This window comes from Citrobacter freundii complex sp. 2024EL-00216 (assembly GCF_043945515.1).
Taxonomy (GTDB): Bacteria; Pseudomonadota; Gammaproteobacteria; order Enterobacterales; family Enterobacteriaceae; genus Citrobacter; species Citrobacter portucalensis.
The window spans coordinates 115344-172489 of the sequence record NZ_JBIMRA010000001.1 but is presented as its reverse complement, the minus strand read 5'-3'; the positions used below and the strand labels follow the sequence as shown (position 1 = coordinate 172489).

The 57146-nt window shown below is 52.4% G+C and carries 53 protein-coding genes, 1 tRNA gene and 1 pseudogene (2 of these 55 cut by a window edge); 29 read left to right on the top strand and 26 right to left on the bottom strand.

The features are described 5' to 3' along the window. Positions 1-814 carry the 3' portion of an ABC-F family ATPase gene (locus ACHHZ7_RS00795; RefSeq protein WP_008784214.1) on the top strand. Its footprint begins 779 nt before the window's first position, so only the last 814 of its 1593 coding nucleotides appear in the window; its start codon lies off the left edge, out of view; its stop codon occupies positions 812-814. A gap of 78 nt (positions 815-892) precedes the next feature. Here ACHHZ7_RS00795 and ACHHZ7_RS00790 read toward each other — a convergent pair whose 3' ends face one another. From ACHHZ7_RS00790 to ACHHZ7_RS00775, 4 genes are all read right to left on the bottom strand, one after another. Beyond that, the gene (locus tag ACHHZ7_RS00790) at positions 893-2155 is read right to left on the bottom strand and encodes a DUF1479 domain-containing protein (protein WP_060682498.1); all 1263 of its coding nucleotides are present in this window, start codon (positions 2153-2155) and stop codon (positions 893-895) included. 152 nt (positions 2156-2307) lie between these two features. After that, positions 2308-3123, bottom strand: a complete 816-nt coding sequence (locus ACHHZ7_RS00785; protein WP_048235770.1) for a Cof-type HAD-IIB family hydrolase — start codon at positions 3121-3123, stop codon at positions 2308-2310. Between the two features lie 270 nt (positions 3124-3393). After that, positions 3394-5826 carry a glycyl radical protein gene (locus ACHHZ7_RS00780; RefSeq protein WP_048235769.1) on the bottom strand — a complete coding sequence of 811 codons (2433 nt, stop codon included), beginning with the start codon at positions 5824-5826 and terminating at the stop codon, positions 3394-3396. A gap of 5 nt (positions 5827-5831) precedes the next feature. Continuing rightward, positions 5832-6731, bottom strand: a complete 900-nt coding sequence (locus ACHHZ7_RS00775; RefSeq protein ID WP_008784219.1) for a glycyl-radical enzyme activating protein — start codon at positions 6729-6731, stop codon at positions 5832-5834. 132 nt (positions 6732-6863) lie between these two features. Between ACHHZ7_RS00775 and fsa the strand changes: the two genes are divergently transcribed. After that, on the top strand, positions 6864-7526 hold the full coding sequence (gene fsa / locus ACHHZ7_RS00770) for a fructose-6-phosphate aldolase (RefSeq protein ID WP_003836983.1): 663 nt from the start codon (positions 6864-6866) through the stop codon (positions 7524-7526). A gap of 85 nt (positions 7527-7611) precedes the next feature. Here the strand turns inward: fsa and moeB are convergent, their stop codons facing one another. Beyond that, complete coding sequence (gene moeB, locus ACHHZ7_RS00765) at positions 7612-8361, bottom strand: molybdopterin-synthase adenylyltransferase MoeB (RefSeq protein WP_057067348.1); 750 nt, start codon at positions 8359-8361, stop codon at positions 7612-7614. Then, a complete protein-coding gene (gene moeA, locus ACHHZ7_RS00760) occupies positions 8361-9596 on the bottom strand; it encodes a molybdopterin molybdotransferase MoeA (protein WP_008784221.1) in 1236 nt (411 codons plus the stop codon). Before moeA ends, moeB begins: the two co-directional genes overlap by 1 nt. 174 nt (positions 9597-9770) lie before the next feature. On the opposite strand from moeA, the gene ACHHZ7_RS00755 reads away from it, so the two are divergent. From ACHHZ7_RS00755 to gsiD, 6 genes are all read left to right on the top strand, one after another. Continuing rightward, complete coding sequence (locus tag ACHHZ7_RS00755) at positions 9771-10559, top strand: aminoglycoside adenylyltransferase family protein (RefSeq protein WP_060682496.1); 789 nt, start codon at positions 9771-9773, stop codon at positions 10557-10559. A 191-nt stretch (positions 10560-10750) separates the two neighbouring features. Further along, complete coding sequence (gene iaaA, locus ACHHZ7_RS00750; protein ID WP_060682495.1) at positions 10751-11716, top strand: beta-aspartyl-peptidase; 966 nt, start codon at positions 10751-10753, stop codon at positions 11714-11716. Then, positions 11703-13574: a glutathione ABC transporter ATP-binding protein GsiA gene (gene gsiA / locus ACHHZ7_RS00745; protein WP_032941808.1), complete on the top strand. Its 1872-nt coding sequence runs from the start codon at positions 11703-11705 to the stop codon at positions 13572-13574. Before iaaA ends, gsiA begins: the two co-directional genes overlap by 14 nt. Before the next feature lie 28 nt (positions 13575-13602). Continuing rightward, positions 13603-15141, top strand: a complete 1539-nt coding sequence (gene gsiB, locus ACHHZ7_RS00740; protein ID WP_060682494.1) for a glutathione ABC transporter substrate-binding protein GsiB — start codon at positions 13603-13605, stop codon at positions 15139-15141. 46 nt (positions 15142-15187) lie between these two features. Continuing rightward, positions 15188-16108: a glutathione ABC transporter permease GsiC gene (gene gsiC / locus ACHHZ7_RS00735; RefSeq protein ID WP_032942797.1), complete on the top strand. Its 921-nt coding sequence runs from the start codon at positions 15188-15190 to the stop codon at positions 16106-16108. A gap of 2 nt (positions 16109-16110) precedes the next feature. Further along, on the top strand, positions 16111-17022 hold the full coding sequence (gene gsiD, locus ACHHZ7_RS00730; RefSeq protein ID WP_060682493.1) for a glutathione ABC transporter permease GsiD: 912 nt from the start codon (positions 16111-16113) through the stop codon (positions 17020-17022). 92 nt (positions 17023-17114) lie between these two features. On the opposite strand, the gene rimO is transcribed toward gsiD, so the two are convergent. Continuing rightward, positions 17115-18422: a 30S ribosomal protein S12 methylthiotransferase RimO gene (gene rimO / locus ACHHZ7_RS00725; RefSeq protein ID WP_003831616.1), complete on the bottom strand. Its 1308-nt coding sequence runs from the start codon at positions 18420-18422 to the stop codon at positions 17115-17117. A 231-nt stretch (positions 18423-18653) separates the two neighbouring features. Between rimO and ACHHZ7_RS00720 the strand changes: the two genes are divergently transcribed. Together ACHHZ7_RS00720 and glgP are read left to right on the top strand one after the other, a co-directional pair. After that, positions 18654-18839 carry a glycine cleavage system protein T gene (locus ACHHZ7_RS00720; RefSeq protein WP_223240755.1) on the top strand — a complete coding sequence of 62 codons (186 nt, stop codon included), beginning with the start codon at positions 18654-18656 and terminating at the stop codon, positions 18837-18839. 51 nt (positions 18840-18890) lie between these two features. Further along, a complete protein-coding gene (gene glgP, locus ACHHZ7_RS00715; protein WP_060682492.1) occupies positions 18891-21341 on the top strand; it encodes a glycogen phosphorylase in 2451 nt (816 codons plus the stop codon). A 32-nt stretch (positions 21342-21373) separates the two neighbouring features. Here the strand turns inward: glgP and ACHHZ7_RS00710 are convergent, their stop codons facing one another. Continuing rightward, a complete protein-coding gene (locus ACHHZ7_RS00710; protein WP_192463916.1) occupies positions 21374-22300 on the bottom strand; it encodes a LysR family transcriptional regulator in 927 nt (308 codons plus the stop codon). A 220-nt stretch (positions 22301-22520) separates the two neighbouring features. Between ACHHZ7_RS00710 and bssR the strand changes: the two genes are divergently transcribed. Next, the gene (gene bssR, locus ACHHZ7_RS00705) at positions 22521-22904 is read left to right on the top strand and encodes a biofilm formation regulator BssR (RefSeq protein ID WP_008784229.1); all 384 of its coding nucleotides are present in this window, start codon (positions 22521-22523) and stop codon (positions 22902-22904) included. A 102-nt stretch (positions 22905-23006) separates the two neighbouring features. Next, the gene (locus ACHHZ7_RS00700) at positions 23007-24104 is read left to right on the top strand and encodes a PQQ-dependent sugar dehydrogenase (protein WP_060682490.1); all 1098 of its coding nucleotides are present in this window, start codon (positions 23007-23009) and stop codon (positions 24102-24104) included. Positions 24105-24109: 5 nt separating this feature from the next. Here the strand turns inward: ACHHZ7_RS00700 and ACHHZ7_RS00695 are convergent, their stop codons facing one another. Further along, positions 24110-24736 (bottom strand): glutathione S-transferase family protein, encoded by a 627-nt coding sequence (locus ACHHZ7_RS00695; RefSeq protein WP_060682489.1) that lies wholly within the window; start codon positions 24734-24736, stop codon positions 24110-24112. A gap of 328 nt (positions 24737-25064) precedes the next feature. On the opposite strand from ACHHZ7_RS00695, the gene dacC reads away from it, so the two are divergent. Further along, positions 25065-26267, top strand: coding sequence for a serine-type D-Ala-D-Ala carboxypeptidase (gene dacC / locus ACHHZ7_RS00690; RefSeq protein WP_032944358.1), 1203 nt, complete (start codon positions 25065-25067; stop codon positions 26265-26267). A 45-nt stretch (positions 26268-26312) separates the two neighbouring features. Here dacC and deoR read toward each other — a convergent pair whose 3' ends face one another. Continuing rightward, a complete protein-coding gene (gene deoR, locus ACHHZ7_RS00685) occupies positions 26313-27071 on the bottom strand; it encodes a DNA-binding transcriptional repressor DeoR (RefSeq protein WP_060682488.1) in 759 nt (252 codons plus the stop codon). A gap of 64 nt (positions 27072-27135) precedes the next feature. After that, positions 27136-27744, bottom strand: coding sequence for an undecaprenyl-diphosphate phosphatase (gene ybjG, locus ACHHZ7_RS00680; RefSeq protein ID WP_060682487.1), 609 nt, complete (start codon positions 27742-27744; stop codon positions 27136-27138). A 297-nt stretch (positions 27745-28041) separates the two neighbouring features. On the opposite strand from ybjG, the gene ACHHZ7_RS00675 reads away from it, so the two are divergent. Next, a complete protein-coding gene (locus tag ACHHZ7_RS00675) occupies positions 28042-29274 on the top strand; it encodes an MFS transporter (RefSeq protein ID WP_008784235.1) in 1233 nt (410 codons plus the stop codon). A 217-nt stretch (positions 29275-29491) separates the two neighbouring features. On the opposite strand, the gene ACHHZ7_RS00670 is transcribed toward ACHHZ7_RS00675, so the two are convergent. The 3 genes from ACHHZ7_RS00670 to ACHHZ7_RS00660 all read right to left on the bottom strand — a co-directional run bounded on the left by ACHHZ7_RS00670 (position 29492) and on the right by ACHHZ7_RS00660 (position 31904). Continuing rightward, positions 29492-29773 carry a hypothetical protein gene (locus tag ACHHZ7_RS00670; protein ID WP_003831642.1) on the bottom strand — a complete coding sequence of 94 codons (282 nt, stop codon included), beginning with the start codon at positions 29771-29773 and terminating at the stop codon, positions 29492-29494. A gap of 107 nt (positions 29774-29880) precedes the next feature. After that, positions 29881-30696, bottom strand: coding sequence for a Cof-type HAD-IIB family hydrolase (locus ACHHZ7_RS00665; RefSeq protein ID WP_060682486.1), 816 nt, complete (start codon positions 30694-30696; stop codon positions 29881-29883). Then, positions 30696-31904 carry an MFS transporter gene (locus ACHHZ7_RS00660; RefSeq protein ID WP_060682485.1) on the bottom strand — a complete coding sequence of 403 codons (1209 nt, stop codon included), beginning with the start codon at positions 31902-31904 and terminating at the stop codon, positions 30696-30698. Before ACHHZ7_RS00660 ends, ACHHZ7_RS00665 begins: the two co-directional genes overlap by 1 nt. A gap of 85 nt (positions 31905-31989) precedes the next feature. Between ACHHZ7_RS00660 and ACHHZ7_RS00655 the strand changes: the two genes are divergently transcribed. Beyond that, positions 31990-32550 (top strand): TetR/AcrR family transcriptional regulator, encoded by a 561-nt coding sequence (locus tag ACHHZ7_RS00655; protein ID WP_003831648.1) that lies wholly within the window; start codon positions 31990-31992, stop codon positions 32548-32550. Here the strand turns inward: ACHHZ7_RS00655 and ACHHZ7_RS00650 are convergent. Beyond that, a complete protein-coding gene (locus ACHHZ7_RS00650) occupies positions 32537-33334 on the bottom strand; it encodes an SDR family NAD(P)-dependent oxidoreductase (RefSeq protein ID WP_060682484.1) in 798 nt (265 codons plus the stop codon). The two genes, ACHHZ7_RS00655 and ACHHZ7_RS00650, sit on opposite strands and share 14 nt — an antisense overlap. A gap of 270 nt (positions 33335-33604) precedes the next feature. Then, positions 33605-35290 carry an aspartate:alanine antiporter gene (locus ACHHZ7_RS00645; RefSeq protein WP_003831652.1) on the bottom strand — a complete coding sequence of 562 codons (1686 nt, stop codon included), beginning with the start codon at positions 35288-35290 and terminating at the stop codon, positions 33605-33607. Between the two features lie 269 nt (positions 35291-35559). Between ACHHZ7_RS00645 and ACHHZ7_RS00640 the strand changes: the two genes are divergently transcribed. Continuing rightward, positions 35560-35940, top strand: coding sequence for an inner membrane protein YbjM (locus ACHHZ7_RS00640; protein ID WP_003035356.1), 381 nt, complete (start codon positions 35560-35562; stop codon positions 35938-35940). A gap of 34 nt (positions 35941-35974) precedes the next feature. Here ACHHZ7_RS00640 and ACHHZ7_RS00635 read toward each other — a convergent pair whose 3' ends face one another. Next, entirely contained in the window at positions 35975-36238 is a 264-nt protein-coding gene (locus tag ACHHZ7_RS00635; protein ID WP_003035358.1) for a GrxA family glutaredoxin, read from the bottom strand. Positions 36239-36410: 172 nt separating this feature from the next. On the opposite strand from ACHHZ7_RS00635, the gene ACHHZ7_RS00630 reads away from it, so the two are divergent. The 10 genes from ACHHZ7_RS00630 (at position 36411) to rlmC (ending at position 45276) form a co-directional block, all read left to right on the top strand. Beyond that, positions 36411-36701, top strand: a complete 291-nt coding sequence (locus ACHHZ7_RS00630) for a DUF1418 family protein (RefSeq protein ID WP_008784242.1) — start codon at positions 36411-36413, stop codon at positions 36699-36701. Beyond that, a complete protein-coding gene (gene nfsA, locus ACHHZ7_RS00625; protein WP_395148434.1) occupies positions 36685-37407 on the top strand; it encodes a nitroreductase NfsA in 723 nt (240 codons plus the stop codon). The genes ACHHZ7_RS00630 and nfsA overlap by 17 nt, the downstream gene beginning before the upstream one ends. A 59-nt stretch (positions 37408-37466) precedes the next feature. After that, positions 37467-38369 (top strand): 30S ribosomal protein S6--L-glutamate ligase, encoded by a 903-nt coding sequence (gene rimK, locus ACHHZ7_RS00620; RefSeq protein ID WP_003831660.1) that lies wholly within the window; start codon positions 37467-37469, stop codon positions 38367-38369. Between the two features lie 90 nt (positions 38370-38459). Beyond that, positions 38460-38936 (top strand): YbjN domain-containing protein, encoded by a 477-nt coding sequence (locus ACHHZ7_RS00615; protein ID WP_003831662.1) that lies wholly within the window; start codon positions 38460-38462, stop codon positions 38934-38936. 433 nt (positions 38937-39369) lie between these two features. After that, the gene (gene potF, locus ACHHZ7_RS00610) at positions 39370-40482 is read left to right on the top strand and encodes a spermidine/putrescine ABC transporter substrate-binding protein PotF (protein WP_003831664.1); all 1113 of its coding nucleotides are present in this window, start codon (positions 39370-39372) and stop codon (positions 40480-40482) included. A gap of 138 nt (positions 40483-40620) precedes the next feature. Next, a complete protein-coding gene (gene potG, locus ACHHZ7_RS00605; protein WP_008784245.1) occupies positions 40621-41754 on the top strand; it encodes a putrescine ABC transporter ATP-binding subunit PotG in 1134 nt (377 codons plus the stop codon). 9 nt (positions 41755-41763) lie between these two features. Further along, a complete protein-coding gene (gene potH / locus ACHHZ7_RS00600; protein ID WP_003831667.1) occupies positions 41764-42717 on the top strand; it encodes a putrescine ABC transporter permease PotH in 954 nt (317 codons plus the stop codon). Further along, on the top strand, positions 42714-43559 hold the full coding sequence (gene potI / locus ACHHZ7_RS00595; RefSeq protein ID WP_008784246.1) for a putrescine ABC transporter permease PotI: 846 nt from the start codon (positions 42714-42716) through the stop codon (positions 43557-43559). The genes potH and potI overlap by 4 nt, the downstream gene beginning before the upstream one ends. A 59-nt stretch (positions 43560-43618) precedes the next feature. Then, on the top strand, positions 43619-44107 hold the full coding sequence (locus ACHHZ7_RS00590) for a YbjO family protein (RefSeq protein WP_003035378.1): 489 nt from the start codon (positions 43619-43621) through the stop codon (positions 44105-44107). 41 nt (positions 44108-44148) lie between these two features. Further along, positions 44149-45276, top strand: a complete 1128-nt coding sequence (rlmC, locus tag ACHHZ7_RS00585) for a 23S rRNA (uracil(747)-C(5))-methyltransferase RlmC (protein WP_060682483.1) — start codon at positions 44149-44151, stop codon at positions 45274-45276. A gap of 150 nt (positions 45277-45426) precedes the next feature. On the opposite strand, the gene ACHHZ7_RS00580 is transcribed toward rlmC, so the two are convergent. From ACHHZ7_RS00580 to ACHHZ7_RS00570, 3 genes are all read right to left on the bottom strand, one after another. Then, positions 45427-45514: transfer RNA gene (locus ACHHZ7_RS00580), tRNA-Ser, on the bottom strand. Positions 45515-45662: 148 nt separating this feature from the next. Further along, positions 45663-46340, bottom strand: a complete 678-nt coding sequence (locus tag ACHHZ7_RS00575; protein ID WP_003831673.1) for an isochorismatase family protein — start codon at positions 46338-46340, stop codon at positions 45663-45665. A gap of 16 nt (positions 46341-46356) precedes the next feature. Next, positions 46357-47217: a pirin family protein gene (locus ACHHZ7_RS00570; protein ID WP_060682482.1), complete on the bottom strand. Its 861-nt coding sequence runs from the start codon at positions 47215-47217 to the stop codon at positions 46357-46359. A gap of 108 nt (positions 47218-47325) precedes the next feature. On the opposite strand from ACHHZ7_RS00570, the gene ACHHZ7_RS00565 reads away from it, so the two are divergent. Further along, positions 47326-48237, top strand: coding sequence for a LysR family transcriptional regulator (locus ACHHZ7_RS00565; protein WP_003831675.1), 912 nt, complete (start codon positions 47326-47328; stop codon positions 48235-48237). 79 nt (positions 48238-48316) lie between these two features. Here ACHHZ7_RS00565 and infA read toward each other — a convergent pair whose 3' ends face one another. The 6 genes and pseudogenes from infA to trxB all read right to left on the bottom strand — a co-directional run bounded on the left by infA (position 48317) and on the right by trxB (position 54141). After that, positions 48317-48535 carry a translation initiation factor IF-1 gene (infA, locus tag ACHHZ7_RS00560; RefSeq protein WP_002211347.1) on the bottom strand — a complete coding sequence of 73 codons (219 nt, stop codon included), beginning with the start codon at positions 48533-48535 and terminating at the stop codon, positions 48317-48319. Further along, positions 48463-48820: pseudogene (locus ACHHZ7_RS00555) on the bottom strand (hypothetical protein). The gene infA and the pseudogene ACHHZ7_RS00555 overlap by 73 nt, the downstream one beginning before the upstream one ends. Continuing rightward, entirely contained in the window at positions 48821-49525 is a 705-nt protein-coding gene (gene aat, locus ACHHZ7_RS00550) for a leucyl/phenylalanyl-tRNA--protein transferase (RefSeq protein ID WP_048235731.1), read from the bottom strand. A 44-nt stretch (positions 49526-49569) separates the two neighbouring features. Further along, the gene (cydC, locus tag ACHHZ7_RS00545) at positions 49570-51291 is read right to left on the bottom strand and encodes a cysteine/glutathione ABC transporter ATP-binding protein/permease CydC (protein WP_060682481.1); all 1722 of its coding nucleotides are present in this window, start codon (positions 51289-51291) and stop codon (positions 49570-49572) included. Next, positions 51292-53058 (bottom strand): cysteine/glutathione ABC transporter permease/ATP-binding protein CydD, encoded by a 1767-nt coding sequence (gene cydD / locus ACHHZ7_RS00540; RefSeq protein ID WP_060682480.1) that lies wholly within the window; start codon positions 53056-53058, stop codon positions 51292-51294. A gap of 114 nt (positions 53059-53172) precedes the next feature. Beyond that, positions 53173-54141: a thioredoxin-disulfide reductase gene (trxB, locus tag ACHHZ7_RS00535; RefSeq protein WP_003831889.1), complete on the bottom strand. Its 969-nt coding sequence runs from the start codon at positions 54139-54141 to the stop codon at positions 53173-53175. A 547-nt stretch (positions 54142-54688) separates the two neighbouring features. Here trxB and lrp point away from each other — a divergent pair. Both lrp and ftsK read left to right on the top strand, forming a co-directional pair. After that, on the top strand, positions 54689-55183 hold the full coding sequence (gene lrp, locus ACHHZ7_RS00530; RefSeq protein WP_002439523.1) for a leucine-responsive transcriptional regulator Lrp: 495 nt from the start codon (positions 54689-54691) through the stop codon (positions 55181-55183). Positions 55184-55317: 134 nt separating this feature from the next. Continuing rightward, positions 55318-57146, top strand: the start of a protein-coding gene (gene ftsK, locus ACHHZ7_RS00525; protein ID WP_060682478.1) for a DNA translocase FtsK. Its footprint extends 2233 nt past the window's final position; the window shows 1829 of its 4062 coding nt (coding positions 1-1829); its start codon is at positions 55318-55320; the stop codon falls past the right edge of the window.

The window sequence follows — 57146 nt, the reverse complement described above, 5'->3', positions numbered from 1 at the left end:
ACAGATTGCCGATCTGCAATCCTTCGTCAGCCGCTTTAGCGCCAACGCGTCTAAATCTCGACAGGCGACTTCTCGTGCGCGTCAGATTGATAAGATTAAGCTCGACGAAGTGAAAGCGTCCAGCCGTCAGAACCCGTTCATCCGCTTCGAACAGGATAAGAAACTGTTCCGTAACGCGCTGGAAGTGGAAGCGCTGGCGAAAGGTTTTGATGAAGGCCCGCTGTTTAAAAACTTCAACCTGCTGCTGGAAGTAGGGGAGAAGGTTGCCATCATTGGTGCCAACGGCGTGGGTAAATCCACCATGCTGAAAACGTTGGTTGGCGACTTGCAGCCGGACAACGGTACCGTTAAGTGGTCTGAAAACGCCCAGGTCGGTTACTACGCGCAGGATCATGAATACGAGTTCGAAAACGATCTGACCGTTTTCGAATGGATGAGCCAGTGGAAACAAGAAGGCGATGATGAGCAGGTAGTACGTAGCTTCCTTGGCCGTCTGCTGTTCAGCCAGGACGATATCAAGAAACCTGCGAAAGTGCTCTCCGGTGGTGAAAAAGGACGCATGCTGTTCGGTAAGCTGATGATGCAGAAACCGAATATCCTGGTTATGGATGAACCGACCAACCACCTGGATATGGAATCTATCGAGTCGCTGAACATGGCGCTGGAAATGTACCAGGGCACGCTGATCTTCGTTTCTCACGACCGTGAGTTCGTCAGCTCGCTGGCAACCCGCGTGATTGAAATTACGCCGGAACGCGTAATCGACTTCACCGGTAACTACGAAGATTACCTGCGTAGTAAAGGCGTCGAATAATTATCCCGTCGTGCTCGTGTTACAGGTGTGCTGGTTGCACCTGTAACACGGGATACTTAAGGGTAAGGGTATATAAAATTAAACAATCCCCAGCGCGCGTTTGCCGTGGATATTCAAATCCTCCAGCGTGAAGCGTCCTTCCCAGTTAGTTTCATAATCCTCCCGTGGAAAATCACCCGGCGACGCACCTTTTTCCAGCGCGGCCTTCACTTTGTGGGCGTAGGCCAGATTCTTTTCGCACATCGGTGCGGCAGGAATGTACATCACGTTACCCCAACCCTGCTGATTTTCCACCGGTGCGACGGAGTGAATCACATCACAATGCCACCAGACGGAGTCTCCGGCGTCCAGTTGTGGAATGCTGGTTAACGCTTCAATCAGCAGCGGATGCCATTGCGTGGAAATCGGCAGCACCCGGCCGGGCGCGACGCCGCAAAGTTCATCTTCTGGCACATCGTCAAGCAATGGGCGTAACAGCACATACGCCATCGCTTCAGGGATCGGGACCACATGCAACAATCCCTGACCTGGCAGCATATCGGACAGTGCAGTCCAGCCCTGGAAGGTACGGAAGACCGAACATTTGGTGGTGTTATCCACCGTGTACTCTTCTACCTCGGTGCGATGCGCCGCCTGCCATGGATCGTAATCTTCCAGCTTACCATTGAAAACATTAGCAAAGACCTGCTGATACGCCGGAAGAAGCCAGCGCTCCAGCGCGCCGGAATCCGTATGCGCGCCCAGCCCTTTGGACGTCGTTCCCGGCGGGCGACGGCGAATGCGGTCAGGGTAAATAACGCTGATATCCGGGTTAAACCATTGTTTACCTTCGCTTGTAAAGGTCCACAAACGATTGAGGAACGACTGTGCATTGGCCATTTCTTCACTCTGGCGGGCCTGCATCTGCGCCTGGGACCAGTAGATGGGGTAGATTTCAGGCCGTGATGCGCTCAGAGTACCGAAGAAATTATCGCCGGGTCCTTTATAGACGTCGTCAAAGTGGTTGCGGTCCAGATAGTCCAGCATTGAGCTGTCCCATCCGAGAGCCTGTTCGCGAGGGAAATGACCTTTAATGACTGCGCATCCGCGACGCTTAATTTCTTCACGCTGCTCTGCACTTACGTGGCCCGCTTTGATATCTGCATAAGATATCACCGGCCACACCGGGGCACCTTGCGCTTTGAGGGCGTTGATTTCCGCCACGCGGGTGGCGATAGCATCGCTCAACTGATTGAAGATCAACTGAACATCCCCAAGTTGTGCCCGCAGTTGCTGTTTCATCTGCCGGATTACCGCTTTGTGATCGGCGGGCAGCGTGTCGCTGGTAAAAGTAAAAGCCATATCCACCTCGCATTAACTTTCATTCGAAACTTAACTAACTTACAGATGATAATATAAGTTAAAATTTAGTTAACGCAAGTTTAAAACTTGATGGAGTGAGCAAAATAGAAAAAGTATGAAAACCGGGATGAGGGATACCCCGGTTGGCAGGATTAGACGTTAAAAGGGGAGGTGTTATCCAGCACAGCCTGAATTACGTTCAGCGCGCCCTGATGGTTATTGTCGTCGGTCTGATAGCGAGCAATCGCTTTGATATTCTCTGCCGCGTTGGCCATGGCGAAAGAGTAGTGCGCCATTTTCAGCATTTCCGCGTCGTTTCCGCTATCGCCAATGGCGACTACGTTTTGCGGTGACAGGTTCCAGCGTTTAAGCAGGCGGCTGATCCCGTTGGCTTTATGTAGGCCCGGAATGATCAGATCGATAAACCCGAAGCCGCTGGTGACGGGCTTCATGATGCCGTCCAGAGCAGCATGCAGGTGATCGATAACCAATGGGATTTGTTGGTCCGGTAAATTTAGCGAGAACTTGAACAGCACATCGTCGATATCCTGATAATCCTTTACGGGTTTCAGGCGATGGTAGTGTTTTGACATCAATGCGACAAAGGACTCTGGCGCATTTTCGCTAACGTAAGCGCTTTGCAGCCCGCAAGCCACAAAGTTGAGCTGCTTATCTTTTAGCAGTTCACCAATGACAATACGGGATTCGTGGCGGGTAAGCTCGCCGTGAAACAGTTGCTTGCCATGTTCAAAGACCAAAGCCCCGTTCTCAGCGACAAAAGAAATTTCCTCTTTGAGCTCCGGGAAAAAGGAGATCAACTGGTAATACTGGTTGCCGCTGGCCACGACAAATTCGATATTTCGTTTTTTCAGTTCCTGATACTGCGCCATAAAACGTGCACGATCGTATTTCTTGGCGTCGTCGAGAAAAGTTCCGTCCATATCGGTGACGATAACTTTGATGGTCATAAAGATAGGCTCCTGGCGATTACTGCAACCAGAAACATTCTAATAACAATGTGACCTGTAGCACAAATTTAATTTCGAATGAAAGTAAAAAGCCGGGTGGTAGCTTCGCCTTACCCGGCTATGGAGAGAGTCGTTGTAGGCCGGATAAGCGTCAGCGTACCCGGCTACGGGGAGAATCGTTGTAGGCCGGATAAGCGTCAGCGCATCCGGCAATGGGTAGGGTAGCGTGCCGGATGGCGGTGTGGAATCTCATCCGGCCGACAATATTGTTTACAGCATATGTTCAGTACGCGCGATGATGTCGTCTTGCGCATCCGGAGAAAGCGCAGTGAAGAAGGCGGAATAACCTGCTACACGGACCACCAGGTCACGATATTGATCCGGGTGTTTTTTGGCTTCCAGCAGCGTTTCACGGGAGACAATGTTGTACTGAATATGCCAGCCTTTGTGCTCTTCGAAGAAGGTACGCAGCAGGATCATCAGCTTTTGCTTATCGGATTCATTTTCCAGCGTGGCCGGGTTGAGCTTCTGATTTAACAGCACGCCGCCGAGAATCGAACCGGTCGGCAGTTTACCCACCGAACCAATTACCGCCGTTGGGCCGAGATGGTCCGTACCGGAAGCCGGGCTTGCGCCTTCTGCCAGCGGAGTGTGTGCTTTACGGCCATCCGGCGTTGCCATCGTTGCTGCGCCGAACGGCACGTTTGCCGAAATAGACGAGGTCCCGGCGTAGTAATTGCCGCCAACCGGGCCACGTCCGTAACGCGGATTATGATATTGTTTCAATTCATCGATATAGGTCTGATAAGCGCGGGCCAGTAGCGTATCAACGCTATCGTCATCGTTGCCGTATTTCGGCGCGCCGTTGATCAGTCGTTGGCGTAACTGCTCATGGGTCAGACCGTCAAAATCATCGGCCAGCGCAGCGGCCAGCTGTTGTTGACCAATAGCGCCCTGTTCAAAGACCAGTTTCTTCACTGCTGCCAGGCTGTTACCGAGGTTGGCAATACCCACCTGCAAACCCGATACCCAGTCATACTTCGCGCCGCCTTGCTTAATGCTTTTCGCCCGTTCAATGCAGTCGTCTACCAGCGCGGAACACAGAATATCGTGCACGTTCTCTTCCAGCATGGTGTCGACGACATACTCAATTTCTATGGATTTACGCGTGTAGTAGCGGATCTGCGTATCCCAGGCATCCATCACTTCGTCGAAATTGTTGAAGTTACCAGCCGAGAGCGCTTTTTCCTGTGGCAGAAAGACTTTGCCACTGGTGGCATCGCGCCCACCTTCCAGTGCCGCCAGCATCACGCGGGCAAAGTTAATAAAGCTCATGCCGGTGCAACGGTAGCCCCATTTCCCGCCAACTGCGGTTTCGATACACCCAATGGCCGCATAGTCATAGGCATCCTGCGGTTCAATGCCCAACTTAATGAATTCCGGTATGACGATTTCATCGTTGTTAAAGGCAGGCATCCCGAAGCCGCAGCGGATCACCTGCACGCAGGCATCAAGGAAGTCATTACTCATCCCCGCGTGATAACGTACGCTCAGGTTTGGCTGCGTAGAACGCAGACGGCCACAGGACTCCAGAATCGCGTAGGAGAGCGGGTTGACGGCATCCATCGGCTGGCCGTTGACCAGGTTTTGACCACCAATGGTCACGTTCTGATACAGCGGACTGCCCGCCGAGGCTTTCGAATGGGAGCCGGAACGGATTTTGTTCACTTCCAGCAGTTTCAACCAGCAGCTGTGCAACAGTTCAATAGCGTGCTCACGATCAAGACTCTGGTTCAGTTCAACGTCACGACGATAGAACGGGTAGAGGTATTGATCCATACGACCAAACGACACCGAGTGACCGTTTGATTCAATTTGCAGGATCAGCTGGATGAAATAGCACAACTGCAATGCCTGCCAGAACGTTTTTGGCGGTTCATGGGCGATAACATCACAGTTTTCCGCCATGGTCAGCAGTTCATCTCGACGGCTGGTGCGGGTTTCCGTGGACGCCATTTTACGCGCCAGCGCGGCAAAGCGCTCAATGTGAAGACTGACGGCTTCCAGCACGATATCAATCGCTTTCAGGAACTGATCGCCATGGAGGTCTTCCAGACATGTCAGATTGATGCGGGAGCGACGTTCATCGACTTTGTGACGCAGTCCGTCGAGACCTTTTTCCAGCAGCAGCGGGAAGTTTACCGCCAGGTGTGCGTCGCCGGAGGTCATGTTACCTTCGGCTTTGATAATGCCGGTTTCCAGCAGCCCTTTCTGCTCATCAGTGAACATCCCGTAGCAGCGATCCTGCACGGTTTGACCACGCCACCATGGGCACACCTCATGCAATACACGTTTGTTCTCTTCGCTTACCGCAAAGCCTGCGCCCGGTCTGTCGGCGAGGTCGTCGATCTCTTTTTCAATCCAGGAGACGGTGTATTCCGGGAAAATAGGCGCGGCACGCACTTCGCTTGCCTGGTTACCAATGATCAGTTCGTCATGTTTGATCCAGATGGTGCGTTCCGCCAGATGATGGGCTAGCGCCAGTGCGCGACGTACCGGGATAGGCTTATCCAGGTGTTGCTGATACATCTCGGTATAGTGCTGGGCGCGCTCGGTACAAACCGGTGGTTTCACGATGTGGATCAGGGCCGTTTTATGCGCTTTGATACGGTCGCTGAGTGTGTCCAGTTTCAGAGTGGTCATGGCAATTATCCTCGTAGGGTCGCAGTTAAACCTTTAAGGCTGGCGTACTGCTGGGCAAATTCGAGCAGTGCTGGCGCATCAAGCGGTTTATCCGGTGCGTTGTAGGGTTGACTGAGTAAGTGGTATTTGTTGATGCCCAGGGTGTGGTAGGGCAAGAAATGGATCTCACCGACGTGAAGCTCATCGGCGGCAAAATCGGTAATGGCCTGAATAGCGGCTTCGTCTGCGTTGAATCCCTGAATCAGCGGTACGCGGATAATCATTTTTTTACCGGCGGCAGCCAGTTTTTTTAGATTTTCCAGTACGCGAGAGGCACGCCCATCGGTCCATTGTTTAAACGGCGCATCTGCAACGTGTTTTAGATCTGCCAGAAACAGATCGACGTCAGGTAATGATGGTTCAATATACTTCCACGGGACATGCAAACAGGTTTCCACCGCGGTATGAATGCCTGCGTCGTGGCTGGCTTTGAGCAAAGCAGCTGCCAGCTCTGGCTGCATAAACGGTTCACCGCCGGACAGGGTGAGGCCTCCGCCACTGCGGTCGTAAAACGGTTTATCTCGCAATACGGTGGCCATGATATCGTCCACGCTTTTTACCTCTCCGCAGACGGTTAACGCCTGAGTCGGACAGCAGTCGGTCAGTACGGTGAGAGCGTCATCGGTCAGTTTTTCGCGATGAATAAGTAATCCGCCCAGCGCCCGTTCAATCACCGCGGGTGCAGCCTGAGCACAGAGATCGCAACCGTCGAGGCACAAACGCGCGTCATAAAGCAGGTCCTGCGTGCGGGCGCGGCTTTCCGGATTCTGGCACCACCGACAGCCCAGGGAGCATCCCTTAAGGAACACCACGGTACGAATACCGGGGCCATCATGCGTGGAGTAGCGCTGGATATTGAAAATCATAAGCGACCTCTCTTCTTTCGTATAAAGATTAAATTACTTTCGAATGAAAGTTATATTGACATGCGTCAACTAACCGTGAGGTTTCGCCGTGCTACCTTTTATTCATGCTAATTATTCGTTTGAGGAAAGGTTATGGAACTCTATTTAGATACGTCTGATGTTGATGCGGTAAAAGCTCTGGCGCGCATTTTCCCGCTGGCAGGGGTGACCACTAACCCGAGCATTGTGGCGGCAGGGAACCAGACGCTGGAAGTACTACTGCCGCAACTGCAGGAAGCGATGGGAGGGCAAGGGCGTCTGTTTGCTCAGGTGATGGCGACCACCGCCGAAGGGATGGTCAGCGATGCGCGTAAGCTACGGGCAATCATTGCTGATATCGTGGTCAAAGTGCCGGTGACAGCAGAAGGTCTGGCGGCTATAAAATTGCTGAAAGAAGAAGGGATCCCGACGTTGGGTACTGCGGTATACGGTGCAGCTCAAGGGTTATTGGCTGCTCTGGCGGGTGCGGAATACGTTGCGCCTTACGTTAACCGCGTGGATGCGCAAGGAGGGGATGGCATTCAGACGGTGACCGACCTGCAGACGTTACTGAAAATGCATGCCCCGCACGCCAAAGTACTGGCGGCCAGTTTTAAAACACCGCGTCAGGCACTGGATTGTCTGCTGGCGGGCTGCGAGTCCATCACGCTACCGCTGGACGTTGCTCAGCAGATGATTAGCTCTCCGGCGGTTGATGCTGCCGTCGCGAAGTTTGAGCACGACTGGCAGAGTGCATTTGGACGCACGTCGATCTGATGCTGTTGCCGGATGGCGCTAACGCTTCCCCGGCCTACGTTGGAGCCGTTGTAGGTCGGGTAAGCGTTAGCGCCACCCGACTTTTTTACTGCCCGCAAACCTCACACCCCGGGTTGCGCATCAGCTTCATTTCGCGAAACTGACAGGTCATGGCATCGTACATGACGATTTTTCCGGATGCCGGTTTACCGTAGTTTGCCAGTAGCTTAATGGCTTCCATCGCCTGTAACGATCCGATCACGCCGATCAGCGGGGCCATCACTCCGGCTTCTACGCAGGTCAGGGCATTTTCACCGAACAGACGACTCAGGCAACGGTAGCAGGGCTCACCGTCCTGGTATGTAAATACGGTAATTTGTCCTTCCATGCGAATAGCTGCACCGGAAACCAGCGGGACTCTGGCGGCAAAACATCCGGCATTCAGCTGATTGCGGATGCTGACGTTATCCGTACAGTCCAGCACCAAATCGTGTTCGGCAATAAGCGCGTGAATCTCGCTATCGTCAAGCAGCGCATTCACCGGCGTAATGGCGATATAAGGGTTAATCCGCGCTAGCGCGTCACGGGCGGATAGCACTTTGGGTTGCCCGACGGTTGCATCGCTGTGCAGCGTCTGGCGTTGGAGGTTCGACACGGAGACCGTGTCAAAGTCGAGCAGGGTTAAATGCCCGACGCCAGCGCCCGCAAGGTACTGAGTTGCTGCGCATCCCAGTCCCCCCAGACCAACGACCAGTACCCGCGCATCTTTGAGCGCTTCCTGACCTTCGAAATCGAAGCCGCGCAGAATGATTTGCCGGTTATAGCGCATCATCTCCTGGTCGCTGAGTTCCGCCATTACAGGCCTCCAAACAGTGCGTTAAACGGCTCGACCTCAACCCATTCTCCGGCCTCAACGTTACCGCGATCGCGCTCCAGCACGATAAAGCAGTTGCCCTGGCTAAAGGAGCTAAAAATATGCGAGCCCTGGTGTCCGGTGGTGGTGACTTCCAGTTCGCCTTCCGCGGTACGCTGCAATACACCACGTTGAAAATCCAGACGCCCTGGCGTTTTCTTCAGGCGTGAGGCTGTGCGCACGCGCTGGCGCGGAGGTAACCCACAGGCGGTGTTGCCGCTGAGTTTCGCCAGCAGCGGTTGCACCAGCTGATAAAAGGTGAGGGCCGCAGAAACCGGATTACCCGGCAGGCCGCAAAACCAGCTGTTGCTCAGTTTACCAAACGCGAACGGTTTACCGGGTTTGATGGCCAGCTTCCAGAAGGCAATTTCTCCCAGCTCTTCCAGAATGGTTTTGGTGTAATCCGCTTCGCCTACCGAAACGCCACCAGAGCTGATGACGACATCGGCCTGGCTGTCGGCTTCGATAAACGCGGCCCGCAGCGCGTTGGGATCGTCGCGAATAATTCCTAAGTTGATCACTTCGCAGCCCAGTTGCTGCAGCATCAGGTGAACGGTCAGACGGTTTGTGTCATAAATCTGCCCGTCGCCCAGCGGTTGACCCGGCAGTTGCAGCTCATCACCGGTGGAGAACAACGCCACGCGAACTTTGCGAACGACCGGTACTTCGGCAATGCCGAGCGAGGCCAGAACAGGAAGCTCGGCGGTTGTCAGACGAGTTCCGGTAGGGAATACCACCGCGCCGTTTGCGATATCTTCACCGCGCAGACGAATATTTTGTCCGCTGCGGACCTCGGCGGTAAAACGCACACCGTCGTCAGTTTGTTCCGTTTGCTCCTGCATCACCACCGCTTCACAACCGGCAGGCACCGGGGCACCGGTCATAATGCGGATGCAGGTTCCCGCAGGCCACTCGCCGTGGAATGGTTGACCAGCAAAGGCTTTGCCAGCCACCGCAAGAGGCTGGTCTGATTGTAAATCGGCTAATCGCACCGCATAGCCATCCATTGCCGAGTTATCGAATCCCGGCACATCAATCGGGGAGATGACGTCGGTGGCCAGAATGCGGCCAAAGCATTGAACCAACGGCAGCGTTTCGACGGCGGTGAGTGGGGTAATACGCGAAAGCATCTGAGAGAGAGCCGTTTCAAGCGGCATCAGTCCGGCGGTAAATTCCATGAGAAGACTCCTGCGGGGCAAAATCGAATCCGCTCATTATGTCAGAAAATGGACGCGGACAGTATGCTACCTCAGGCTTAGGATCCGATCTGAGACAGGTTTTCTGCCAGAGAATAGCGCTACAGGAAAAATGCAGTATAGACTCATTATTTCTGCTTTTTTCCAGGAGGCTAAATGGCTGCGACTATCCCGAATTCAATTCGACAACAGGTGAATGCCGCCAGTGCACTGATTGCGCGGATTATCGAGGGCGACCTGGTTGCTGTTCATTTGTATGGCTCTGCTGTTGAAGGTGGCTTAAAGCCCCAAAGCGATATCGATTTACTGGTTACCATTAGGCAGCCACTGAATACCCGGCAAATAAAAGATCTGATGCAGGGGTTTCTGGAAATATCAGCACCGCCTGGCAGCGTTGATAGCTATCGGGCGCTGGAAGTGACCATCGTGGTCTATTCACAACTTGTGCCGTGGCAATTCCCACCGTCAAGGGAAATGCAATTTGGCGAATGGTTGCGTGACGATATTCGCGCGGGAATTTTTGAACCGAGACAGGTGGATCCTGATCTTTCCATCCTGCTGACCCAGGCCCGGCGCGTCAGCGTAGCGTTGTTCGGTGAACCCGCTGAGACGTTATTCAACGTCATCCCTTTTAGCGATGTCTTGCAAACGTTTCGGCATATCCTTGATATGTGGCAGAAACCGGGCGATTTAGAGGGTGACGAGCGAAATATCATCCTTACTCTGGCGCGTATTTGGTACAGCGTAGTTACGGGCAATATTGTCGCTAAAGATGAAGCCGCCTCCTGGCTTATACCGCAATTACCCCATGAGTATGCTGATACGCTGCAAGCCGCACGTGCGGAATACCTGGGGTTAACCAAAAAGAACTGGGCTGCGTCTATGCCGTCTGTTGAACGCTTTGTGTTTTATGCAAAAAAACAGATTGCCGATCGGCTTGAATAATATATTCAACGATGTTGGAAGATACTCTTTCTGTTTAACTCATCTAAATAACCTGATGGGATGGGGCGTGAGGTACGGGCCTTTACCTTTACATGACGTCTGCATCTTTCTATATTCAAAAATCGAATCAATAAGTCACAGAAATTCTGATATTTATAACCCCGGTACCTGCCACCTGATGGACGAAAAAAATGGGTAAAGCAGTCATTGCAATTCACGGCGGCGCAGGGGCTATCACCCGTTCGCAGCTGAGCCAGGAGCAAGAGTTGCGTTATATACAGGCGCTGTCGGATATCGTTGAAACCGGCCAGCGGATGCTTGAAGACGGTCGTAGCGCACTGGATGTCGTTACCGAAGCCGTGCGCTTACTGGAAGAGTGTCCGTTGTTTAATGCCGGAATTGGCGCGGTGTATACCCGTGATGAAACCCATGAACTGGATGCCTGTGTGATGGACGGTAACACGCTTAATGCGGGAGCCGTCGCCGGAGTCAGCCATTTACGCAATCCGATTCTCGCGGCGCGCCTGGTAATGGAACACAGCCCACACGTCATGATGATCGGTGAAGGGGCTGAAAACTTTGCCATTGCGCAGGGTATTGAGCGCGTATCAGCGGATATTTTCTCGACGCCAGAACGCTACGCTCAACTACTGGCGGCGCGAACAGCGGGAGAAACGGTACTGGACCATAGCGCGAGCCCGCTGGATGAAAACAACAAAATGGGTACCGTGGGGGCGGTCGCGTTAGATATGTTTGGCAATCTGGCGGCCGCAACATCGACCGGGGGGATGACCAACAAATTACCTGGGCGGGTGGGTGACAGTCCGTTGGTCGGCGCAGGCTGTTATGCCAATAACGCAAGTGTGGCAGTCTCCTGCACCGGAACTGGGGAAGTCTTTATTCGTGCGCTGGCGGCCTATGACATTGCGGCGTTGATGGACTATGGCGGCCTGAGTTTATCCGAAGCGTGTGAACGCGTAGTGATGGAAAAATTACCGGCGCTTGGCGGCAGTGGCGGTTTAATTGCTATCGATCATGAGGGCAATGTCGCCTTGCCGTTTAATAGCGAAGGCATGTACCGCGCCTGGGGATACGCAGGCGATACGCCAACCACCGGTATTTATCGGGAAAAAGGAGATAGCGTTGCCACACAGTGATGAGCTTGATGCCAGCGACGTGCTGGCAGTCAGCAATCTGAATATTGCCTTTGAACAGGAGCAGCAGCGTGTCAGCGCAGTGCGTAATCTGTCATTTCGCCTGAAGCGTGGCGAAACGCTGGCGATTGTTGGTGAGTCCGGTTCAGGAAAGTCGGTGACGGCCTTGTCGCTGATGCGTCTGATTGAACAAGCAGGCGGCGAGGTAAGCTGCGATGAAATGCTGCTGCGACGCCGCAACCGGCAGGTTATTGAGCTGGGTGAACAGAGCGCATCACAAATGCGTCACGTGCGCGGTGCGGATATCGCGATGATCTTCCAGGAGCCTATGACATCGCTCAATCCGGTGTTTACCGTGGGCGAGCAGATTGCCGAGTCTATACGCTTGCACCAGGGCGCCAGTCATGAAGAGGCGATGGTAGAAGCGAAGCGGATGCTCGATCAGGTGCGTATCCCCGAGGCGAAGGCGATTTTATCGCGTTATCCACACCAGCTTTCCGGCGGTATGCGCCAGCGGGTGATGATCGCCATGGCACTGTCGTGTCGCCCTGCGGTTTTAATTGCCGATGAGCCGACGACTGCGCTGGATGTCACCATTCAGGCGCAGATCCTGCAACTGATAAAAGTGTTGCAGCAGGATATGTCGATGGGAGTGATCTTCATTACCCACGATATGGGCGTTGTGGCGGATATTGCAGACCGCGTGCTGGTGATGTATCAGGGCGAGGCGGTAGAAACTGGCAGCGTTGAACAAATTTTTCACGCTCCCCAGCATCCCTATACCAAAGCGCTGTTGGCAGCCGTGCCGCAGCTTGGGGCGATGAACGGGCATGAGCTTCCGCGCCGTTTCCCGCTCATTTCATTGCACGATCCCAGTCATGTAGAACCGCAGACCGAGCAGGACACCGTGGTTGAAGGCGAGCCTATTCTGCGGGTACGTAATTTGGTGACGCGTTTTCCTCTGCGCAGCGGCATTCTAAATCGCGTGACTCGCGAGGTGCATGCAGTGGAAAACGTCAGCTTTGACCTGTGGCCTGGAGAAACGCTCTCACTGGTGGGGGAGTCGGGCTGCGGGAAATCCACCACCGGGCGGGCGCTGCTGCGCCTGGTTGAGTCTCAGCGTGGGGAAATCATTTTCAACGGACAGCGTATTGATACCCTTGCTGCCAGCAAGTTGCAGCCGCTGCGTCGGGATATTCAGTTTATCTTCCAGGATCCGTATGCCTCGCTCGATCCGCGCCAGACCGTGGGATATTCCATTCTGGAGCCGCTACGGGTACATGGGTTATTGCAGGGCGATGCGGGATCAAAACGGGTTGCATGGTTGTTGGAACGCGTAGGCTTGCTACCTGAGCATGCTTGGCGCTATCCGCACGAGTTTTCCGGCGGTCAGCGTCAACGTATCTGTATTGCACGGGCATTGGCGCTCAATCCCAAAGTGATTATTGCCGATGAATCTGTCTCGGCGCTGGATGTTTCAATTCGCGGGCAAATCATCAATCTGATGCTCGATCTGCAGCGAGAATTGGGTATCGCATACCTGTTTATTTCCCACGATATGGCGGTAGTGGAACGGATCAGTCATCGTGTGGCGGTAATGTATCTGGGGCAGATCGTTGAGATAGGCACTCGTCGGGCGGTGTTTGAAAATCCGCAACATCCGTACACTCGCAAGCTGATGGCGGCAGTTCCGGTCGCCGATCCATCCCATCACCGTCCCCAGCGCGTGCTGTTGTCGGACGATATCCCCAGCAATATTCGTAAACGTGGCGAAGAGATTTCCCCCGTATCACTCCAGTTAGTTGGTCCGGGGCATTATGTTGCGCGTCCGCTACCAGAAAATGCGCTTTCGCGTTTATAACAGGCAGGCAGGGTTTAAGGAGAATAACATGACAAAAATTGTTGCTCGAAAATGGCTGGTTGCTGTGGGAGTGGCCTCTGCACTGGCCGCATCGCCTGGCTGGGCCGCCAAAGATGTAGTGGTGGCCGTGGGATCCAATTTCACGACGCTCGACCCCTATGACGCGAATGACACGTTGTCACAGGCGGTAGCGAAGTCGTTTTATCAGGGGCTGTTTGGTCTTGATAAAGAGATGAAACTGAAAAATGTGCTCGCGGAGAGTTATACGGTTTCTGATGATGGGCTGACCTATACCCTTAAGCTGCGCCAGGGCGTGAAGTTTCAGGATGGAACCGACTTCAATGCCGATGCGGTAAAAGCTAACCTCGATCGGGCCAGCAACCCGGAAAACCATCTGAAACGTTACAACCTGTATAAGAATATCGATAAAACCGAAGTCGTTGATCCGTCGACGGTGAAGATTACGCTGAAACAGCCGTTCTCTGCCTTTATCAATATTCTGGCGCACCCGGCAACGGCGATGATTTCTCCCGCCGCGCTGGAAAAATACGGTAAAGAGATCGGTTTCCATCCTGTGGGGACCGGGCCGTACCAGCTTGATACCTGGAATCAGACGGATTTTGTGAAGGTTAAGAAGTTCGCGGGCTACTGGCAGCAAGGACTGCCAAAGCTGGATACGATTACCTGGCGTCCGGTGACCGACAACAACACGCGTGCGGCCATGCTGCAAACTGGGGAAGCGCAGTTTGCCTTCCCGATCCCATACGAGCAGGCGTCGCTGTTGGCGAAGAACAAAAACCTGGAACTGGTGGCCAGTCCGTCTATTATGCAGCGTTACATCAGCATGAACGTCACGCAAAAACCGTTCGACAACCCGAAGGTGCGTGAAGCGCTGAATTATGCCATCAACCGCCAGGCGCTGGTGAAAGTGGCTTTTGCTGGTTACGCGACGCCGGCAACCGGCGTTCTCCCCCCGTCGATAGCCTATGCGCAAAGCTATACGCCGTGGCCCTACGACCCGGCGAAAGCGCGCGAACTGCTGAAAGAAGCAGGTTATCCGAACGGTTTTACCACTACGCTATGGTCTTCGCATAACCACAGTACCGCGCAGAAAGTGCTGCAATTTACCCAGCAGCAGCTGGCGCAGGTGGGCATTAAGGCTCAGGTAACAGCGATGGATGCCGGCCAGCGCGCGGCGGAAGTTGAAGGGAAAGCGCAGAAAGAGAGCGGAGTACGGATGTTCTACACCGGCTGGTCGGCGTCTACGGGGGAAGCTGACTGGGCGCTGTCACCGCTGTTTGCATCACAAAACTGGCCGCCAACTTTGTTTAATACGGCGTTCTACAGCAATAAGCAGGTGGACAGTGATTTAGCGGCAGCGTTGCAAACTAACGATCCGGCGCAGAAAGCGAAGCTGTACAAAGACGCGCAGGATATTATCTGGAAAGAGTCGCCGTGGATCCCGCTGGTGGTGGAAAAACTGATTTCGGCGCACAGTACACGGTTGACCGGGTTCTGGATTATGCCGGATACCGGATTTAGCTTTGATGATGCGGATTTAAAATAAGCTATTCATTCGGCCCCTTAGCACAGGGGCCGACGAAGGGAGCCTGATGCTTAACTATGTTTTCAAGCGCCTGCTGGGGTTGATTCCAACTCTGTTGATTGTTGCGGTGCTGGTATTTTTATTTGTTCACCTGCTACCCGGCGATCCGGCCCGGCTGATTGCCGGACCGGAAGCTGACGCCGAGGTTATTGAACTGGTGCGCAAGCAGCTGGGTCTGGACCAGCCGCTGCATGTTCAGTTCTGGCATTACATGACCAATGTGTTGCAAGGCGATTTTGGCACCTCGATGGTTTCTCGTCGCCCGGTATCTGAAGAGATAGCCAGTCGTTTTATGCCATCACTATGGCTGACTATTGCCAGTATGGCGTGGGCGGTATTGTTTGGTATGACGGCGGGGATCATTGCTGCCGTATGGCGCAATCGTTGGCCGGACAGATTAAGCATGACGCTGGCGGTCACCGGGATCTCGTTCCCGGCGTTTGCGCTTGGCATGCTGCTGATGCAGATATTCTCCGTTGAACTCGGTTGGTTGCCTACCGTGGGCGCAGACACCTGGCTTCACTACATCCTCCCGTCTATTACGCTGGGCGCGGCGGTGGCTGCGGTGTTAGCCCGATTTACTCGCGCCTCGTTTGTTGATGTGCTTAGCGAAGATTATATGCGCACAGCGCGGGCTAAAGGGGTGAGTGAAACCTGGGTGGTGTTAAAACATGGTCTGCGTAATGCGATGATCCCGGTGGTCACCATGATGGGACTACAGTTTGGCTTTTTGCTTGGTGGATCAATCGTGGTTGAGAAGGTGTTCAACTGGCCCGGGCTTGGGCGACTGTTGGTGGACTCCGTCGAAATGCGCGACTACCCGGTGATTCAGGCCGAGGTGCTGTTGTTTTCTCTGGAATTTATTCTTATTAACTTAGTGGTGGATGTGCTCTACGCTGCCATTAATCCGGCTATCAGGTACAAGTAAGGATGCGATTTTTTAACTGGCGCCGACAGGCGATTTTAAATGCGATGCCCCTTGTTAAGCCAGAGCAGATACGCACACCGTGGCATGAGTTCTGGCGTCGGTTCCGTCGACAGCACATGGCGATGGTCGCTGGGCTGTTTGTATTGCTCCTGATCGTGGTAGCGATTTTTGCCCGCTGGATGACGCCATTTGATGCCGAGAATTACTTCGATTATGACCGTTTGAATGATGGGCCGTCGATGCTGCACTGGTTTGGCGTTGACTCACTGGGACGGGATATCTTTAGCCGCGTGCTGGTTGGTGCGCAAATCTCGCTGGCGGCAGGAGTCTTTGCCGTATTTATTGGCGCGGCGATTGGTACGGTACTGGGGCTGCTGGCGGGATACTACGAAGGCTGGTGGGATCGACTGATCATGCGAATCTGCGATGTGCTGTTCGCCTTTCCGGGGATATTGCTGGCGATAGCCGTGGTCGCCGTGCTGGGCAGCGGTATTGCTAACGTGATCATTGCCGTGGCCATTTTCTCCATTCCAGCCTTCGCGCGCCTGGTGCGTGGGAATACGCTGGTGCTGAAGCAACAGACGTTTATTGAGTCTGCGCGCAGTATTGGTGCCAGCGATGCGACCATCATCTTCAACCATATTCTGCCTGGAACGGTCTCATCGATCGTGGTCTTTTTTACCATGCGAATTGGCACGTCGATCATCTCTGCCGCAAGCCTGTCATTTCTGGGATTAGGCGCACAGCCGCCGACGCCGGAGTGGGGGGCAATGCTTAATGAAGCGCGCGCTGATATGGTGATCGCGCCGCACGTGGCGATTTTCCCGGCGGTAGCGATATTCCTGACAGTGCTGGCGTTTAACTTACTGGGAGATGGTCTGCGCGACGCGCTGGACCCGAAGATAAAAGGATAAACCGTAGGCCTGATAAGACGCTTCAGCGTCGCCATCAGGCATTGCCGGATGCGGCATAAATGCCTTATCCGGCCTACGTTGGGTTACGCTAATTAAACGCGGGTGCCCCACAGATCGTATTCATCTGCGTTTTCGACCTTCACGCGGATGATATCGCCAGGTTTCACCTTGGTTTCACCATTCAGGTATACCGCGCCGTCGATTTCTGGAGCATCAGCCATGCTACGACCAATTGCGCCTTCTTCGTCAACTTCATCAACGATAACCAGAATCTCGCGGCCCACTTTCTCTTGCAAACGTTCAGCAGAGATCTGCTGCTGCAATTGCATAAAGCGGTTCCAGCGTTCTTCTTTCACCTCTTCCGGGATTTGATCCGGCAGGTCATTAGCGCCAGCGCCTTCTACCGGGCTGTATTTAAAGCAGCCCACGCGATCCAGACGCGCTTCCTTCAGGAAGTCGAGCAACATCTGGAAGTCTTCTTCCGTTTCACCCGGGAAACCAACAATGAAAGTGGATCGCAACGTCAGTTCAGGGCAGATTTCACGCCACTGCTTGATGCGCGCCAGCTGTCTGTCCACGGAGCCCGGGCGTTTCATCAGTTTAAGAATACGCGGGCTGGCATGCTGTAACGGGATGTCCAGATACGGCAGGATTTTCCCTTCCGCCATCAGCGGGATCACATCATCAACGTGCGGGTAGGGGTAGACGTAATGCAGTCGCGTCCAGATCCCCAGTTTTGATAACTGTTCGCACAGATCAACCATGCTGGTTTTGACCGGCTCGCCGTTATGGAAACCGGTACGATGCTTCACATCTACACCGTACGCTGAGGTATCCTGAGAAATTACCAGAATCTCTTTCACGCCCGCATCGACCAGACGCTTGGCTTCGCTAAGGACGTCGCCAATCGGACGGCTCACCAGATCGCCGCGCATGGAGGGAATAATGCAGAACGTGCAGCGGTGGTTACAGCCCTCGGAAATCTTCAGATAGGCGTAATGGCGAGGAGTCAGCTTGACGCCCTGCTCAGGAACCAGACTCTGGAACGGGTTGTGTTTTGGTTTTGGCACATAGTGGTGAACGTGCTCCAGAACCTGTTCATAGCTATGCGGCCCGGTGATTTCCAGTACCTTCGGGTGGACTTCACGGATCTGATCGACTTTCGCGCCCAGACAGCCGGTGACGATCACCTTACCGTTCTCGTTCAGCGCTTCGCCAATTGCTTCCAGGGACTCCTGAACCGCACTGTCGATAAAGCCGCAGGTATTAACGATAACCATATCCGCGTCGTCGTAGCTTGGCACAACATCATAGCCTTCGGTACGAAGTTCGGTCAGGATGCGCTCAGAATCGACGAGGTTTTTCGGACAACCTAGTGATATAAAACCAATTTTTGCCATTTTCTTATACTGTACATTGCTCGTAATCGGGGGATTATACAGATGCCTTCACGGTACATCTATATCTGATCAGCATAAGACGGAGAGAATAAAGAGTGATACCTATAAAGAGTAGATCGGTCAGTGAAAGGTGTTTAGTGAGTCTAATTCCGGCTTTAAGTGCCGCTTCTTGGCTATAGACACTCATTATCGTAAATTTTATCTCGTCGAGCGTTACTAATGAGGTTAAATTTGAAAGATATTGTTTTGAAGTCGAAACTTGAAATGGCTAAAACTCTTTATGCTAATGGTGTGAGTTTATATTATATCTCGCTTGCCACAGGCTTAAGTTGGCGTGTATTAATGACAGAATTAACGTTTATCGCCAGTCATGAAAATATTCGACAAAAAGCTAACGCTCACGTACCCAAACTTTAAATAATTCACCTGTCTATTACCATCCTACAAAATTTGAAAGGTAACGTTAATATGTATATTTCGCCACTTCCGGTCGCCACGGACTCTGATGTTGATAAACTTAGAGATGATATTGCTAATAAACTTTTATTCACTATTGGCAAAGATCCCGCAATCGCCACGAAACGGGAGTGGCTTAATGCGACGTTATATGCGGTACGCGATCGGATGGTCGAGCGCTGGCACCGTTCTAATCGGGCGCAATTCTCTCAGGATGCGCGCCAGGTATATTATCTGTCGATGGAATTTTTAATTGGTCGTACGCTATCCAATGCGTTGCTCTCTTTAGGTATTTATGACGAAGTCAGAAGCGCGCTGGAGGCAATGGGGCTTGAACTGGAAGAACTGATTGACGAAGAAAACGATCCCGGGTTAGGTAATGGTGGTCTCGGTCGTCTGGCGGCCTGCTTCCTTGATTCACTGGCGACGCTTGGGTTGCCGGGATGTGGATACGGTATTCGTTATAATTACGGTATGTTCAAACAAAATATCGTTAACGGTGTACAAAAAGAGTCGCTCGATTATTGGCTGGAATACGGTAATCCCTGGGAGTTCAAACGTCATAATACGCATTATAAAGTACGTTTTGGCGGGCGTGTTCAACAGGAGGGGAATAAAACCCGCTGGCTTGAAACCGAGGATATTCTGGCCGTGGCACATGATCAAATTATTCCAGGTTATGCGACGGACACGACTAATACGTTACGCTTGTGGAACGTGCAGGTGAATAGCGAAGTTAATGCGGGCAAACTGAATCAGCAGGCCGACTTTGCTACTGAAGTGGAAAACAAATACCACTTCGATCGTATCTCGCGGGTTTTGTACCCTGATGATTCCACCGATGCGGGGCGTGAATTGCGTTTACGCCAGGCCTATTTCCTGGCCTCGGCGACGATCCAGGATATTCTGAGTCGTCATTATCAGTTGCACAAAACATACGACAATCTGGCCGATAAAATTGCGATTCACCTTAATGATACGCATCCGGTACTGGCGATCCCTGAGTTGATGCGTTTATTGGTTGATCATCATCAGTTTAGCTGGGATAACGCGTTTGACGTGACCTGTCAGATTTTTTCTTATACCAACCATACGTTGATGAGTGAGGCGCTGGAGACCTGGCCAGTAGAAATGCTAAGTCGAATTTTGCCGCGCCATTTGCAGATTATTTTTGAGATTAACGATCGTTTTCTGAAGACATTACAGGAACGTTATCGTAATGACAGCGATCTACTGAAACGTGTGTCGTTAATTGATGAGTCCAATGGTCGTGTGGTGCGTATGGCCTGGCTGGCGGTAGTTGTCAGTCATAAGGTAAACGGCGTGTCGGCATTGCATTCAAAACTGATGACTGAATCACTGTTTGCAGACTTCGCGCGTATATTTCCCTTGCGTTTCACCAACGTAACCAATGGTGTGACTGCGCGTCGTTGGCTGGCGCTGGCGAATCCACCGCTTGCCAAAGTGCTGGACGAAAATATCGGTGACAGCTGGCGGACTAAATTAATGCAGTTGGGCGAGCTGAAGCAGTTTATAGATTATCCGTCGGTGAATGAGGCAGTGCATCGTGCGAAACGTGAAAATAAGCAGCGGCTGGCGCACCATATTGCCACCCACTACGGCGTGGTGGTGAATCCTGATGCGCTGTTTGATGTGCAGGTGAAACGCATCCACGAGTACAAGCGGCAACTCATGAATGTGCTCCACGTTATTACACGCTATAACCGAATTAAAGCCGCGCCGGATGCCAACTGGGTACCGCGAGTGAATATCTTTGCCGGAAAAGCAGCCTCCTCTTATCACATGGCAAAACAAATTATTCGCTTGATTAACGATGTGGCGCAGTTAGTCAATAACGATCCGCAGATTGGCGGCAAACTGAAAGTAGTATTTATTCCGGATTACAGCGTCAGTCTCGCTCAGCTAATTATTCCGGCAGCCGATCTGTCAGAGCAAATTTCCCTGGCCGGGACGGAAGCCTCCGGGACCAGCAATATGAAATTCGGTATGAATGGTGCGCTCACTATCGGTACGCTCGACGGTGCGAATATCGAAATGCGCGAATACGTTGGGGAAGATAACATCTTTATCTTTGGCAATACGGCTAATCAGGTTGAAACTCTGCGACGTGATGGATATGACCCGAGGCACATCTTTGAAAAGGATGAGGAACTTCATCAGGTGCTGACGCAAATCGGTACAGGGGTGTTCAGTCCGCAGGAGCCAGGGCGTTATAGAGACGTGTTGGATTCATTGATTAACTTCGGCGACTACTATCAGGTATTGGCAGATTATCGCAGCTATGTAGATTGTCAGGATGCGGTGGACGAGTTGTATCGTACTCCCCGGGAGTGGACGACAAAAACCATGCATAATATTGCTAACATGGGGTATTTCTCGTCGGACAGAACGGTTCAGGAATATGCCGACCATATCTGGCGCATAGCAAAAATACGCGTGTAGCCAGTATTTCTAACGCTCAGCCTCTCTGGTTTTCATAACAGGGAGGCTGTTTGCAAATCAGCCAGAATAGGTGAGAGGATTTTGTGGGTATTGCTTTCTTTGCGCGATGAGGCAAACACGCTAAATTGTGGCAAGGGAAACGGAGTGTTTATTTTTTTTAGTCCATACAGCTGAGCGTGTGTTTCAAATACCTTTTCCGGGATCACCCCTAAACAATGGGTATTGGACACAATTGTCAGAATCGCCGTAAACGATGAGGTAAGCAGGCAGCGTTCTCCGGTTCTGAATTTTTTATCCACAATACTGCGATGATAAATGATTTTCTCATTCTTAGTATTGTAACCGACCAGGTTAGCGTTTCTGAATTGCGCTTCACTGATGGTGCTACCATATAAAGAATTATTCTGCGAGGCCGCCAGTACCAGGCGCATATTGCATATTTTCTGGCATGAAAGACTTGCTGACTCTACGGCAAAGGTAGAAAAAACGGCATCTGCCTGACGCATATTCAGCAGTTCAATAATACTCTGTTCATTCAGGTCGGCGGTAAGGTGCAGGAGGCTGATATCGGCGTCAGTCTCGATTATTCTGGCGGTGACATCTGGAATAACGATAGGGGAAATAAAAGATTCCGTATAAAGCGTTAACCTTTTTTTGGTGGCAGGCGTGGAAAGCGGCATCAGCGTTGACAGCTTATCGATAATTGGGATTGTATTATCATACAGTTCATCAGAATAGACCGTCGGTAACAGTGCATTCCCGCTACGGACAAACAGATTATCCCCCATCATTTCGCGCAGTTTTCTTAATGACTGGCTGACGGCGGAAGGTGAGATGTTCAGCATGTCAGCGACTCTGGAAATGCTACCCACGCTATAGATCAAACAGAAAATGGTCAGCAGATTGAGATCTATTTTTGATAGTGTGCGTATCTTTTCTGCATCATTTGCTTTCGACATAGACCCCTCATCATCAACACCATGGCAGTAACCACATCAGGTATAGCAAAAAAAGTCAGGCGAGTCAGACACTGGGCGCTTTCGATAAGCGTACCGGATGAAGTTGTAACATTGTAAATTAGGTTAATCAATTGGGCTTTATTGATGTAGGACATCTATTTGTTCAAAAAACAACCATACTATTAAGTTGCACCATAGTTGGAAAGAGGAGGAACAAAGTATGGTTGTTGACAGACTGAGAACCGATCTTCTCAACAAATTGATAAACGCCCGTATCGAACTTGCCGCTTATCTGCAGTTGAGAAAAGCGAAAGGCTACATGTCAGTAAGCGAGAGCGATCGCCTGCGTGATGTTTTTTTTGCACTGAATCGCGAATTGCATGAGCAATCACAGCTTCACGGTATGCATCTTGATCAGGAAGAGTGGAATGCCCTTCATCGTGCTGAAGGGGCGTTAGCCGCCGCCGCGGTTTGTCTTATGAGTGGACATCACGATTGTCCAACGTTTATCGCCGTTAACGCAGAGAAACTGGAAAACTGCCTGACAACGCTGACGCTAAGTATCCAGAGTTTGCAATCTTACCCAACGCTGGAACACGTCTGAATCAGGGGGAGGGCGCTCCCCCTTTTCGTCAAGATTATGTAAATGTAGCGGGATAATTCCCCTTGCTGGCTACGCTTTATGCAGAGCCATTAAGGAGGTGTTATGCGTCGACTCTTTCTCTGTGCTATTCCACTTGCGCTATTTTCCACTTATGCCGCCGCGGTAAAAGTGGAAGTGCTGCAAACTAAACTCGATCACCCATGGTCACTGGCTTTTTTACCCGATAACCGCGGTATGCTCATTACGCTCAAAGGTGGACAGCTTCGACTCTGGCAGCCTGATAAAGGGCTTTCCGACCCGCTGACCGGCGTACCCAAAGTTTGGGCAAATGGTCAGGGAGGACTGCTTGATGTGGCGTTAGCACCGGATTTTGCACAATCTCGCCGGGTATGGCTAAGCTTCTCTGAAGCCGACCGCGAAGGCAAAGCGGGCACCTCGGTAGGCTACGGGCGATTGACTGACGATCTCAAACATCTGCAAGGATTTCAGACCGTTTTTCGCCAACAGCCAAAGCTTTCCACCGGGAAACATTTTGGTGGACGTCTGGTATTTGATGGTAACGGTTATCTGTTTATTGGCCTGGGGGAGAATAATCAACGCGCTACCGCCCAGGACCTGGATAAATTGCAGGGTAAATTAGTCCGACTGACCGACGAGGGAAAAATTCCGCCGGATAATCCGTTTGTGAACATGGCGGGAGCGCGGGCAGAGATTTGGTCGTATGGCATCCGCAACCCGCAGGGGATGGCGATGAATCCGTGGAGTGATGTGCTGTGGCTCAATGAGCATGGCCCACGCGGAGGCGATGAAATCAATATCCCCGAGAAAGGGAAAAACTATGGCTGGCCTATCGCGACCTGGGGTGTTAACTACAGTGGTTTGAAAATTCCCGAAGCAAAAGGTCAAATTGTTGCAGGCACGGAACAACCCATCTTTTACTGGGAAAAGTCGCCGGCGGTTAGTGGAATGGCTTTTTATAATAGCGATACCTTCCCGCTGTGGCGGCAGAAGTTGTTCATCGGCGCGTTGAAAGATAAAGAAGTGATCGTGCTGAGCGTTAAGGGGAATACGGTCACTGAGGATGGTCGTCTGTTGCAGGAAAGGGGGCAGCGGATCCGTGATGTGCGCGTCGGACCAGACGGTTATTTGTACGTGCTAACCGACGAGTCCGACGGGGAATTACTGAAAGTGAGCCCCTGATTTGGTTAGCTGACCGGGATCATCACGATTTTTTGAAACGCCGGTCGCTCAGTCAGTTGTTGATACCAGCGTTCCAGATGCGGGCGCGGGGTCCAGCTCAGACCAACGTTGAACAGGTTATAGATGAACGGTGCAACAGCGATATCCGCCGTGCCAAATTCAGCCTCGGAGAACCATGGCTGGTCTGCCAGCGCGTTATCCAGAATGGCAAACAGGTTATCGCAAACTTGTTTACTTGCCTCAATGGCCGCCATATCGCGCTGATCGGCAGGTGTTCTGACCAGACCAAATAAGATAACCCGATGCGCAGGGCTTAGCGTCTGATTTGCCCAGTCCATCCATTTTTCACCGACTGCGCGCGCGGCCGGGGCGTCAATCCACAAACGTTTTTGTCCGTACTGAGCGGCCAGATAGCGGACAATGGTATTGGATTCCCACAGGACAACGTCTGTTTCATCATCGCGTAGCAGCGGGACCAGTCCGTTCGGGTTCAGTGCCAGATAGTCGGCATCGCGGTTACCGCCATGCTGTCCGCCCGCCAGAATTTGGTTATACGGCAGTTCCAGTTCCTCGAGCGTCCACAATACTTTTTTTACGTTGGTCGAGTTATTGCGACCCCACAGTGTAATCATAGTAACCCCGCAAATTAATTGAGCAGCTTTATGGCTGCAGATGCCATTTGACTAGCTCACATGGTGGGGTAAACCTAATATTTACGCAACAAAGTCTAAAAAAATCGTGCCAGGAGCAGCGCAGCGCGGCGTTATTGCATAAACTTTAAAAACTTTACCAACTTACGGTTTCTTTAAGCTCGTTAGTGCGTTATTACTCACCGCACTTATTTTACACGTCATCCATCAGACTTTTTCTGCATGGGTTGGTCGAGGTCGCTTGGCCGGTTTTGTGTAAACACGGTGTGGTATGACGTGGTTTTTTGGAATGGATACTCGGGTGGCATTTATGACGCAATACTTCTCTTCACTTCGCAGCTTTGCTGCAGGTTCTGCACTCTTAATCCTTTTGGCGCCGACCGTACAGGCGGCGGAGCAACCGACGGCCCCGCCGAGCGTGGACGCGCGCGCGTGGATTCTGATGGATTACGCCAGTGGTAAGGTGCTGGCGGAAGGTAATGCTGATGAGAAACTGGATCCTGCCAGTCTGACCAAAATCATGACCAGCTATGTGGTTGGGCAGGCGCTGAAGGCCGGAAAAATTAACCTCAACGATATGGTCACCGTGGGCAAAGACGCCTGGGCGACCGGTAATCCAGCCCTGCGCGGTTCGTCGGTCATGTTCCTCAAGCCCGGCGATCAGGTTGCGGTGTCCGATCTGAATAAAGGCGTTATCATTCAGTCAGGTAACGATGCCTGTATTGCACTCGCTGATTACGTTGCCGGTAGCCAGGAATCCTTTATTGGTCTGATGAACGGCTATGCGAAAAAACTGGGGCTGACCAACACGACTTTCCAGACGGTACACGGCCTGGATGCGGCAGGACAGTTCAGTACCGCGCGTGATATGGCGTTGCTCGGGAAGGCGTTAATCCACGATGTGCCGGAAGAGTACGCTATTCACAAAGAGAAAGAATTTACCTTCAATAAAATCCGCCAGCCGAACCGCAACCGTCTGTTGTGGAGCACCAACCTGAACGTGGACGGTATGAAAACCGGGACCACTGCCGGGGCGGGATACAACCTGGTGGCCTCCGCGACCCAGGGCGATATGCGCCTGATCTCCGTGGTGCTGGGAGCAAAAACCGACCGCATTCGTTTCAATGAGTCAGAAAAACTGCTGACCTGGGGTTTCCGTTTCTTTGAAACCGTTACGCCGATCAAGCCGGATGCGACTTTCGTTACCCAGCGCGTCTGGTTTGGCGATAAGAGTGAAGTGAATTTGGGCGCTGGAGAAGCGGGTTCTGTGACCATTCCGCGTGGCCAGCTCAAAAACCTGAAGGCCAGCTTTACCCTGACTGAACCACAGCTAACTGCACCGCTGAAGAAAGGTCAGGTTGTGGGCACTATCGACTTCCAGTTGAACGGAAAATCCATTGAACAGCGTCCGTTGATGGTGATGGAAGATGTGGAAGAGGGTGGTTTCTTTAGCCGCATGTGGGACTTTGTGATGATGAAATTCCACCAGTGGTTTGGTGGTTGGTTCTCTTAATCTTATCTATTGCCGGATGGCGCAATCGCCGTCCGGCAGTATCTGTTAGTACTTCAGCGTGATACGTTGTGCTTTAGCGTACTCAACAAATGCCTCGTCAGGACGGCTGTCGCTGATGATGGTATCAAAGCGTTTCAATTCCCCCATCCTCGCAGGGCGCACCTTGCCAAACTTGCTGTGATCGACTACCAAAACGTGATGCTGCGCCATCGACATCGCCCAGTGCTTCACCGGCAGTTCTTCCAGATTAAAACAGGTCGCGCCTTTCTCGATATGAACACCTGCCGCAGAATAAAAGGCGATATCCGGACAGAGGTTGTTCAGCGTTTCCTGGAAATCGAGTGGTTTAAAAATCGCGTTACTGGCATGGAATTCACCACCACACAGAATGACGCGGCACTGCGGTTTTTCCTGCAGCACCAGAAACGTATTCAACGAGTAGCAGATTGCAGTGAAGGGCAGTTCATTGTCGATCGCTTCAATGATCCACGGCGTGGTCGTACCGCAATCGAAAAAGATGGTCTGATGCGCCTGCACGAGACTCGCCGCCTGCTGGGCAGCACGACGCTTTTCATCAACCAGACGGGATTTTTGATCGCTGATTAAATAGTGGTTAGCGCTGCGGGGTTCCAGAACAATATAGCCCCCGAGCAGCACGACGGGAGCATCATGATTATTCAGGTCGCGACGAATGGTCATCTCAGATACGCCCAGCAACGTCGCGGCTTCTTTGAGGTGTAATTTATCGCTGCGTTTCAGCACCTGCAGTAATTGACCAATACGCTCGTCGCGTCGAGTTTCCATAGTTCCCCTGGAGAATAGAATAAGTGCTCAGTTTCGCGCTTAATACTACTCTTTTTACCGCGGGTTAGTCACGTACCCAACCTTTACGGATGGGGAGAGCGAAGCAGGTGCGATAGCACGTCTGCAAGCCGAGGTACAAGCTTGTGCCGAACCGTTGCCAGATCATCTGGGCGCTCAGACAGCCGATCAACCCGGCCAGTAATCCGCCCAGCATATCCAGCGGCCAGTGAACGCCAAGGTAAACTCGTGACCAGGCAATCGCCACGGCGACAACCATCAGCAGAGCACCCGTCCACAAGCGATGCCAGAACAGGAAGGCCAGAGCAAAGGTAAAGATAACCGTACCGTGGTCGCTCGGGAAAGAGTCATCTGCCGCATGGTGCAGGAAGTTATAACCGATGTGGTTAACGAACGGACGATCGTGGGGGAAAAGATGCCCCATCAGCCATGAAATCGTCAGCCCGACGATGAGCGCAATCGCCATTTTGATGACCAACTGACGCTGGAGCGTAACCTGACCACGAGGTCCCCAAAGCCAGAGCACAACGGCTAACAGCGGCACAATGCTGATCAGATCTTTGGCAATGAAAATGGCGAGCGAAATTGCCCATTGCGCAGAGTCGGGTGTTGCATTGATCAAGTAAAAAAGCGAATTGTTCAGATTTTCCAGCATAACGTCCAGACTCAGTGTAATCGTTAAATAGACCCATTTGGGGAGAGCATAAAATTGCTTTCACGGGATAAAAAGCGGTCTTGTCTTATTTGCCTGTTAAATGACGATTTTTAAGACAATTAATGAGACTTATTGAGCATGATAGCGGTCTCAACTTAAATTAACCTTAAAGCAAAATGTTCTTGAGCAAATGAGTGTAAAAATGTGCGCATTTTGCTTTCAAATCACATAATTCACTATCACCAGTACGGCGCATTTATTACACTTTGCGCGATTTTTCTATAGTTAAGAGATTGCATGCAGAACCGTTTATCTTCAGGCGTCCGTTTGGGGCGTCAGGCATTACTTTTCCCGCTCTGTCTGGTGCTTTACGAATTCTCCACTTATATCGGCAACGATATGATCCAGCCCGGAATGTTGGCGGTGGTGGCGCAATATAACGCCGGATTAGATTGGGTACCTACGTCCATGACCGCCTATCTGGCAGGCGGCATGTTTTTGCAGTGGTTGTTAGGACCGCTGTCGGACCGTATTGGTCGTCGCCCGGTAATGTTAACCGGTGTGATCTGGTTCATCGTTACCTGCCTTGCAACCCTGCTTGCACAGAATATTGAGCAATTTACCTTCCTGCGCTTTTTGCAGGGGATAAGCCTGTGCTTTATTGGTGCGGTGGGTTACGCCGCCATTCAGGAATCCTTTGAAGAAGCGGTCTGCATAAAAATTACCGCGCTGATGGCAAACGTGGCGCTGATTGCGCCACTGCTGGGTCCGTTGGTAGGCGCAGCCTGGGTACATGTTCTGCCGTGGGAAGGGATGTTTATCCTGTTTGCTGCTCTGGCGGCCATCTCCTTTTTTGGTCTGCAACGCGCGATGCCGGAAACGGCAACCCGGCTTGGTGAAAAGCTGTCCATTAAAGAGCTGGGCAAGGATTATAAGCTGGTGCTGAGGAACGTGCGCTTCGTTGCAGGCGCACTGGCGTTGGGTTTTGTCAGCCTGCCGTTACTGGCGTGGATTGCGCAGTCCCCGATTATTATCATCAGTGGTGAACATCTCAGCAGTTACGAATATGGTCTGTTGCAGGTGCCGATTTTTGGCGCGTTGATTGCTGGTAACCTGGTGCTGGCGCGTCTGACTTCGCGAAAAACCGTGCGTTCGCTCATTATCATGGGCGGCTGGCCAATCGCCGTTGGCCTGATTATTGCCGCTGCGGCCACGGTGGTGTCATCCCATGCATATCTATGGATGACGGCGGGTTTGAGTATCTATGCGTTTGGCATTGGCGTGGCGAATGCGGGGCTGGTGCGCCTGACGCTGTTTGCCAGCGAAATGAGTAAGGGTACTGTTTCTGCCGCAATGGGTATGTTGCAGATGCTGATTTTTACCGTCGGTATTGAGCTGAGTAAACACGCGTATCTGCTGGGAGGGAACGGCTTGTTCAGCTTGTTCAATCTGGCAAGCGGCGTACTGTGGCTGATTCTGATGGTTATCTTCCTGAAAGATAAAAGGGTAGGGAATTCCCGGGAAGGCTAAGGTCCGGATTTCCGCAATCCAGCGCAGATAAGCATAATGACGCCGATAAATTCAGCATTATGTTGATAATAGAATCACGCTGTAGGCCGGATAAGCGAAGCGCCATCCGGCGGCCTGTAGCAAATTGCCGGATGGCGGCGTAAACGCCTTATCCGGCCTACCGCTCACCAAAGATCTTAACTGACCAGTATTACGGTTGTCTGGGCCTGGCGACAACTTAGTGGTGGTCGTCAATCTGATGTTCGATAACCATCCCTTCACCGACGCTTGCCACATGTCGCGCATAAGGATGTGCGCGATAGACAGGGGCCGGAGCAGGCGCTGGAGCAACATATACCGTTTGTGGTGCGGTAGTTACGCTGACCGCCTGCGGGACGCTGACGGAAGAGGGCACTACCACCACTTTATAACCGCTGGGGACATCAACGGTAACGCTCTGTGCAAATGTTGTCCCCGCAAAGCCCAGCAACAATGTCGCCATTAGTACACTTTTCTTCATGATCCGCTCGCCTGAAATATTCACTGGAAGTAATAATCCAGCGGGTTAATTTGAGGCGGATTATGAATAGATCATGCCATCATTTTGTTGCCGTCTGTGCTGAGCCGTTAATGCGTAAACGGTGCTTCATTCCTTAACACGCGGTCAATAATATCCAGAACGCCCTCTTCGTTGTTCGAGCCTGCGCGATATTTTGCCGCCTCGATCACCGGCTCATGGGCGTTGGCCATTGCAAAACTAAATCCTGCCTGGCGCAGCATCTCAATATCATTTCCGCCATCGCCAAATACAACAACTTCATTGTCGTTAATATTCCAGCGTTGTTGCAGCAGGCGCAGGCCGTTAGCTTTATGCACGCCGGGAATTATTAAGTCGATGCTGCCGTAGCCGGTATGCACTGGTACCATAATATCGCCAATCGCCTCGTGGAGATCGGCCTGTACCTGTGGAATTCGGTCGTCGGAAATATTCAGCCCGAACTTGAAGAAAACATCGTTGAGGTTGTCAAAATTATCTACAAATTCAAGACGATGATAATACATGGCGGAAACGTTCTTATGCTCATCGCTGTACTGTTTCAACGTATAGGCGCTGTTTTTACCACAGGCAATAATGTCGATATCGGCGCGGGTCAGCAGATGATCTACGATGGCATGGAAATCGTCTTTAGCCAGTTCGCCGTTAAAAACATCTTCTCCTTCACTGACCACCCAACCGCCGTTTTCGGCGACAAATGAGATTTCATTGGCCAGTTCGGGGAAAAAGGAAATCAACTGATAATATTGGTTGCCGCTGGCGACTACAAAGCGGATCCCTTGTTCTTTCATCTGGCGATATTGCGCCATAAAACGCTCGCGGTTATAGGTTTTTTGGTCGCTTAAAAATGTGCCGTCCATGTCGACCGCAATTAATTTGATACTCATTAGCTGTTCTCCATCACCGTAGTATTTTTGAGATCCGGTTTCGCTACCGCTTTCGCGACGACGGCGGCGACAAGCACCAGCGCCAGCACCACCAACATAGCGCTGCGCAGGCCATAGTGTTCACCCAGATAGCCCAGAAGCGGCGGTCCAACAAGGAACGCCAGGTAACCGGTGGTCGCCACGACGCTGACGCGGGTCGGGGCATCGGGGCCGGTGTCGCTGGCGGCTGAAATGGTCAGCGGGAAACCGAGCGATGCGCCGAGTCCCCACAGAATAACGGACACACCCGCCACCCAGGAGCTGTCGACAAAAATAATCAGGCTAATCCCGAGAGCGCCTATCAGCGCACTGGCGCGCACCACCGCAACGCGGCTGTAACGGTCGATGAACCAGCCACCGGTAAATCGCCCAACGGTCATACCCAGCGTAAAACCGGCATAAATCAGCGAGCCTGATGTCGGGCTAAATCCATGTCCGTCCACCATTAACAGTGGAAGCCAGTCGTTGGCGGAACCTTCAGCAAATGCCATCGCCAGCACTACAACGCCGATCAGCAATAGCTGGATATCACGATAAAAAGGCAGTCCTTTTTCACCGGAGTGAGAACCGTCAGCGGCATTTTTGCCCGTGCCGTCAGGAATAGCTTTGATGGCGATGAAAATAGGTGTGATAGCAACCATTGCAGCCAAAAGAATATGCGCGGTAGCCGGGACGCTGAAGGCGGTAAGCATCATTCCAACTCCAGCCCCTGCCAACGTTCCCAGGCTGTAAAAACCGTGCATCATCGGCAGCACGGTTTTGTTCATTTCGCGCTCAACTGCCGCACCTTCGACGTTGATGGCAACTTCTGCCGCGCCAAAGCTGGCGCCAAATACGCTCAGGCCAAACGCGAAAAGCCATGCGGAATGCAGCCAGAGCGCTACGCTGAGGATCGCCATTCCGAGGACTGCACAAGACATGGTGGTGCGGATGACCTTACGCGTGCCAAATCGTTTCACCAGCCAGGCCGAACAAAGTATGCCACTCATCGAACCAATAGAGAGCCCAAACAACACTGCACCCATTTCGGCAGTGGAGATGGAGAGGATATCTCTGATGGCAGGGGTACGCGTTGCCCAGGAGGCCATTAATAATCCTGGTAAAAAGAAGAACGTGAACAGCGCCCAGGTGCGACGTCTTAAGGCTTTGCGTGATGAGATGCCAGTCATGAATTCGAGCCAAAGAAAAGAGGGAAGGAGACAACATTAGCAAGACTGTGTACATTTGTACACAAATGCAAGAAGAGGAAATGTAGTGCGACGTGCAAACGATCCGCAGCGGCGGGAAAAAATAGTTCAGGCGACTCTGGATGCAGTAATAGCTCATGGTATTCATGGGGTTACACACCGTAAAATCGCTATGATTGCCGAGGTGCCACTGGGTTCTATGACCTATTACTTTTCGGGAATTGATGAGCTTTTGATGGAGGCATTTGGCCGTTTTACTGACAGGATGATGCTGCAGTATCAGGACTTTTTTGCCGATGTTAAGGATGCGTCGCAGGCTTGCCATGCCATTACCGATATGATTTACGGCTCTCAGGTCACAACGCCTGATAATATGGAGCTCATGTATCAGCTGTATGCTTTTGCCAGCCGTAAACCAGCGTTGAAAACGGTGATGCAGAACTGGATGCTACGCAGCCAACAAACGCTGGAGCAGTGGTTTGACCCGGTTACGGCGCGGGCGCTGGATGCGTTTATTGAAGGAATGACGCTGCATTTTGTCACGGACAAAAAACCGCTGCAGCGAGAAGATATCTTGCTGATGGTGGAGCGTATTGCAGGGATACCCGCGACAGTCAGCTGTGCGTAGCGCCTCCGGTAATATTCACTACCGTCGCGGTCATGGCGCTGGCATGGTCTGAAGCGAGAAAGGTCATGACCTCAGCGATTTGTGCAAGCGTAGGCAGGCGCACGAGCATGGTACTTTGCGCCGCACCCCCTAACCATTGATCGACGGTTAAACCCATTGACTGTGCTTTGGCGGAGAAAATTTCTCCGGTATAGGAGCCAGCTGCAACAGCATCCACAATCGCATGCGAGCGCACGCCGACGACCCGGATATTTGCCGGTCCTACCTCGCTGGCGAATGCTTTAATAAAAGCCTCTGTTCCTGCACAACCAACAATATGACCCAGATGACCAGGCATCGCCATCGGGGCCGCGGGGGCAACAACGCTGAGAATGACGCCCGCACGATTGCCGCCCATGTGCGGCGTTACGGCTTTAGCGATATTGAACTGCGCCGAGAGGAAAGGGGTGATGCCGCTCATAAACTCAGAGAGGGATAATGCGTCAATGCGTTTGCCCTGTTCGTGCATAAATCCCGTTGTGTTAACCACCACATCTATTCCACCGGTTTGCTGCGCAAGGCGGGTAACTTCCTTCGATGCGTTGTGCTCGTCGAGTACATTGGTGATAAAGGTTTCGACTGTACCACCTGCCGTTCGGATAATACTGGCCGTCCGATCAAGTTTTTCCTGGCTGCGAGCACCCAGACACACATGGGCTCCTTCGCGCGCCATGGCCTGCGCAACCGCACTACCAATAGCCCCGCTGCCACCAAAAATTACTGCGACTTTGCCAGTAAGCAACATGACTAACCCCCATCCCCGATAAAGCACCGTTTTAAAGTATGTGCCATAACCGGCATGCTGCAAATTTGGGAGGAGTTTCAGAGGTGGAAGACGATGAACGCAAATTTCAGGCAACAAAAAACCCATCAACCTTGAACCAAAACGGCGGGGTTGATGGGCTCCACAAATTGGGGACATCAAAGAAAAGCAGTGGCAATAGTTATGACTGACGCCTTGAAGAAAAGTTCTGCTTACCTGCAAAAATTTTTCAATTAAGGGAATATTTCAGCGCTAACCAAGGCCTGGCCAGACAATGACTATGAGTGTCCCCGCTAATGTCAGCAGAACGTTGGCAATCGCGTAGGTCCCGGCATAACCTAACGCAGGGATGTTGCTGCGTGCGGTGTCGCTGATGATTTCCATTGCCGGAGCACAGGTACGTGCGCCCATCATGGCACCAAACAGCAGGGCACGGTTCATGCGCAATACGTAAGCACCAAACAAGAAACAGATGACAACCGGAACCAGGCTGACTACCAGACCGGCAATCAACATTTGACCACCGACGGCACCCAGGCCATTACCAATGCCGCTGCCTGCGCTTAAACCGACGCCTGCCATGAATACCATCAGGCCAAACTCTTTCACCATATTCAGCGCACCCTGTGGGATATAGCCAAATGTGGGGTGGTTGGCTCGCAGGAAGCCCAGCATGATCCCGGCGAACAGCAGTCCAGCCGCATTCCCAATGCCGAAGCTGAAATTACTGAACTGGAAGGTGATCATCCCGATCATCAGACCGATGATAAAGAAGGCGCAGAAGGCCAGCAGATCGGTCACCTGACTGTGAATGGAAATGAAGCCGATACGATCGGCAATGGTTTTCACGCGACGAGCATCACCGCTGACCTGCAACACGTCGCCTTTATTGAGTACGACGTTGTCATCAATAGGCATTTCAATCTGGCTACGGATCACGCGGTTCAGGAAACAACCATGGTCGGTTAGTTTCAACTGGGCCAGGCGACGACCAACGGCATTGTGGTTTTTCACCACAATTTCTTCAGTAACGATGCGCATATCGAGCAGATCGCGATCGAACACCTCTTTACCGTTACGGAAGCTGGGATCGAGGCGAGCATGGGCGTCCGGATAACCCACCAGGGCTATCTCATCGCCCATTTGCAATACCGCATCACCATCCGGGTTGGCCAGAATGCCGTTGCGACGGATGCGTTCAATGTAACAACCGGTCTGGCGATAAATACCCAGTTCGCGCAGATTTTTGCCATCGGCCCATGCCACTAGCTCAGGGCCAACGCGATAGGCGCGGATCACCGGGAGGTACACTTTACGATTGGCGTCGGTGTCCAGACCTCGTTCACGCGCGATTTGTTGGGCGCTGGTTTGCAGATCCTGATGCTGCAGTTTCGGCAAATAGCGCGCACCAACAATCAGGCTGACCAGACCAATCAAATAGGTGAGGGCGTAACCCAGGCTCAGGTTATCGAGAGCACTTGAAAGTTGTGTCCCTGTCATTCCTGAATGGCGCAAGGTATCACCCGCGCCGACCAGCACCGGCGTTGAGGTCATCGAGCCAGCCAGCATACCCGCCGTCAGGCCGATGTCCCAGCCAAATAGCTTACCCAGCCCCAACGCGATCAGCATTGCGCTACCGACCATCACCAGGGCAAGCATTAGATAATTTTTCCCATCGCGAAAAAAAATCGAAAAAAAGTTGGGACCGGCTTCGACGCCGACGCAAAAAATAAACAGCATAAAGCCGAGATTTAATGCATCGGTGTTAATACTAAAGTGCTGCTGACCTAATAATAGGGAGACCACTAAAACGCCAATGGAATTACCGAGTTGGACTGAACCCAGACGTAATTTGCCCAGACACAGGCCCAGAGCCAGGACCACAAATAATAACAGGATGTAATTCCCATTTAACAAATCTGCGACGTTTATATTCACGGAGACTAACTTCTTGTTTACTAGTAAGCTATTGAAAGAAATGGCAATTTACGCTAATGTTTTTGCCAGAAATTAAGGGGCGATAGCATCGTACACAGCCCCGAATAATGCAGCATAACAATATATGCGGTTAGTTTAATCTCATTACGTATCAACGGCTATAAGAATCGTGTGGGTGTGTTTTTGGCATGGAATGCCGAGTTACTTTATCTGACTGGACGCCTGCGGGCGAAAAGAGTGTTCGATAGAGAATGTGTCAGGAGGAACGATTGAAACATAAGCAAAGTTGGGCGAGTGCGGTCTGCTGCTTTGTGCTCTTTATTGTGGTGTGTCTTTCATTAACGCTGAACGTGAAAGGGGCATTCAGAGCGGCAGGGCATCCTGAGGTCGGATTGTTGTTTTTTATCTTACCTGGTGCTGCAGCAAGCTTTTTTTCCCATCGTCGGGAAGTGCTCAAACCCCTGCTTGGTGCAATGTTGGCGGCGCCGTGCTGCCTGTTACTGATGCGGTTCGTTTTTATGCCGACGCGTTCATTGTGGCAAGAGCTGGCGTGGTTGTTTAGTGCGGTGTTTTGGTGCGCACTTGGCGCATTATGTTTTTTATTTATCAGTAGCTTATTCAATCAGCATCAACGGCGGAAAAAGAACTGATGACGCCCTCAAGGTGAGGGCGTAGAAACCGCTATCAGGCGAACAGATTCATGTTCTCTTTTGCCCAAGCTTCAAAATCCGTGCAGCCGCCGATGTGTTTTTGATCGACAAAAATCTGCGGAACGGTTTCAACTGGCTTACCTACCGTCTTTTCCAGATCTGCTTTGGTAATTCCTTCAGCATGGATATCAATGTAGCGGAAGTTAAAATCGTCATGCTCACTGCTTAATTTTTCTGCTAATTCTTTTGCGCGCACGCAATACGGGCACCCTGGGCGACCAAAAATAACGGCAAACATCTCTTTCTCCTCGAACTTATCAGGCCGGATGGCAATACTGGTTATGATGCCGCGATTTGTGACGGATGGAAAGCAGGTTCAGCCTGTTGCTTTGATATCCTCAAGCTATATCTGTTAAACACGGCAAGCCGGAACGTTTTATAATGGAAGCCATTTCGCCGGGAGGCCGCGTATGCGCACAATTGGTGTATTACCCAAAAGCGTATTGATGCTGGAAATAATTGGGATGGTTTTGTTATCGCTGGCGCTGCTATCGCTTAACGATTACCTCACCTTGCCCGCACCGCTTAACAGCCCGTTAGCCTGCGTGGTGATGATATTTCTGGGCGTACTGCTGATGCTCCCTGCTGCGGTGGCGTTGATGTGGCGTGTTGCTCAACTGCTGGCACCGCAACTGATGTCTCGCGCACCCGGTGATTCAACTGATTCAGACAGAGACAAAAGAGATGACTCCAACCATTGATTTACTCCGCAGCCACCGTTCTATTCGCCATTTTACTGATGATGCCATTTCGGATGCACAGCGAGAGGCGATTATTGCCGCCGCTCAGGGAACGTCAAGCTCCAGTTTTCTACAGTGCACGACGATCGTTCGCATAACGGATAAATCCTTGCGTGAATCACTGGCTACCTTATCTGGCGGTCAAAAGCATGTGGCACAGGCCGCTGAGTTCTGGGTGTTTTGCGCTGATTTTAACCGCCATTTGCAGATTTGCCCTGACGCGCAACTTGGGCTGGCGGAACAGCTGCTGCTTGGCGTGGTTGATACTGCAATGATGGCGCAAAATGCGTTGACGGCGGCAGAGTCGCTGGGACTTGGCGGCGTGTTTATTGGCGATTTGCGTAACAATATTGAGCCGGTCACCGAACTGCTGAAGCTTCCGCAACATGTTCTGCCGCTCTTTGGATTGTGCCTCGGCTGGCCTGCGGATAACCCGGATATCAAGCCGCGCCTGCCCGCGTCGCTTGTGGTGCATGAAAACCAATACCAGCCACTCAACAGTGATGTGTTGGCGCAATATGATGAGCAGCTCGCGCAGTACTATCTGACCCGAGGCAGCAATACCCGCCGCGACACCTGGAGCGATCATATTCGCCGTACCATCATTAAAGAAAGTCGCCCCTTTATCCTGGAATATTTGCATAAACAGGGATGGGCCACGCGCTAAAGATTTTAACCCAGTGTATGATACGCCAGCTTTTACCAGGTCATTCAGAGAGGTGCAGGGTGAAAATTGCCATTTTGTCCCGGGACGGAACGCTCTATTCTTGTAAACGCCTGCGTGAAGCGGCGATGCAGCGCGGTCACCTGGTTGAAGTTATCGATCCCCTTTCTTGCTATATGAACATCAGCCCGGCGGCATCCTCTATTCATTACAAGGGCCGTCAGCTTCCCCATTTCGACGCGGTGATCCCGCGGATTGGTTCCGCGATTACCTTTTATGGGACGGCGGCGCTGCGCCAGTTTGAGATGCTGGGTAGCTATCCGTTGAATGAATCAGTAGCGATTACGCGAGCGCGCGATAAGCTGCGTTCGCTACAGCTGCTGGCGCGTCAGGGAATTGATTTACCCATTACCGGAATTGCTCACTCTCCGGACGATACCAGCGACATGATTGACATGGTTGGCGGTGCGCCGTTGGTGGTGAAACTGGTTGAAGGCACCCAGGGTATTGGCGTGGTGCTGGCGGAAACGCGGCAGGCTGCAGAAAGCGTGGTAGATGCGTTTCGTGGGGTGAATGCCCATATCCTGGTTCAGGAATATATCAAAGAAGCGAAGGGGCGCGATATCCGCTGTTTCGTGGTGGGCGATGAAGTAGTGGCCGCCATTGAACGACGGGCTAAAGAGGGCGATTTTCGTTCTAATCTCCATCGCGGTGGTGTGGCGACTATTGCGAGTATCACGCCGCGCGAAAGAGAAATTGCGCTCAAAGCCGCCCGGACGATGGGCCTGGACGTTGCAGGCGTTGATATTCTGCGCGCTGATCGAGGGCCACTGGTCATGGAGGTTAACGCGTCTCCGGGGCTGGAAGGCGTGGAGAAAACCACTGGAATAGACATTGCCGCGAAAATGATCCAGTGGATCGAGCGCCATGCTACTCCTGAATTTTGTCTTAAAATCGGCGGCTAAGCGCAATATCGATTGCGATCGTGGTATGACACGCTCTTTTTGCGTAAGCTGTGCCGGTATTTTTTTCATCAATAGAGGTCGCACATTATTATGACATCACTGGTCGTTCCCACTCTGGATACGTTGCGTCAATGGCTCGACGACCTGGGCATGAGTTTTTTTGAATGCGATACCTGTCAGGCGCTGCACTTGCCACACATGCAGAATTTTGACGGCATCTTTGATGCAAAAGTTGATTTGGTCGATAACGTCATTCTGTTTTCTGCGATGGCGGAAGTCAGACCTTCTGCATTGCTGCCACTGGCAGCCGATCTGTCTGCGATCAATGCCAGTTCACTGACGGTGAAAGCGTTTCTGGATATGCAGGATGATAATCTGCCAAAGCTGGTGGTTTGCCAGTCTTTATCCGTTACGCCGGGCGTAACCTTTGAGCAGTTTGAATGTTTTGTTCGCCAGAGCGAAGAGCAAATATCGATGGTGATCCTCGAAGCCGGAGCGCATCAGCTGTTATTTAATGCTGAAGAAGATGCGCAAAACAGTACCGCTGAAATTCATTTCCTCCATTAATTCTTCCTGAATCTGGACATATATTGCGCAGCCGCTGCCAGAGCGGTTGCGTATTGCCTGTTTTTATTCTGCATTTAACCTTTCATTAAAGAATTATTCACCTAGATTCAGCGCCTTCCGCTTTATGTCATAGACAATTCCTGCATAAAAAATTGATAAAAGACGTTTTTTAATCTGGGCTATATCCACAATTCCTGGCTAAAGTTATTCTTGCGAAGCTTACCAACGTCATCATTTAAACAGCCCCTTGTGACCAGACCTGTGGCCACAATGTGTGTTGAATGCATAGGCGGATGCCAGCGAGCAACAGCGGCATGAGGAGAGGTCTCTCTTTTCATCGGTGCCGCATGAAAGAATATGCACGTTTCTTGCATATCATTAGAGTGTGACATTTTTGTTCGTTTGTTAACGAACTTTCAGAAGGAAAGAGATTATGACCGCCTTAAATAAAAAATGGTTATCAGGCCTGGTTGCGGGTGCTCTGATGGCCATCTCTGCCGGCACGCTCGCTGCTGAACAAAAAACGCTGCATATATATAACTGGTCTGATTATATTGCCCCGGACACGGTGGCTAATTTTGAAAAAGAGACCGGAATTAAAGTTATCTATGACGTATTTGATTCCAATGAAGTACTGGAAGGTAAGCTCATGGCTGGCAGCACCGGCTTTGATCTTGTCGTTCCTTCTGCCAGCTTCCTTGAGCGTCAACTGACTGCGGGCGTATTCCAGCCGCTGGATAAGAGCAAATTGCCGGGCTGGAAAAATCTTGATCCTGAACTGCTGAAGCTGGTGGGTAAACACGATCCGGACAACAAGTTCGCGATGCCGTATATGTGGGCTACGACCGGTATTGGCTATAACGTGGATAAAGTCAAAGCGGTGCTGGGGCCGGATGCGCCGGTTAACAGCTGGGATTTGATCCTCAAACCGGAAAATCTGGAAAAACTCAAAAGCTGCGGCGTCTCTTTCCTCGATGCGCCCGAAGAGGTGTTTGCCACGGTGCTGAACTATTTGGGTAAAGACCCAAACAGTACCAAAGCGGATGATTACACCGGACCGGCAACTGACCTGCTGTTGAAGCTGCGCCCAAATATTCGCTACTTCCACTCCTCGCAATATATTAACGACCTGGCAAACGGTGATACCTGCGTCGCGATTGGCTGGGCAGGGGACGTATGGCAAGCGGCAAACCGTGCGAAAGAAGCGAAAAATGGCGTCAATATCTCCTTCTCAATTCCTAAAGAAGGTGCAATGGCGTTCTTTGACGTATTCGCGATGCCTGCCGATGCGAAAAACAAAGATGAAGCCTATCAGTTCCTCAATTACCTGCTGCGCCCTGATGTGATTGCGCATATCTCCGACCACGTGTTTTATGCCAATGCCAACAAAGAAGCGACGGCTCTGGTCAGCCCTGAAGTTCGTGACAACCCGGGTATCTACCCGCCTGCAGATGTTCGCGCCAAGCTGTTCACACTGAAAGTACAGGATCCGAAGATCGATCGTGTACGTACCCGCGCATGGACGAAGGTAAAAAGCGGGAAATAAACCGATGTTTGGGACATGACCCGGCAGGATTTTTGCCTGCCGGGCAGCGTTGAACCCGGACACATATAACCCGGCAATACGCACCGTTATGGTGCGTTATTTGCACCGTTTCTTTGTTTTATGCCGGAGAGCACCTGAGTGAATGATGCAACCCCACGCCCACAAGCGAAAATCCGCAAGGCGCTGACCCCGCTGCTTGAAATTCGCAATCTGACCAAGTCATTTGACGGTCAGCACGCCGTTGATGACGTCAATCTTACTATCTACAAAGGTGAAATATTTGCTCTGCTCGGCGCGTCCGGCTGTGGCAAATCGACTCTGCTACGGATGCTGGCGGGATTTGAACTGCCGACTACCGGGCAAATCATGCTGGATGGCGTCGATTTAGCGCATGTCCCGCCTTATCTGCGTCCGATTAATATGATGTTTCAGTCCTATGCCCTGTTTCCGCACATGACGGTGGAGCAGAACATTGCCTTTGGCCTCAAGCAGGACAAGCTGCCGAAGGCTGAAATCGCCAGTCGGGTGAATGAGATGCTGGGACTCGTGCATATGCAGGAGTTCGCCAAACGAAAACCGCACCAGCTTTCCGGCGGTCAGCGTCAGCGTGTGGCACTGGCGCGTAGTCTGGCGAAACGGCCAAAACTGCTGCTGCTGGATGAGCCGATGGGAGCGCTGGATAAAAAACTCCGAGACCGCATGCAACTGGAAGTGGTGGATATCCTTGAACGCGTCGGGGTTACCTGCGTGATGGTGACACACGATCAGGAAGAAGCCATGACGATGGCGGGCCGTATCGCGATCATGAACCGTGGCAAATTTGTCCAGATCGGCGAGCCGGAAGAGATCTACGAGCATCCGACTACGCGCTACAGCGCAGAGTTTATCGGTTCGGTAAACGTTTTTGAGGGACTGCTAAAAGAACGCCAGGAAGATGGTCTGGTGATTGAGTCTCCTGGACTGGTGCATCCGCTGAAAGTGGACGCCGATGCGTCTATTGTCGATAACGTCCCGGTATACGTTGCGCTGCGCCCGGAGAAAATCATGCTCTGCGAAGCCCCTCCGCCAGAGGGTTATAACTTCGCGGTAGGCGAAGTGGTACACATTGCCTATTTGGGCGATTTGTCGGTGTACCACGTACGTTTGAAAAGCGGCCAGATGTTGAGCGCCCAGCTACAAAATGAGCATCGTTATCGCAAGGGATTACCAACCTGGGGTGACGAAGTCCGTTTATGTTGGGATGCGGACAGCTGTGTGGTGTTGACGGTTTAAGGAGCGAAGATGAGTACACTTGAACCTCCGGCACGCGTGGATAAAGCAGGGCGATTCACGCTGTTTATGTCGCGGCTGCAAATGAAGCACGGGCGCAAGCTGGTGATCGCGCTGCCGTATGTGTGGCTGCTGCTCCTGTTTCTGCTGCCTTTTCTGATCGTCTTCAAAATCAGTTTGGCTGAAATGGCGCGCGCTATTCCTCCCTATACGGACCTCGTTTCATGGGCTGACGATCAGCTATCCATCACGCTCAACTTAGCCAACTTCCTGCAGTTAACGGACGATCCGCTCTATTTCGATGCCTACCTGCAATCGTTACAGGTGGCGGGAATTTCGACAATCTGTTGCCTGCTGCTGGGATACCCGCTGGCATGGGCCGTCGCGCACAGTAAACCCTCAACGCGTAATATTCTGCTGTTGCTGGTGATCCTGCCGTCCTGGACCTCGTTTTTAATTCGCGTATATGCCTGGATGGGGATCCTAAAAAACAACGGCGTGCTGAACAACTTCCTGATGTGGTTGGGCGTCATCGACCAACCGTTGACGATTTTGCACACCAATCTGGCGGTCTACATCGGTATTGTTTACGCCTATTTGCCCTTTATGGTGCTGCCGATTTATACCGCGCTGACCCGTATCGATTACTCGCTGGTGGAAGCGGCGCTGGATTTAGGTGCCCGGCCGCTTAAGACCTTCTTTAGCGTGATTGTGCCGTTGACCAAGGGCGGGATTATCGCCGGGTCAATGCTGGTATTTATTCCGGCTGTTGGCGAGTTTGTGATCCCGGAACTGTTGGGCGGCCCGGATAGCATCATGATTGGTCGCGTGCTGTGGCAGGAATTTTTCAATAACCGAGACTGGCCGGTGGCTTCTGCTGTCGCGATTATTATGCTGCTGCTTCTGATTGTGCCGATCATGTGGTTCCACAAATATCAGCAAAAAAGCGTGGGGGAACACGGATGAATAACTTACCGGTCGTTCGCTCGCCGTGGCGTATTTTTATCCTGGTAGTGGGCTTTACCTTCCTGTACGCGCCGATGCTGATGTTGGTTATCTATTCGTTTAACAGCTCGAAGCTGGTGACGGTCTGGGCGGGGTGGTCAACACGTTGGTATGGCGAGCTTTTTCACGATAGCGCGATGATAAGCGCCGTCGGCATGAGTTTAACGATTGCTGCGGGTGCTGCGACGATGGCGGCAATCCTTGGCACCATCGCCGCCGTGGTAATGGTGCGCTTTGGTCGTTTTCGTGGTTCGAATGGTTTCGCCTTTATGATCACCGCGCCGCTGGTCATGCCGGATGTCATTACCGGTTTGTCGCTGCTGCTGCTGTTTGTTGCGTTGGCTCACGCCATCGGCTGGCCGGCGGATCGCGGCATGCTGACCATCTGGCTGGCGCACGTCACTTTCTGTACGGCGTACGTAGCGGTGGTGATTTCTTCACGCTTGCGCGAACTGGATCACTCCATTGAGGAAGCGGCGATGGATCTCGGCGCCACGCCGCTGAAGGTCTTTTTCGTCATCACCCTGCCGATGATTATGCCGGCGGTGATTTCCGGTTGGCTATTAGCCTTCACGCTGTCACTCGATGATCTGGTTATTGCCAGCTTTGTCTCTGGTCCTGGCGCCACAACGTTACCGATGTTGGTGTTCTCCAGCGTACGTATGGGGGTGAACCCGGAGATCAACGCCCTGGCGACGCTGATCCTTGGTGTGGTAGGAATTATCGGATTTATCGCGTGGTATCTGATGGCGCGAACAGAAAAACAACGGATCCGCGATATCCAACGTGCAAGACGCGGCTGAAAAAACTAAAATCTGCCAACCTGTCTATACGGCGCAGCTGTGGTGGTTGCGCCGTTTTCATGGAAGACGACGCGTTGGGATTTTTTAAGAAATCATCCACATCACATGCTCGCTTAAACGTCCCTGCTTTAGTGCAGGTGGCGGCGCTGGCTATTATCATGATCCGCTGTCTCGATCTGTTGATGATTTTTAATACGCTTGGGTTTCGTGGAACCAGTGAGTTTATTCATCGCAGTGTGCAGACCTGGAATTTGACGCTGGTGTTTCTGGGCAGTCTGGTGCTGCTATTTATCGAAATTTACTGCGCATTTTCGCTGGTAAAAGGACGGAACTGGGCACGCTGGATCTATCTGTTGACCCAGATTATCGCCAGCGTCTATCTGTGGGCGGCTTCGCTGGGCTACGGATATCCAGAACTGTTCAGCATTGCGGGGGAGTCCAGACGCGAAATTCTGCATACGCTGGTGATGCAAAAACTGCCGGATATGCTGGTATTGCTGCTGCTGTTTGTTCCTGCGTCCAGCAGGCGGTTCTTCCGTTTGCAATAACGTGTATAATCTTGGCCCCCGGTTAATTTGTAGGTCTTTGTATGCAGTGCGCACTATATGACGCCGAACGCTGCCGCTCCTGTCAGTGGATAACACAGCCTGTCGCCGATCAACTCTTCGAAAAAACAGCCGATCTGCAGAATCTGCTGGCCGAGTATCCGGTCGGAGAATGGTGCGCGCCGGTCAGTGGTCCGGAAAGCGCGTTTCGTAATAAAGCCAAAATGGTGGTCAGCGGCAGCGTGGAAAAACCGCTGCTGGGAATGCTGCATCGTGACGGTACGCCTGAGGATTTGTGCGACTGTCCGCTCTATCCTGCGTCTTTTGCGCCCGTATTTGCCGCGCTTAAGCCGTTTATCGCTCGGGCGGGGCTGACGCCCTATAACGTGGCGCGCAAACGCGGGGAGCTGAAATATCTGCTGTTAACGGAAAGCAGATTCGATGGCGGTATGATGCTGCGTTTTGTCCTGCGTTCTGACGCAAAACTGGCACAGCTGCGCGCGGCGCTACCCTGGTTGCAGGCACAACTCCCACAGTTAAAAGTGATCACTGCCAATATTCAGCCGGTGCATATGGCGATCATGGAAGGGGAGACAGAAATCTTCCTGACGGAACAACAGGCGCTGGCGGAACGCTTTAACGATGTGCCGTTGTGGATCCGCCCGCAGAGTTTCTTCCAGACCAATCCGGTGGTAGCGGGGCAATTATATGCCACGGCGCGTGACTGGGTGCGTCAGCTTGCGGTTAATCATATGTGGGATTTGTTTTGCGGCGTCGGGGGTTTTGGTCTGCACTGTGCTACACCGCAAATGAAACTGACGGGGATTGAAATCGCGCCAGAGGCGATTACCTGCGCGAAGCAGTCAGCGCAGGAGCTTGGATTGCAGAATCTGCATTTTCAGGCGCTGGATTCAACCCAGTTTGCTACCGCTCAGGGCGAAGTACCTGACCTGGTGCTGGTGAATCCGCCGCGTCGCGGGATTGGAAAGCCGCTGTGCGATTTTCTCTCCCGCATGGCACCGCATTATATCGTTTATTCCAGCTGTAATGCGCAAACCATGGCGAAGGATATTCGTGAGTTGCCCGGGTATCGCATTGAACGCGTCCAGCTTTTCGATATGTTCCCACACACCGCGCACTATGAAGTGCTAACGCTGCTCAGCCGACAATAACTGCCATGCCTGATGGCGCTTCGCTTATCAGGCCTACGGAGATATTCAGGGCTGTAGCAATGTAGGCCGGATAAGGCGCTTGCGCCGCATCCGGCAAATGCAACATGCGAAAAAAAAGCCCGTACTTTCGTACGAGCTCTTCTTAAAATATGGCGGTGAGGCGGGGATTCGAACCCCGGATACGTTGCCGTATACACACTTTCCAGGCGTGCTCCTTCAGCCACTCGGACACCTCACCATATTGTATTGCTGCCTGACCGCTTGGGGGCAACGGGGCGCTACTATAGGGAGTTGCGCTAAAACGGTCAAGCAGAATTTACGTGTTAACTCTCGTTTGGTTACGCAATATACATATTCCTCCGCCCAGGCAGGCGCGGAGGAAAGGATTAGCGCTGAGAGTCCAGTTTTTCGCCGCTGGTCACGACTTCCTGAGCTTTGCTGTAGCTTTCGATCAGCAACTGATAAGCCGGGAAGACTTTGGTATACACTTCCGCCCATTCGGCGGCGTCTTCACGGTTCCAAGTGCCCTGAATTTCAGAAGCGACTGCGGCGGTATCCATCGGCACGACGCCAGCCTGAACAACACGAGCCAGGGTGATTTCCTGCGCCATTTTGCTGTAAGTACCGGAAGCGTCGATCACAGCGAAAACCTTATAGCCTTCCGCAACCGCGCTGATAGCCGGGAAAGCCATGCACACGCTGGTAATTGTACCGGCGATAATCAGCGTTTTACGACCCGTTGCTTTGACCGCTTTCACGAAGTCTTCGTTATCCCAGGCGTTGATTTCGCCTTTACGCGCCACATATTGGGCATGCGGCGCATTGGCGTGGATCTCAGGGATCAGCGGGCCGTTAGGTCCCTGCGGTACGGATGCCGTGGTAATCACCGGCATCTTCGCCAGAGTCGCCATTTTAGCCAGCGCGGCGGCACGCGCACGCAGTTCTGGCATTGGCATGTCGCCGACGGTCTGGAACAGCCCGCTCTGATGATCGATAAGCAGCATGACGGAATCATTCACATCGATGACCGGACGTGAACCATTAAAGTTTGCAGGACTGGACATATTCTTCTCCTTCGATTCAGATTTGGCCAAAGCGGCCGGAGTTAAAATCGCGTACGGCTTCAGCGATTTCTTGTTTCGTGTTCATTACAAACGGACCGTAACCTACAATCGGCTCGTTCAACGGTTCTCCAGAAAGCAGCAGCACGCTGGCGTCGCTGGAGGCTTCAATATGCAGCGTTTTTCCCTGCTGGCTCAGCACCACCAGTTGCGCTTCGCTGGCAGACGTAGTGCCGTTTACGGTGATATTCCCTTTCAATACAACCAGGGCAGTGCTCCATCCTTCCGGCTGTGACAACGTGAGCTGATGATTACGTTGCAAACGCATATCCCAGACGTTCAGCGGCGAGAAGGTATGTGCCGGGCCTTTTGTATCCTGATAGCTGCCCGCAATCACACGAACGCTCCCTGCTTCATCTGGCAGGGTGACAGTGGGGATCACATCGCTGCTGATGCCCTGGTAACCCGGAACGGCCATTTTGTCTTTTGCTGGCAGATTGACCCACAGCTGTACCATTTCCAGTTCGCCACCCTGACGGGTAAATTCAGGTGAATGGAACTCTTCGTGTAATATTCCTGCTCCTGCGGTCATCCACTGCACGTCACCGGGGCCGATAATGCCGCCGCGACCGGTTGAATCACGGTGTTCAACTTCGCCGCTGTAAACGATGGTCACCGTCTCAAAACCACGGTGAGGGTGTTCACCTACGCCGCGTTTTTCGTTACCCGGCGTAAACGTATGTGGACCGGCGTAATCCAGCAGCAGGAACGGACTTAGCTGTTCAGCATGAGACTGGTAAGAAAACATCGAGCGAACCGGAAATCCATCGCCAACCCAGTGTGGGCGAGGTGCGGTGTAGACGCCTGTTACTTGTTTCATATGTGTCTCCTCTGTGGCGTAATCTTGATGTAAATAAGCTTATATTCATGACAGCGAGCTGAGTAGTAGCTAAAATAGTCCTCACTGTCTCATTAATAGGACAATAAAATGACAAAGCCGGATCTCAATGATTTTGCATGGTTTGTACATGTTGTAGAGGAAGGGGGATTCGCGGCGGCGGGTCGGGCGCTTGATGAACCGAAATCAAAACTAAGCCGACGGATAGCGCAACTGGAAGAGACGCTGGGAGTTCGACTGATTCAGCGAACCACCCGCCAGTTTAACGTGACGGAAGTTGGGCAAACCTTTTACGAACACTGTAAGGCGATGCTGGTGGAAGCGCAGGCAGCGCAGGATGCGATTGCCGCGTTACAGGTTGAACCGCGTGGCGTGGTGAAGTTGACGTGTCCGGTCACGCTGCTGCATGTGCATATCGGGCCAATGCTTGCCCGTTTTATGGCGCGTTATCCTGACGTATCAGTGCAACTGGAGGCCACTAACCGCCGCGTGGACGTGGTTGGAGAGGGTTTGGACGTGGCGATTCGCGTCAGGCCCCGACCATTTGAGGATAGCGACCTGGTGATGCGTGTGCTGGCGGACAGGGGGCATCGTTTGTATGCCAGCCCGCAGTTAATCGAGCAAATGGGAACGCTACATTCTCCGGCGGAGCTGACGCGTTGGCCTGGCCTGAGTCTGGCGACGGGTAAACATGTGCATCGTTGGGAGTTATTCGGGCCGCAGGGCGCACGTGCGGAGGTGCATTTCACGCCGCGTATGATCACCACCGATATGCTGGCGTTACGTGAAGCCGCAGTTGCCGGTGTGGGGGTAGTTCAACTTCCACAGCTGATGGTAAAAGATCAAGTAGCCGCGGGTGAACTGGTGGCATTGCTCGACGGCTGGGAACCGAAGCGAGAAATAATTCACGCAGTCTTTCCATCACGCAGGGGATTATTGCCGTCAGTACGCACATTAGTGGATTTCTTAACGGAAGAATATGCGCGGATGATTGAGGATTAAATACCTGACCTTGGCCCACAAAAAAGGCCGGTTAAACCGACCTTTTATTATCTGGACGCCATTCGGGCGTTAAAAACAATCAGCGACTACGGAAGACAATGCGGCCTTTGCTCAGGTCGTACGGGGTCAGCTCAACAGTCACTTTGTCGCCCGTCAGGATGCGGATATAGTTTTTACGCATTTTACCGGAGATGTGTGCAGTAACCACGTGACCGTTTTCTAACTCTACGCGGAACATGGTATTAGGTAACGTATCGAGAACGGTACCCTGCATTTCAATATTGTCTTCTTTGGCCATCTAATCCTCTGGGGTATCACTACCGTAATTTGAACCGGCAAGATAATGCCGAAGTTCTTTTAATAAGTAAAGATTTGTGCGTTTAAAACACAGCAAATCGGGTTTGGCGCATTACTCTAACCACACACGGCAAAGCCGCACTTAAAGCGCAACGTGTAAGGGAACGAGGAGATAAACGATAGGCGTTGCCTGACGCGAACTGTTCCTTAACGGCGGCGGGGTAATGGGCTAAACCAACTCTGCGCGACAATTATAACACCCCGACAAAAAATGTGCCGAAAACATTCACCTCTGAGGCGAAAATAACGTCCTGGGAACCCAGAAATGGCTCGGTAGCCGCTGCTGGCGCAGTCTGCTCAGGTGTTCAAGGTACTCCCGACGTGGGGTTTCGACGGCGCCCAGCGAAGCTGTGTGGCTATTTAATACCTGGCAGTCGATTAATTTTCCGCCCTGACGGATAAATTCAGCGCAAAAAACAAGCAGTGCGGTTTTGGACGCATTTTCCTGACGGCTGAACATTGATTCGCCACAAAATAGCGTACCTTGCGCCACGCCATACATACCGCCCACTAATTCATTTTGTCGCCATACTTCAATGGAGTGCGCATGGCCCAGCTCGTGCAGGCGATGGTAGGCGTCCACTACATCATGCGTTATCCAGGTGCCTTCTTCCCGGTCGTTCGCGCAGCCTTCAATCACCTGACCGAACGCGTAATTGAGCGTCACGCGATAAGGTGAGTTTTTATGAAAACGTTTCATGCTGCGGCTGAGATGAAATTTCTCGGGCCAAAGAATGGCGCGTGGATCGGGCGACCACCAAAGGATGGGGTCGCCAGGTGAAAACCACGGGAAAATTCCGCGCTGGTAGGCCATTAACAGTCGGGCTGGACTGAGATCGCCGCCAAGCGCCAATAAACCGTTAGGCTCGCGTAAAGCGCCTTCCGGTGAAGGGAAGGCTATAGAATGGCGGGACAATTGCACCAGGCGCATGACAGCGAAACTCCACTACGCGAGTTTGATCGTTCAATAATAGCTTACAGACGTTGCTTAAACTGGTAATAACGCCCCTGCCGGGCTAACAAATCTGCGTGATTACCTTGCTCAATAATGTGTCCGTTGTCCATCACTATTATTTGATCAAAACGTGACAAGCCGCGCAGACGATGTGTCACCATCAGTACGGTTTTATCGCGCATGACATCGCCAATTAATTCAAGCATTTGGCTTTCTGTTGTGGCATCAAGCCCTTCGGTCGGTTCATCCAGCAGCATCAGTGGGGCATCGTGCAATAAGGCGCGAGCGATAGCCAGACGACGGAGTTCGCCGCCAGAAAGCTGACGACCGCCTTCGCCTAACCAGGCATTGAGTCCATCACCCTCTAGCAGTTTGTCCAGACCGACGCGGCACAGCATTGCGGATAATGTGTCATCACTGGCGTGCGGTGCTGCCAGCAGCAGGTTATCGCGAAGCGTCGCGCTGAACAGGTGCACGCGCTGTGGCACGACGCTAATGCTCTGGCGCAGCGTGGTTTCACTGAGGGCTGAAATCGGCTGCTCATTAATCAGAATTTCGCCGTGCTGCGGATCCCATGCGCGGGTCAGCAATTGTAGTAACGTTGACTTACCGCAGCCGGTGCGACCGAGAATCGCAATGTGTTCACCGGGCTGAGCCTGCAGCGAAAGGGTGTTGAGTGCTTTTTGTGTTTGCCCCGGATAGCTGAATGAAACATCGTGTAGCGTGAGAGTGACCTGCTCAGAAACTGGAGAACCGGCATCCGGGAAGGTGACTTCTGGCTGTTGTTCGGTCAGTTCGGTGATGCGCAGCGCAGAGGCAATAACCTGTCCGAGATGCTGAAACGCCCCGGTGACGGGTGCCAAAGCTTCAAACGCGGCCAGCGCACAGAAGACAAACAGCGCGATCAGTGCGCCAGGCTGGGTATTGCCACCCACGCCGCCTGAGGCCATCCATAACATTACAACCACTGCCAGTGCGCCGACTAACAGCATGACCGCCTGTGATAGCGCCGTTAATTCAGACTGACGTCGTTGGGCTTCGTGCCACTGCAACTCGGTGGCTTCCATTTGGGCGCGGTAACGTTCACTGGCGCCAAAGATGGTCAGTTCAGCCTGGCCCTGCAGCCAGGATGTTAACTGCTGACGATACTGCCCACGTAAATGCGTCAAGCTTTGCCCGGTGCTTTTACCTGCCTGATAAAAGAGTGGGGGCAAGATAAATAAGGTCAGCAGCATAATACCGCCGAGAGTGATAGCCAGCGTGAAATCGAGAACGCTCAGCCCCAGCGTGACCACCATGATGACGACAAAAGCGCCCACAAGCGGGGAGAGCACGCGCAAATAGAGATGATCGAGCGTGTCGACATCTGCCACTACGCGGTTAAGCAATTCACCTTGTCCATAACGGGACAGGCCAGCAGGGGAGAGCGGCAGCAGTTTGCTGAAGGTATAAATACGCAAATGTTGCAGCACGCGGAACGTCGCGTCGTGGCTGACCAATCGCTCGAAATAGCGGCCCGCGGTTCGGGTGATTGCCGCACCGCGTACCCCGGCAGCAGGGAGCATATAGTTAAAACTGTAAATCCCGGTGACACCCACCACAGCAGAAGCCGACAGGAACCAGCCGGAAAGCGTCAGCAAACCAATACTTGCCAGCAGTGTGACGATCGCCAGAACGATCCCCAGGGTTAACATCCATTTGTGACGTTTATACAGCGTCAGATAAGGTAGCAAAGCGCGCATTTAAATGTCCTCCTGACGATGAGCCAGTAATGTCGCAAACGCCCCGTTGGCTGCGCTAAGTTCGGCATAGGTGCCTTGTTCAACGATCTGTCCGTCCTGCATCACCCAGATAACGTTCCAGTCGGCAAGATCTTCAAGTTGGTGTGTCACCATCAGCGTGGTCTGGCGGCGTGATGCTGCTTTCAATGCCTGCATCACGCGTTGTTCGCTGTGTGCATCAAGGCTGGCGGCGGGCTCGTCAAGCAGCAACAACTGACATGGATTGAGTAAGGCGCGAGCCACGGCAACGCGCTGCGCTTGTCCGACAGAAAGTCGAGCAGCCTGATCGCCTACTGGTGTATCCACACCCTGTGGCAGAAGTGGTAAAAACTCACTGACCCAGGCGCTGTCGAGTGCGGCTTGCAGCTGTTCTTCGCTGGCATCGGGGCGAGCGAGCAGCACGTTATCGCGTAACGTGGCGGCAGGGAGCTGCGGATTTTGTCCAACCCAGGACAGCTGTTTGCGCCAGCAATCAGGCGACAGGTCGCGCAGCTCAAAGCCGTTAATCCGCAGCGATCCCTGATAAGAGAGAAAACCGGACAGGACATTGAGCAACGAACTTTTGCCGGAGCCGCTGCGGCCAACCAGCACCGCGCGTTGGCCCGCTGGCAGGGTAAAGTTGAGCGGACCTGCAAGCACTTTACCTTCCGGCGAGGTGATGACCAGATCTTCTGCTTCAATTGAAACTGCGTCTTTTGTAGTCAGCTCAATATCGCCACGCTCAGGATGTGCAAGCGGGGTTTCCATGAAGGTTTTCAGACTGTCTGCTGCACCAACGGCTTGTGCTTTGGCGTGATAAAACGTGCCCAGATCGCGCAGGGGTTGGAAAAATTCCGGCGCCAGAATGAGCGCCAGGAAGCCAGCTGCCAATGTGACGCCAGTCCCGTAGTGGCCAAAATCGAGTTCACCGAGGTAGGAAAAACCGAAGTAAACCGCGACCAGTGCGATGGACAGGGAGGTAAAGAACTCAAGGACACCGGATGACAGAAACGCCAGGCGCAGGACTTCCATGGTGCGCTGGCGGAAATCCTGTGACGCTGCGCGGATGCTTTCTGTTTCAGCTTCACCGCGGCCAAAGATTCTTAGCGTTTCCATGCCCCGCAGGCGATCGAGGAAATGGCCACTGAGGCGAGCAAGAGCCTGAAAGTTGCGGCGGTTAGCATCGGCTGCACCCATACCAACCATCGCCATAAATAACGGGATCAACGGGGCAGTTCCAAGCAGAATAAGGGCGGCTACCCAGTTTGACGGGAATACCGCCGCCACGATCAATAAAGGGACGCATACAGCCAGCGCCATTTGCGGCAGATAACGTGCATAGTAATCATGCATGTCATCAATCTGTTCCAGGATTAGCGTAGCCCAGCTCCCGGCTGGTTTACCCTGTATCCAGGCCGGACCCGCCTGTTGCAGGCGATCCAGAACCTGGCGGCGAATCTCAAAGCGGATATGTTGGCCAGCATGAAACCCGACGCGTTCGCGTAACCAGACGACCCATGCCCGCAGGATGAAAATCAATACCAGCACAATGAAAGGGAGCAGAAGCGCCTCTCTGGGGATATTGTCCATGATCATATGGTCGAGAATTCGGGCCATGAGCCAGGCCTGAGCGACAATTAACAGGCCGCTCACGAACCCCAACAGGCGTGAAATGTTCAGCCATCGTTGGGAAATTACACTTTGCTGTTTTAACCAGCGGGTCAGCTCTTTTTGACGGGTTTTATTCATTGCACGCTTAGCAGGTGAGTTATTGGAATTTTTGGGCAGGACAATGTTACAACGAGGCAAAAATAAAGGCGACTTATAGTCGCCTTTTTTACTTTTGTTACTGATTTGTAAAACTTATTTGCAAGCGTCTGCCAGACCGTCGAGATAACGCTCTGCGTCAAGCGCAGCCATACAACCGGTGCCTGCTGAAGTGATCGCCTGGCGATAAATATGGTCCATCACATCACCGGCGGCGAATACACCCGGAATGCTGGTTTGGGTGGCGTTACCATGAATACCGGACTGAACTTTGATGTAGCCATTTTCCAGTTCAAGCTGACCGTCAAAAATGGCGGTATTCGGGCTGTGGCCGATAGCGACAAACAACCCTGCAACGTCAAGTGACTCGACGTTGTCAGTGTTTTGCGTATCGCGCAGGCGCAGTCCGGTTACGCCCATTTGATCGCCGGTCACTTCTTCCAGTGTGCGGTGGGTATGCAGCACGATGTTGCCGTTTTCGACTTTATCCATCAAACGCTTGATCAGGATTTTCTCGGCGCGGAAGCTGTCGCGACGGTGAATCAAATGCACTTCAGATGCGATATTCGCCAGGTACAGCGCTTCTTCAACAGCGGTGTTGCCGCCGCCGATCACCGCAACTTTTTGGTTACGGTAGAAGAAACCGTCGCAGGTCGCGCAGGCGGAAACGCCACGGCCTTTGAAGGCTTCTTCTGAAGGCAGACCCAGGTAGCGTGCTGACGCACCGGTGGCGATGATCAGTGCGTCACAGGTGTATTCACCGCTGTCGCCGGTCAGACGGAAAGGGCGGTTTTGCAGATCAACTTTGCTGATATGATCAAAAATAATTTCAGTTTCAAATTTGGTCGCATGTTCGTGCATGCGTTCCATCAGCAATGGGCCTGTGAGATCGTGCGGATCGCCAGGCCAGTTCTCCACTTCTGTTGTTGTGGTCAACTGACCACCTTTTTCCATACCGGTAATCAGTACCGGTTGCAGGTTCGCGCGTGCAGCGTAGACCGCAGCGGTATACCCCGCAGGGCCAGAGCCCAGAATAAGAAGTTTACTGTGTTTGGTTGCGCCCATGAGATCCCCATAGTTGTTAGCAGGCAATGAGCAGGATTGTAGGGAATTTACAGGCGTAAAAAAAGAGTATGGCGATTTTGTTAACAATATGTGTAATAGCGGGAACCGATGAACGGCAGAATTAGTCGTAATACTATAACGATTTCTACTTAAAATCGGTCAGTTATAAGGTGATAAAATGACGATTTTCCATCACTGCGAATGAATAACTGGCATGTTGTACTAAAAATCGATGTTTTGCTTTGACAATCCCCTGCTGTTTTGCGAAAACATTCAAGGAAGAAAAAAACTGTGTCATGTATGTGCTGCATAATCATGCATGTAGATACCATGTTTACCGTGTTAGCGAAATCTACGCATGGTGTGGACAGATGCCATTCGTGATGTCGATAGCCGCCGACAGGCAACGGTCTTCTCACCATAAACCCAGACATTGCGAACCGAAAATCCCTCTGGGTTGCGGTTTATTTTGATGGGTAGCGACTCTGAACAGTGATGTTGGTAGAGTCAGGCAGGAGTAGGGAAGGAATACAGAGAGACAATAATAATGGTAGATAGTAAGAAGCGCCCTGGCAAAGATCTCGACCGTATCGATCGTAACATTCTTAATGAGCTGCAAAAGGATGGGCGTATTTCTAACGTCGAGCTTTCTAAACGTGTGGGACTTTCACCAACGCCCTGCCTTGAGCGTGTGCGTCGGTTGGAAAGACAGGGTTTTATTCAGGGCTATACAGCGCTGTTAAACCCGCATTATCTGGATGCATCACTTCTGGTTTTTGTTGAGATTACTCTGAATCGTGGCGCCCCGGATGTGTTTGAACAATTTAACTCTGCAGTACAAAAACTTGAAGAAATTCAAGAGTGTCATTTGGTTTCCGGTGATTTCGACTATTTGCTGAAAACACGCGTACCGGATATGTCGGCATACCGTAAGCTGTTGGGGGAAACCCTGCTGCGTCTGCCTGGCGTGAATGACACACGTACTTATGTAGTAATGGAAGAAGTCAAACAGAGCAATCGTCTGGTAATTAAGACGCGCTAACACGGAACAGGTGCAAAATCGACGCAGTTTGATTACACTCCTGTTAATCCATACAGCAACAGTGCCGGGGCAACCCGGTGCTGTTGTCCGTTTTAGCATCGGGCAGGAAAAGCCCGAAACCTGGAGAGCCGTTTTTGAGCCAGGAATACACTGAAGACAAAGACGTCACATTGACGAAGTTAAGCAGCGGGCGCCGACTTCTGGAAGCGCTACTGATCCTTATTGCCCTTTTTGCCGTCTGGTTGATGGCTGCCTTACTCAGCTTTAACCCTTCGGATCCCAGTTGGTCGCAAACCGCGTGGCATGAGCCTATCCATAATCTGGGTGGAATACCTGGAGCATGGCTGGCGGATACGCTGTTCTTTATTTTTGGCGTCATGGCCTACACCATCCCCGTCATCATTGTCGGTGGCTGCTGGTTTGCCTGGCGACATCAGGCCAGCGACGAGTACGTCGATTATTTTGCCGTCTCGCTGCGCATTATTGGCGTTCTGGCGCTGATTCTCACTTCCTGCGGGCTGGCCGCAATTAACGCCGATGACATCTGGTATTTCGCCTCTGGCGGCGTGATCGGCAGTCTGCTCAGCACCACGCTACAACCATTGCTGCACAGCAGCGGCGGCACGCTGACGTTGTTGTGCATTTGGGCAGCGGGATTAACACTGTTCACCGGTTGGTCATGGGTGAGCATTGCGGAAAAACTGGGCGGCTGGTTACTCAATATCCTGACGTTTGCCAGCAACCGTACCCGCCGCGACGATACCTGGGTCGATGACGAAGAATATGAAGACGAAGAAGAGTCTGTCGACGCCGCTGATGGCAAACCCCATGAATCGCGCCGAGCTCGTATCCTGCGCGGTGCGTTAGCGCGCCGTAAACGTCTGGCGGAGAAATTTACCAACCCGCTTGGTCGTCATACCGATGCGGCGCTGTTTTCCGGCAAACGCATGGATGATGAAGACGAAATTGAATACAGCGCCCGTGGCGTGGTTGCCGATCCTAATGATGTGCTGTTTTCCGGTAATCGCGCGACGCTGCCTGAATATGACGAACTTGATCCACTGCTTAACGGCCACTCGGTGACCGAGCCTGTGGCTGCAGCAGCTGCAGCTACAACAGCCGCTCAGGCCTGGAGCGCACCGGTCGATCCGTTACTGCAAACGTCACCCGTGACCAACACTGTTATGGAGCAACCGGTCCCAACTGTGGCCTGGCAACCCGTGCCTGGCCCGCAAACCGTTGATGCCGCGATTGCACCAGCGCCTGAAGGTTATCCGCAGCCAGCCCAGTACGCGCAACCTCCGGTGCAGCAGCCGTATGAGCCATGGCAACAACCGGTTGTGGAGCAGAGTCCGCAGCCGCAATATTACGCACAGCAGCCCGTTGAACCTGTTTATACGCAGCCTGTCGCGCCGCAGCCGGAACCTGTTTATCAGCCGGAGCCCGTGCTGCAACCTGTCTATCAACAGGATCCGACCTCTCAACAGAACACCGCATTCCAGCAGCCTGGTTATCAGCCGGAGCCTGTGCAGCAACCTGTTTATCAGCAGGATCCAACTTTTCAACAGAGCACTACGTTCCAGCAGCCTGTGGTTGAACAACCAACAGTGGTGGAACCTGAGCCGGTGGTTGAAGAAGTTAAACCGACTCGTCCGCCGCTCTATTACTTTGAAGAAGTCGAAGAGAAACGTGCGCGTGAGCGTGAGCAACTGGCCGCATGGTATCAGCCGATTCCAGAACCTGCTCAGGAGCCTGAGCGTGTTAAGCCGTCTACGCCATCTATGCCGACGCCTGCATCCATACCACCCGTTGAGTCTGTTGCTGCCGTTGCACCGCTGGCCGCTGGCGTAAAAAGCGCCGCGTTAGGGGCAGGTGCCGCTGCCGCAGCACCTGTCTTTAGCCTTGCAGGCAGCGGTACGCCGCGTCCGCAGGTGAAAGAGGGCATTGGCCCGCAGTTGCCGCG

Bases quoted from the DNA above. Each gene is read 5' to 3' on its own strand.
- potF (WP_003831664.1), top strand. From the start codon at position 39,370: ATGACCGCCTTAAATAAAAAATGGTTATCAGGCCTGGTTGCGGGTGCT.
- ybjG (WP_060682487.1), bottom strand. From the start codon at position 27,744: ATGCTGGAAAATCTGAACAATTCGCTTTTTTACTTGATCAATGCAACA.
- trxB (WP_003831889.1), bottom strand. From the start codon at position 54,141: ATGGGCGCAACCAAACACAGTAAACTTCTTATTCTGGGCTCTGGCCCT.
- ACHHZ7_RS00695 (WP_060682489.1), bottom strand. From the start codon at position 24,736: ATGATTACACTGTGGGGTCGCAATAACTCGACCAACGTAAAAAAAGTA.
- bssR (WP_008784229.1), top strand. From the start codon at position 22,521: ATGGTTGTTGACAGACTGAGAACCGATCTTCTCAACAAATTGATAAAC.
- nfsA (WP_395148434.1), top strand. From the start codon at position 36,685: ATGACTCCAACCATTGATTTACTCCGCAGCCACCGTTCTATTCGCCAT.
- cydC (WP_060682481.1), bottom strand. From the start codon at position 51,291: ATGCGCGCTTTGCTACCTTATCTGACGCTGTATAAACGTCACAAATGG.
- rlmC (WP_060682483.1), top strand. From the start codon at position 44,149: ATGCAGTGCGCACTATATGACGCCGAACGCTGCCGCTCCTGTCAGTGG.
- lrp (WP_002439523.1), top strand. From the start codon at position 54,689: ATGGTAGATAGTAAGAAGCGCCCTGGCAAAGATCTCGACCGTATCGAT.
- rimO (WP_003831616.1), bottom strand. From the start codon at position 18,422: ATGGCAAAAATTGGTTTTATATCACTAGGTTGTCCGAAAAACCTCGTC.
- deoR (WP_060682488.1), bottom strand. From the start codon at position 27,071: ATGGAAACTCGACGCGACGAGCGTATTGGTCAATTACTGCAGGTGCTG.
- gsiD (WP_060682493.1), top strand. From the start codon at position 16,111: ATGCGATTTTTTAACTGGCGCCGACAGGCGATTTTAAATGCGATGCCC.
- ACHHZ7_RS00755 (WP_060682496.1), top strand. From the start codon at position 9,771: ATGGCTGCGACTATCCCGAATTCAATTCGACAACAGGTGAATGCCGCC.
- moeB (WP_057067348.1), bottom strand. From the start codon at position 8,361: ATGGCGGAACTCAGCGACCAGGAGATGATGCGCTATAACCGGCAAATC.
- ACHHZ7_RS00780 (WP_048235769.1), bottom strand. From the start codon at position 5,826: ATGACCACTCTGAAACTGGACACACTCAGCGACCGTATCAAAGCGCAT.
- ACHHZ7_RS00710 (WP_192463916.1), bottom strand. From the start codon at position 22,300: ATGTCGAAAGCAAATGATGCAGAAAAGATACGCACACTATCAAAAATA.
- ACHHZ7_RS00775 (WP_008784219.1), bottom strand. From the start codon at position 6,731: ATGATTTTCAATATCCAGCGCTACTCCACGCATGATGGCCCCGGTATT.
- ACHHZ7_RS00615 (WP_003831662.1), top strand. From the start codon at position 38,460: ATGACATCACTGGTCGTTCCCACTCTGGATACGTTGCGTCAATGGCTC.
- ACHHZ7_RS00630 (WP_008784242.1), top strand. From the start codon at position 36,411: ATGCGCACAATTGGTGTATTACCCAAAAGCGTATTGATGCTGGAAATA.
- fsa (WP_003836983.1), top strand. From the start codon at position 6,864: ATGGAACTCTATTTAGATACGTCTGATGTTGATGCGGTAAAAGCTCTG.
- ACHHZ7_RS00790 (WP_060682498.1), bottom strand. From the start codon at position 2,155: ATGGCTTTTACTTTTACCAGCGACACGCTGCCCGCCGATCACAAAGCG.
- ACHHZ7_RS00785 (WP_048235770.1), bottom strand. From the start codon at position 3,123: ATGACCATCAAAGTTATCGTCACCGATATGGACGGAACTTTTCTCGAC.
- ACHHZ7_RS00590 (WP_003035378.1), top strand. From the start codon at position 43,619: ATGGAAGACGACGCGTTGGGATTTTTTAAGAAATCATCCACATCACAT.
- infA (WP_002211347.1), bottom strand. From the start codon at position 48,535: ATGGCCAAAGAAGACAATATTGAAATGCAGGGTACCGTTCTCGATACG.
- cydD (WP_060682480.1), bottom strand. From the start codon at position 53,058: ATGAATAAAACCCGTCAAAAAGAGCTGACCCGCTGGTTAAAACAGCAA.
- dacC (WP_032944358.1), top strand. From the start codon at position 25,065: ATGACGCAATACTTCTCTTCACTTCGCAGCTTTGCTGCAGGTTCTGCA.
- moeA (WP_008784221.1), bottom strand. From the start codon at position 9,596: ATGGAATTTACCGCCGGACTGATGCCGCTTGAAACGGCTCTCTCTCAG.
- gsiC (WP_032942797.1), top strand. From the start codon at position 15,188: ATGCTTAACTATGTTTTCAAGCGCCTGCTGGGGTTGATTCCAACTCTG.
- ACHHZ7_RS00675 (WP_008784235.1), top strand. From the start codon at position 28,042: ATGCAGAACCGTTTATCTTCAGGCGTCCGTTTGGGGCGTCAGGCATTA.
- aat (WP_048235731.1), bottom strand. From the start codon at position 49,525: ATGCGCCTGGTGCAATTGTCCCGCCATTCTATAGCCTTCCCTTCACCG.
- gsiB (WP_060682494.1), top strand. From the start codon at position 13,603: ATGACAAAAATTGTTGCTCGAAAATGGCTGGTTGCTGTGGGAGTGGCC.
- ACHHZ7_RS00650 (WP_060682484.1), bottom strand. From the start codon at position 33,334: ATGTTGCTTACTGGCAAAGTCGCAGTAATTTTTGGTGGCAGCGGGGCT.
- potH (WP_003831667.1), top strand. From the start codon at position 41,764: ATGAGTACACTTGAACCTCCGGCACGCGTGGATAAAGCAGGGCGATTC.
- ACHHZ7_RS00635 (WP_003035358.1), bottom strand. From the start codon at position 36,238: ATGTTTGCCGTTATTTTTGGTCGCCCAGGGTGCCCGTATTGCGTGCGC.
- ACHHZ7_RS00660 (WP_060682485.1), bottom strand. From the start codon at position 31,904: ATGACTGGCATCTCATCACGCAAAGCCTTAAGACGTCGCACCTGGGCG.
- glgP (WP_060682492.1), top strand. From the start codon at position 18,891: ATGTATATTTCGCCACTTCCGGTCGCCACGGACTCTGATGTTGATAAA.
- ACHHZ7_RS00670 (WP_003831642.1), bottom strand. From the start codon at position 29,773: ATGAAGAAAAGTGTACTAATGGCGACATTGTTGCTGGGCTTTGCGGGG.
- ACHHZ7_RS00565 (WP_003831675.1), top strand. From the start codon at position 47,326: ATGACAAAGCCGGATCTCAATGATTTTGCATGGTTTGTACATGTTGTA.
- ACHHZ7_RS00575 (WP_003831673.1), bottom strand. From the start codon at position 46,340: ATGTCCAGTCCTGCAAACTTTAATGGTTCACGTCCGGTCATCGATGTG.
- ACHHZ7_RS00665 (WP_060682486.1), bottom strand. From the start codon at position 30,696: ATGAGTATCAAATTAATTGCGGTCGACATGGACGGCACATTTTTAAGC.
- ACHHZ7_RS00700 (WP_060682490.1), top strand. From the start codon at position 23,007: ATGCGTCGACTCTTTCTCTGTGCTATTCCACTTGCGCTATTTTCCACT.
- iaaA (WP_060682495.1), top strand. From the start codon at position 10,751: ATGGGTAAAGCAGTCATTGCAATTCACGGCGGCGCAGGGGCTATCACC.
- potI (WP_008784246.1), top strand. From the start codon at position 42,714: ATGAATAACTTACCGGTCGTTCGCTCGCCGTGGCGTATTTTTATCCTG.
- ACHHZ7_RS00570 (WP_060682482.1), bottom strand. From the start codon at position 47,217: ATGAAACAAGTAACAGGCGTCTACACCGCACCTCGCCCACACTGGGTT.